Below are 57,671 nucleotides of genomic sequence, written 5' to 3'. Positions count from 1 at the left end.
CGGGAAGCGGGAGCGGCCGGTGTCGAGCAGCTCGACCACCCGGCTGACCGGCTCGTGCGCGCGCACGGTGTGCACGTCCACCCGGGGCACCATGGCCTCACCGGCCGTCAACTGCCGGAAGTCGAGCCCCCGGTCCAGCAGCTCCGACATGTCGGCGTCGAGGTGCCCCTCCAGCCGGGACTCGGCGATGATCTGTTCCAGGTCCTCCGGGGTGGCGCCGCTGGGCAGCTCTTCGATGGGCTCGATGCCGACCCGCCGCAGCAGCCGCACCGCGGACTTGTCGAAGAGCTTGATCAGCGGGCCGGCGATGGCCAGGTAGGCCAGGGTGGAACGGGCCAGCGCCCGGGCGACCGGTTCGGGGCGGGCGATGGCCAGGTTCTTCGGGGCCAGCTCGCCCACGACCATCTGCACCACGGTGGCGATGACCAGCGCCAGCGCGACCGACAACGGCAGGCTGACGCCGGTGGAGACGCCGGCCACGCCGAGCAGCTCGGCCAGGCCGGCACCGAGGTAGGGCTCGGCGACGTAACCGACCAGCAGGGCGGTCACGGTGATGCCGAGCTGCGCGCCGGAGAGCATGAACGAAAGCCGTCCGGCGACCTCCAGTGCCCGGGCGGACGCCTGGTCGCCCTCGGCGGCGAGCTGCTTCAGCTTGCCGCGGTCGACCGCGACGTAGCCGAACTCCTGCGCGACGAAATAGCCCGTCGCGACGGTCAAGACAACGATCAGGAGAAGACCGACGAGGATCAACACGGGAGGTTCAGGGCTCCCGGGGTCGTCGGTGTGTGGGGATGCCGGGGCCTACCCGGCTGGCTACTGCTGCCCTCCTGGGCAGAGGAGTCGATCATGTGCTCATTCTACCGGCGTCGCGGCCCGGGCCGGGTGGGTGTGCCTACTGTTTCTGCCGGCCAGGACGGGCGGCCCGGGACGAGGTCCGTGGCCGGGCCCACCGGTGGGGCGCTGGTTCACCGGTCGGCCAGCTCGTCCACGTCGAGCAGGTTCCGGTCGACCCGCCCGGCCCGGTACGCGGCCCGCCCGATCATCTGCGCGGCGACCGGAGCGGTGGCCAGTTGAAAGACGCCGACCAGAACGATCATGCCGAGGTCGGCTGGACTGCGCAGCCGGAGACCCACCCCCAGCAGCAGGAGCAGCACGCCGAGCACCTGCGGCTTGGTGGCCGCGTGCATGCGACTCAGCGTGTCCGGGAAACGCAGCACTCCGATGGCGGCGGCCAGGCTCAGCAGCGCACCGGCGGTCAGGCTGACGACAGCCAGCCAGTCCGCGACGGCACCGGGCGTCATGGCCGGTCCCGGACGGCGAAACGGACGAGCGACACCGATCCGACGAAGCCGAGCAGGGCGAGCACCACCAGCACCGGCAGGGTGGTGGCGTGCCGGTTGACCGCCGCCTCCGCGCCGACGGCACCGACCATTGTGGCGAGCAGCATGTCGGCGGCGACGACCCGGTCCAGCAGGGTCGGGCCCCGATAGAGACGGACGAGGGCCAGCAGGGCGGTCACCGACAGCAGGCCGGTGAGGACGACGGTGAGGAAGACGGTCACGGGAACTCCTTGTCCACGGGTCCGGTGCGTACCTGGCGCAGCTCGGCGTTCGAGCCGATGACCTCGACGATCCGCCGTTCCAAGGCGTGGACCTGCGCACGGCTGGTGGCGAGGGCGGCGGGGCCGCGTACGTCGAGCACGTGCACGTAGAGGATTCCGGCGTCCCGGTCCACCTCCACGATCAACGTGCCGGGCACCAGGGAGAGCACCTCGGCGGTGAGGGCCAGATTGAGGTCGGTGGGCAGCCGCAGCCGCACGCCGATGATGGCCGAACGGGGCGTGTAACCGGGTTGCACCGCGATCCGGGCGACGTGGGCGCTGGCCCGGACCAGCTCGACGACGAACCGGCTGCCGAACACCAGCAGACCCCGCAGCCGGAGCCGGCCGTGGAAGGTCACCGGGGGCAGTGGGAAGAACAACAGCACCACGCCGGCGGTCAGCAGCCCGCCCAGCAGGTTCCCCCAGGTGAACTCCCCCCAGAACAGGTTCCAGGCCAGCACCAGCCAGCCGTAGGCGATCAGCTGGTCACGCCACCGGCCTGTCCGGGTCCGCCGGGCCGGCGGCTCGGTGCCGGGCGCGGTCATGACGCCCCGCCGGGCAGGACGGCGCGCACGTACGGGGTGCGCTCGATCAGATCCTCCGCCGCCCGCCCGGTGAACTCGAACAGCGGTCCCGCCACGAAGGTCAGCGCCACCCCGAGTGCCACCAGGGCGACCGTGGCGCCGACCATCAGCGCCGGCAACGGTGCGGTCGGCGCGACCGTCTCGCAGGGTGAGCGCCAGAAGGCGATGTTCCAAACCCGGCTCGCCACGTAGAGGGTGAGCAGGCTGGTCACGGTGCCCACGGCCACCAGCGTCCAGGGCAGCGGCCCACCGGCGGCGACACCGGCCTGGAGCAGGCCGAGCTTGCCCAGGAAACCGGAGAACGGTGGAATGCCGGCCAGGTTCATCGCCGAGACGAAGAAGAGCACGCCGACCATGGGTGCCAGCCGGGACAGCCCGCCGAGGCGGCGCAGGTCGGTGCTGCCGGCCCGTTGCTCGACCAGCCCGGAGATCAGGAACAGGGTGGTCTGGATGGTGATGTGGTGGACCACGTAGAAGATGGCACCGACCAGCCCGGCGACCGTGCTCAGGCCCACTCCGAAGATCATGTAGCCGATGTGACTGACAAGCGTGAACGACAGCAGCCGCTTGATGTCCGACTGGGCCACCGCGCCGAGGATGCCGACCAGCATGGTCAGCCCGGCCGCCACCATCAGCAGTTCCCCGGCCTGCTGCCCCGGGAAGAGCAGGGTCTGGGTCCGGATGATCGCGTACACGCCCACCTTGGTCAGCAGGCCGGCGAAGACCGCGGTGACCGGGGCCGGCGCCGTCGGATAGCTGTCCGGCAGCCAGGCCGACAGCGGGAAGACCGCCGCCTTGATGCCGAAGGCCACCAACAGCATCAGTTGCAGGCTCAGGCGTACGCCGTCCGGTAGCGCGTCGAGCCGCGCGGTGAGCTGGGCCAGGTTGAGGGTGCCGGTGGCCGCGTAGACCAGGCCCACCGAGATCAGGAAGATCATCGACGCCAGGACGTTGACCACGACGTATGTGGAACCGGTGCGGATGCGCAGCGCGGTGCCGTTGAGGGTGATCAGGACGAAGCTGGCGGCGAGCAGCATCTCGAAGCCGACGAAGAGATTGAACAGGTCACCGGCGAGGAACGCGTTGCACACGCCGGCGGTCAGCACCAGATAGGTGGGGTGGAAGATCGCCACCGGGGATCTCTCCCCAGTTTCCGCCTGGCCCTGCCCGATCGAGTACAGCAGCACGCAGAGGGTCACCGCCGAGGAGACCACCAGCATCAGCGCGGCCAACTGGTCGGCGACCAGCACGATGCCCACGGGTGCCGGCCAGCCGCCGATCTGCACCACCAGCGGCCCCTGCCGGTACGCCTGCACCAGCAGCACCACCGCCACCGTCAGGCTGATGCTCAGGCAACCCACGCTGACCGTCCGCTGGGTCTGCGGTCGGCCCGCCAGCAGCAGGGTCAGCGCAGCGCCCAGCAGCGGTAGCACCACCGGCAGCGGCACCAGCGTGCTCATCGCCGCCACCGGCCGGGTGCGGTCGGCGCGTACCGGCTCATCCCGGGCCCTCCTCGCGGGGTGGCGCCGGGGCGTCGACCTGCTGAGGGTCGGCCGTCGGCGGTTCGCCGGCGAGGTCCGCGACGGACATCTCCCGTTGGGCGGCCCGGCGGACGATCTCCCGGTCCTCGACGTCGTCGGGTACCTCGTCGTCGCCGCTGAGGTACCAGCTGCGGTAGCTGATCGCCAACAGGAAGGCGGTGAAGCCGAAGGTGATCACGATGGCGGTGAGCACCATGGCCTGGGGCAGAGCGTCGCTCATCGCCGCCTCGTCACTGGCACCGACCACCGGCGCCGCCCCGGATCGGCCGCCGAAGACGATCAACAGGTTCACGCCGTTGCCGATCAGGATGACGCCGAGCAGCACCCGGCTCAGGCTGCGTTCCAGCAGCAGGGTCACCCCGCAGCCGACTAGTACCCCGATCGTGACGAAGGAGACCAGGTTCGCTCCGGCCCTCACCGCGCCTCCCCTCGCCGGCCGGCCAGCCCGCCATCGGCCTCGCCGGCCGCCTCGATGTGCCGGTCCACCTCGGCGCCGAGGCTGCGCAGCACGTCCAGCGCCAGGCCGATCACGACCAGGTACACACCGACGTCGAAGAACAGGGAGGTGACCAGGTAGAAGTGGCCGATCAACGGCAGCCAGAGGTCGACGGTGGTGCTCTCCAGCACGGTGCCGCCGACGATCATGGAGACCACGCCGCTGCCGACCGAGAGCAACAGGCCGGCGCCGAGGACCGTGCCGGCACCGATCGGCGCCGCCTCGACCAACTCGTACCGGCCACCGGCGAGGTACCGCATCGTCAGCGCGAGGCTGGCCACCAGCCCTCCGGCGAAGCCGCCACCGGGCGCGTTGTGCCCGGAAAAGAGCAGGTAGAGCGAGAAGAGCACGGCGGTGTGCGAGATCAGTCGGGTGACCACCTCCAACACGATCGACCGTTGCCGCTCGTGCAGCGTGGCCCCGCCGCGCAGCCAGACCGCCCGGCCTGCGGATGCCTCGTCCTCAGCGACCTCCCGCCGACGAGGACGTGGCCCGGTGCGCGACTGGTGGAAGATGAGACTTGCCACTCCGGTCGCCGCGGCAACCAGCACCGCCATCTCCCCCAGGGTGTCCCAGGCGCGGATGTCCACCAGGGTCACGTTGACCACGTTGCGGCCGTGCCCCTGCTCCACCGCCAGGTGCGGAAAGTCCTCCGAGATGGAACGAGCCTGCCGGGCCGCCGCGGCTCCGACGGCGAGCGCGGCCACGGTCGTACCGACGATCACCCCGATCGTCCGCCGGATCCAGCGACTGCGCCGCAGCGGCCGCATCGAGAACCGCTCCGGCAGTCGGCGCAGCACCAGCACGAAGATCGCGATGGTCATGGTCTCCACGAGGAACTGGGTCAGCGCCAGGTCGGGCGCGCCGTAGAGCACGAACAACATGGCGGTGCCGTAACCGGTCATGCCGACCAGGAGCATCGCGGTCAGCCGTCGGGTGGCACCCACGGCGAGCAGGGCGGCGACGCAGACCACCAGCAGCACCACCGGTTGCGCGGGCGTGGCCCACAGATCCAGTGGCTGCTCCCAGGGTTGGATGAGGATCACCGCCCCGCCCGGCACCGCGGCCAGGACGATCAGGATCAGACCGAGGTACTGCGGCAGCGACCCCCGCTGGGTGACGCTTGTGACGCCCACCGCGGCCTGGTCGAAGCGATTGGTGATCAACTCGTACCCCCGTTGGCCGGCGACCGGCCAACGCAGCCGGGCCAGCGCCGGCGCCAGTGGGCCACGCAGCGCGAACAGCGCCGCGCCGCCCGCCACGGCGAGCGCGGACAGACCGAGTGCGGGGGTGAGCCCGTGCCACAGGGCCAGGTGTTTCCCGAGGGTGCCGAAGAGTTCCGGGTACGGACGGAGCAGGTGATCCAGCGCTCCCGCGGCCGGGCCGGCGACGAGCCCGACGACGGCCAGCAGGGCCGGTGGGGCCAGCAGCGTCGGCGCGATCCGTCCCAGGTCGGTGGCGGCGGCGCCGGGTCGGTCGGCGAACGCGCCCCAGATGAACCTGATGCTGTACGCGACGGTGAGCACGGTGCCGACCACGAGTACCGCCAGGACCAGCGGCCGGTCGGCGAAGGCGGCGAACACGGCCTCCTTGGCGACGAAGCCGAGCAGGGGTGGCAGTCCGGCCATCGAGGCGGCGGCGAGCACGGCCACCCCGGTGAGCACCGGCGCGGTACGGCGCAGTCCCGACAACTCGCGCAGATCCCGGGTCCCGGCCCCGTGGTCGATCACGCCGACCACGAGGAACAGCGCCGCCTTGAACAGCGCGTGAGCGAGCAGCATGGCGACTCCGGCGAGCGCGGCGTCCGCCGTGCCCACCCCGACGACCACCGTCAGCAGCCCGAGCTGGCTGACCGTGCCGTGTGCCAGCAGCAGCTTCAGGTCGGTCTGCCGTAACGCCGCCCAACCACCGACCAGCATGGTGGCCAGGCCGGCGATCAGCACCACCGGACGCCACGGGCCGACCACGGCGAGCGCCGGGGTCAGCAGGCCGAGCAGGTAGACGCCGGCCTTCACCATCGCCGCCGCGTGCAGGTACGCGCTGACCGGCGTCGGCGCGGCCATCGCCACCGGCAGCCACGAGGTGAACGGCAGCACCGCCGACTTCGACAGCGCACCGACCAGGATCAGCAGCACCGCGACGACCAGGTACGCCCCGCCGGGCAGCGGCTGCTGGGCCAGCTCCGACCAGCGGTAGGTGCCGGCGTGGTGACCGAGCATGAGGAACCCGACAAGCATGGCGAGTCCGCCGAGCGTGGTCACGGTCAGCGCCTGGGCGGCCGCCCAGCGGCTCGACCGCCGCTCCGTGCTGTGGCCGATCAGCAGGTACGAGAAGACGGTGGTGAGCTCCCAGCAGACGTAGAGCAGCAGCAGGTCGTCGGCGAGCACCAGCCCGAGCATCGCCCCGGCGAAGGCGACCATCACGCCCGCGAACCGCGAGTTGCCGAGCGCGTCGGGTGGGAAGTAGCGGGCGCAGTACGCGAGCACCAGCGCGCCGACGCCGCCGACCAGCAGGGTCATCAGCCAGGACAGGGTGGTCATCCGCAGCGCCAGGTCCAGGCCCAGTTCCGGAATCCAGGGGTACGTCTCGACCACCGCACCGCCGTGGGCCACGTCGGGTGTGCGTACCAGTGCCCAGCCGAAGGCGGTCGCCGGCACCAGGGCCAGCAGGTAACAGGCGCGCGGACCCCACCGGCGGACCAGCAGTGGCGCCACGACGGCCGCCACGAGGTGCAGGATCAGCAGTACGAGCACGCGCGCTCCCGGTCGAGGTGGCCGAGACGCCCCACGGGGGTTGGGGGTCTAGCAGCGATCAGACGACAGTCCAGCGCGCGATGCGTGGTTTTCCCGAAGTAAACACACTTTCGCCGGCAAAGCGGCTAAAAGTTGGTAACGACCGGATCAGTTGTGCGCGGCGACGTCCGTCGCGGCGCTGTCACCGCGACCCGGGCGGCCCTCGACGACCAGGTCCGGCCGGCCCAGTTGGGACGCGGCCCGGTTGACCAGCCGCTGCGCGGCGGCCAGGGACCGTACGGACAGCAACCGGCCTCGGCTCTCGCGGCGCAGGACGAAGTAGTGCACGGCGGCCCGCACCTGGGCTCGGTCGGCGGCGCTGGCCTGCGCGGTGGAGACGACCAGCTCGCGTAGGCAGCTGGCGAGCCGCTCGGCCAGTTCGAGTTCCGGGCCGTGCAGCCCGGCGCGCAGGGCGGTGACGTGGCTGTCCACCTTGCGGATCAGGATGTCGGTGCCGGGCCTTGAACTCCGCTCCTCGACGGCCATCCGACCCCCTCCGCCGCTCACCACACCGCGAGTGAAGTTACTTTATGTTGCCCCGCAAGAGCAAGCAGTTAAGTGAGACTTAACGGATTCTTGGCGCAAGTCACCTTAAACGCCTTAACAGGTGACTCGCCGCCCGGCTCGCGACGGACGAATGTCGGTGCCCGGAGGCAGGATTGGTTCGTGGCGGATTCCAGCACGACCCCGGGCGAGCAGGTGCTCTCCCGGTTCGGCCCGGCGACCCGGGAATGGTTCGGTGCGGCGTTCGCCGCGCCCACGGCGGCGCAGGCCGGTGCCTGGAACGCGGTCGCCGCCGGCCGGCACGCCCTGGTCGTGGCGCCCACCGGCTCCGGCAAGACCCTCGCCGCGTTCCTGTGGTCACTCGACCGGCTTTCCCGCGAGACGACCCCCGCCGACCCTCGACAGCGCTGCCGGGTGCTCTACGTCAGTCCGCTCAAGGCGCTCGCGGTCGACGTCGAGCGCAACCTGCGCGCCCCGCTCACCGGCATCCGGCAGGCCGCCACCCGGCTCGCCCTGCCCCCGCCGGAGATCACCGTCGGGATGCGTACCGGTGACACCCCCGCCGACGAGCGGCGGGCCTTCGCCCGTACCCCGCCGGACATCCTGATCACCACGCCGGAGTCGCTGTTCCTGCTGCTCACCTCCGCCGCACGGGACTCGCTGCGCGGCGTGGAGACGGTGATCGTCGACGAGGTGCACGCGGTCGCCGGCACCAAACGCGGCGCCCACCTGGCCCTCTCCCTGGAGCGGCTCGACGAGTTGCTGCCCGCCCCGGCACAGCGCATCGGGCTCTCCGCCACCGTCCGACCGCTGGACGAATGTGCCCGCTTCCTCGGCGGCGCCCGCCCGGTCGAGGTGGTGGCCCCGGCGACCGCCAAGACGATCGAGGTCAGCGTCCAGGTGCCGGTGGAGGACATGACCCGCCTCGACGAGCAGCCGAGCCCGGAGGACGAGCTCGCCGGTCCCCGCACGGCGTCCATCTGGCCGGCCGTCGAGGAACGGGTCTTCGCCCTGATCAGGGCGCACCGTTCGACGATCGTCTTCACCAACTCCCGACGCAGCGCCGAACGCCTCTGCGCCCGGCTCAACGAGCTGGCCGCCGACGAGACAGCCGCGGCGACGCCACCCGCGACCGGCCCGGCGGCCCGGACACCCGCCGAGATGATGGCCCAGGCCGGCGCGGTCTCCGGGGCCCCGCCGGTGATCGCCCGGGCGCACCACGGCAGCGTCTCCCGGGAGGAACGCCGGCAGATCGAGGAGGCGCTCAAAGCGGGCCGGCTGCCGGCGGTGGTGGCCACCTCCAGCCTCGAACTCGGCATCGACATGGGCGCGGTCGACCTCGTCGTGCAGATCGAGGCACCGCCCAGCGTGGCCGCCGGCCTGCAACGGGTCGGCCGGGCCGGGCACCAGGTCGGCGCCGTGTCGCGGGGGGTGGTCCTGCCCAAGCACCGAGGCGACCTGCTCTCCTGCGCCGTGGTCGCCGAGCGGATGGGCGAGGCCGCCATCGAGGAGCTGCACCACCCCCGCAACCCCCTGGACGTGCTCGCCCAGCAGGTCGTCGCGATGGTCGCCCTGGACGAGTGGCGGGTCGGCGACCTGGCGACCGTCGTCCGTCGGGCCGCGCCCTTCGCCGAGCTGCCCGACTCCGCGCTGCACGCCGTCCTGGACATGCTCTCCGGCCGCTACCCGTCGACCGCCTTCGCTGAGCTTCGCCCCCGGCTGGTGTGGGATCGCGCGACCGACGTGCTGACCGGCCGTCCCGGCGCGCAACGGCTGGCGGTGACAAGTGGCGGCACCATTCCCGACCGGGGCCTGTTCGGCGTTTTCCTGGCCGGGGCGGAACGGGCGGCCCGGGTCGGCGAGCTGGACGAGGAGATGGTCTACGAGTCCCGCGTCGGCGACGTCTTCCTGCTCGGTTCCTCGTCCTGGCGGATCGAGGAGATCACGCCGGACCGGGTGCTGGTCTCCCCCGCCCCCGGGCAGGCGGCGAAGATGCCGTTCTGGAAGGGCGACCAGCCGGGCCGGCCGGTGGAACTGGGCCGGGCGATCGGCGCCCGGGTACGCGCCCTGCTCCGGCAGGACACCGAACAGGCCACCGCCACGCTGCGGGCCACCGGGTTGGACGACTGGGCCGCCGGAAACCTGCTGACCTACCTGCACGAGCAACGGGCGGCGACCCGGGCCCTGCCGGACGACCGGACGGTCGTCGTCGAGCGCTTCCGCGACGAGCTGGGTGACTGGCGGCTGGCTGTGCACAGCGTCCTGGGCGCCCGGGTCAACGCACCCTGGGCGTTGGCCATCGGCCGCCGGCTGGCCGAGCGCTACGGCGTCGACGCGCAGGTGATGCCCGCCGACGACGGGATCGTGGTCCGGCTGCCGGACACCGCCGACACTCCGCCCGGCGCCGACGTGGTGGCCTTCGATCCGGAGGAGATCGCCCAGTTGGTGGAGGAGTCGGTCGGCACCTCGGCGCTGTTCGCCGCCCGGTTCCGGGAGTGCGCCGCCCGGTCGCTGCTGCTGCCGCGCCGGGATCCGCGTCGCCGCCAGCCGCTCTGGCAGCAACGACAACGCGCCGCCCAACTGCTCGACGTGGCCCGCGAGTACGCCGACTTCCCGGTCACCCTGGAGGCGGCGCGGGAGTGCCTCCAGGACGTCTTCGATCTGCCCGCCCTGACCGAGGTCATGCGCGACCTGGCCGGCCGCCGGGTGCGCCTGGTCGAGGTGGAGAGCGCCCGGCCGTCGCCGTTCGCCCGCTCGCTGCTCTTCGGCTACGTCGGCGCCTTCCTCTACGAGGGCGACGCGCCGCTGGCGGAACGCCGGGCCGCCGCCCTCACCCTGGACTCGGCCCTGCTCGGTGAGCTGCTCGGCCGGGTCGACCTGCGCGAGCTGCTCGACCCGGCGGTGCTCGCCGAGACCGAACGACAACTGCGCTGGCTCACCACTCAACGCCGTACCCGCGACGCCGAGGACGTGATCGAGCTGCTGCGGCAGCTCGGCGACCTGAGCACCGGTGAGCTGGCCGAGCGCGGGGCACCCGAGGCGTGGCTGACCGAGCTGGCCGCCGCTCGGCGGGTGCTGCGGGTGCGCATCGCCGGGCAGGAACGCTGGGTCGGCGTCGAGGATGCCGGCCGGCTCCGGGACGCTCTCGGCGTCGCCCTACCGGTCGGTGTCGCCGAGGCGTACCTCGAACCGGTCGCCGACCCGCTCGGCGACCTGGTGGCCCGGTACGCCCGCACCCACACCCCGTTCACCGCCGCCGGCTGCGCGGCCCGCTTCGGGCTCGGGGTCTTCGTGGTCGAGCAGACCCTGCGCCGGTTGGCCGCCACCGGCCGGGTGGTCTCCGGCGAGTTCACCCCGGACACGGCCGGCACCCAGTGGTGCGACGCCGAGGTGCTGCGCCTGCTGCGCCGCCGTTCCCTCGCCGCGCTACGCCGCGAGATCGAGCCGGTACCGCCGCAGGCCCTGGCCACTTTCCTGCCCCGCTGGCAGCAGGTGGGCTCCTCGGCTCGCGGGGTAGAGGCGGTGGCCGCGACGATCGAGCAGTTGCAAGGTGCCTCGGTGCCCGCGTCGGCGCTGGAACGGCTGGTGCTGCCCGCCCGGGTCGCCGACTACTCCCCTGCCCAGCTCGACGAGCTGTGCGCCAGTGGCGAGGTGCTGTGGGCCGGCGCAGGGGCGATCTCCGGTGGGGACGGCTGGGTCAGCCTGGCGTACGCCGACTCGGCTCCGCTGCTGCTTCCGCCGCCGGATGACACCCTCGCCCGTACGCCCCTGCACGATGCGGTGCTGGACGCCCTCGACGACGGGCAGGCGCTGTTCTTCCGGCCCCTGGCCGACCGGGTCGGCGCCACCGACGACGCCGAGCTGACCGCGGTCATCTGGGACCTGGTCTGGGCCGGTCACCTCACCAACGACACCCTGGCACCGTTGCGGGCGGTGCTGGGCGCCGGTGGCGCGCACCGCGCCCGCCCGACCGCCGCCCGTGGGCGTTACCGCCGCCCGGGACGGGTGGCACTGCCCAGTCGCGGTGGGCCGCCCACGGTGGCCGGGCGCTGGTCGCGGTTGCCGGAGCGGGACACCGACCCGACCCGCCGCGCCGCCGCGCTCGCCGACGTCCTGCTCGAACGGCACGGGGTGCTGACCCGGGGCGCGGTCGTGGCAGAGCAGGTGGTGGGGGGTTTCGCCGCCGTCTACCCGGTGCTGTCCGCCCTTGAGGAGCGCGGCGCGGCCCGCCGCGGCTACTTCGTCGACGGGCTGGGCGCGGCGCAGTTCGCGGTGCCCGGCGCGGTGGACCGGATCCGCGCCGGTGCCGATCCGCTCGACGGTGGCCGGCGGGGCGGGGCCACTGTGGTGCTGGCGGCCACCGATCCCGCGAACCCGTACGGTGCGGCGCTGCCCTGGCCGGAGCGCGCCGTCGACTCCGGTGACGCGGCCTCACCGCCGGCCACCGGGCACCGGGCGGGTCGCAAGGCCGGGGCGTTGGTCGTGCTGGTCGAGGGCGAGTTGGCGCTCTACGTGGAGCGGGGCGGGCGGACGCTGCTCTCCTTCACCGACGACGTCGACGCGCTGGGCGCGGCCGGCAAGGCCCTGGCCGACGCCGTCCACTCCGGCGCGCTGGGCCAGATCTCGGTGGAACGCGCCGACGGCGAGTCCGTACGCTCGTCGCCGCTGCGCGACGCCCTGACCGCCGCCGGCTTCCGCACCACCCCGCGCGGCCTCCGGCTGCGTACGTAGAGCGACTTCAGCGGAGTTTGTCGAGGACCTTCTCGTAGCGGGGGCGGTCGGCGGGCGGAGTCGGCGCCTCAAGGTAGTTGAGCACCACGGTGCCGTTGCGGTAGGCGGCGCCGCTCCACCGCTCGGCCAGGTCACCGGCGCTGCTCTCGTCCGGGAAGACGTAGACGGCCACGTTGTCGGTCACGACCAGCTCCGAGCAGCCCAACCCCAACCCGTCCGGTCCACAGTCGACGGAGCGGTCCCGGACGTTTGCCGCCTTGAGCCCGGCGGCCCGGAACGCGGCCACGACCTCCCGGCCGGTCGGTTCGCCGGCCTGGCGCGGTGGTAGCTCCACCGGCGGCGGGCTCGGCGGCCGTCGCTCGGTGCTGCCGTCGGGCTTCGGCCCGGGGGTCGCCGGTCGGGTCGACGGCGGCGGCACGGCACTGCCCGGGGCGGTCGGGTTCGCCGCGCCGGTCGGCGGAGTTGCGGCGTCCGGGCCGGCCGGTGGGGTCAGATCCGCCGTTGGGTTGCCGACTGTCGGCGCGGCGGCGGGCGGGTCCTGATCGGCACCGCATCCGGCGAGGGCGATGGTGGCCATGAGCAGAACGACGGTTGGCAGCATCCGGTGACTCACCCCCGCAGTCTGTCCAACCGGGACCGCCGCCGGCAGTGGCCGGTCGGTCAGCCGCGCTGTCGGCAATCCGGCATCAGGAACGCCGGAGCCGCGGCTCCCGCAACGGCGCCATCGGCACCTGTGGCGGCGGATACCGGCGTACGATCCGGTGCCGTGACCAGCAGTGCCGCCCGCGAGTCCCGGCTACCGGCCGAGGCTCTCTCGCTGACCACCGACTACGGCCTCGCCGACGGCTTCGTGGCGGTCTGCCACGGGGTGATCGCCCGGGTCGCGCCAGCGCTGCGGGTCATCGACGTGACCCACCTGGTGCCGCCGGGTGACATCCGGCGGGGCGCGGCGGTGCTGGCTCAGACCGTGCCGCATCTGCCGCCCGGGGTGCACGTGGCGGTGGTCGACCCCGGGGTCGGTACGAACCGCCGGGGTGTCGCGCTGGGCACCCCCGGTGGCCTGCTGGTGGGACCCGACAACGGCCTGCTGCTGAACGCCGCCGAGGCGCTCGGCGGGGTGACCGAGGCGGTGGAGCTGACCAATCCGCGCTGGCTGGCGCCCCGGGTGTCGGCCACCTTCCACGGGCGGGACGTCTTCGCCCCGGTCGCGGCCCGCCTGGCTCTCGGCGCCCCGCTGGCCGAGGCCGGCCCGCCGGTCGAGCCGGCGACGCTGGTGCGGCTCCCCGAACCGCTGGTGCACCGACTGCCGGACGGGTTCGTGGCCGAGGTGGTGACGGTGGACCATTTCGGCAACGTCCAGTTGGCCGCCCCGGCCGAGCTGCTGGACCCGCTGCCGGCGCGGGTGCGGGTAGGTCCGGCGACCGGCGAGCCGGCGTACGACCCGGCCGCCGAGGACGGCCCGACGGGTGTCGGCAGGTGGGACCGGGACGTGGTGCACGGACGTACGTTCGGCGACGCCCCGGTTGGTGCCCTGGTGGTGCACGCCGACTCCGCCGGCCGGGTCGCGCTCTCCGTCAACGGTGGACACGCCGCCGAACTGCTCGCGGTGGCCCCGGGTACGCTGCTGCGGGTCCGGGGTTACAGCGTCGTGGGGGACGCTTCCGGACAACACGGATGAAGCGTCTACTGTGGAAAGCTGTCAAGGTGGATGATCGCTGGGTTCCCGCCGCTTGTCCCTGCTGCGCGTACCGGACCGGCGGCGGCACCTGCCCGGTCTGTTTCTGGACAGATGACGGTCAGGGCGACGCCGACGCGGACGCCGTACGCGGCGGGGCGAACGGGGACTTGAGCCTCTCGCACGCCCGCCTCAACTTCGCCGTCTACGGTGCCTGCCACCCCCGGTACCAGGAACTGGTGCGCACGCCGAGACCGGAGGAGCTGCCCTGAGCCAGCCGGCACGGGCAGCCCAGCGCACCCGCTGACGCGGCGAGCCGGGCCGGCCTGGGAGGACGCCGACCCGGCTCTGGGTGCCGGCCTCAGCAGAGCGGCACCGACCCACCCCAGACCGTCGAGATGTACGCGTGGCTGACGAACTGACCGCTGGCCAGGCGGTTCCACCGGTTTGTCGTCCGGTACGGACCGGCGATCGTCTGCCCGATGACGTAGCACTGGATCGGTACGTTGGCGTACTGGGCGGCCAGGCCCCGGGACTGGTAGCTGGTGCTGGGGCCGGACCGCACGGTCAGTGGCCCGTCGCCGACCACCCCTCGGGGACCGGTGCCGGTCCACAGGTACGCCACGTCGACCCAGGCGTTGGTGGACAGCTGCAACCCGTCCCAGAACGTCCCGTCGGCGAGGTCGATCCCGGCCGGGTTGAGCACCACCCGACCGAACTGGTCCCGCCCGCCGTTGTAGCCGTTCTGGTAGGCGGCCTGCGCCTGCGGTCTACCCTGCGGCAGCGCCTTCCAGTTCTCCCGCACGGCACTGAGGTTCCAGTAGTCGTCGCGGGTGTTCCACGGCCCGACGTCCCAGACCGGGGCGTACTCGCAGCGACTGCCGGTGATGGTGCAGACCCGCACGGTGTAGTCGCCGGTGTTGCGCGGAGACAACCCCCGGCGGGAGGGCAACGCGACGAAGTGGTCCCGGGCGCGAACCGTGTGCCCGTTGGCGGTCAATTCGCCGACCAGTCCGATTCGGGTCGCGTACACCCGGTAGGTCAGGCCGGGGGTGGCGGCGGTGACCGCGGCGACGGTGTCGGCGGTCAGCCGGACGCCGCGGACCTCGGCGCTGGCACCGGAGGGGCTGCCGGTGAGCACCACCCGGGCCTGCACCCGACGGACCGGCCGGTCGAAGACCGCAGCCGGCGCGGCGTCGCGCCACTCGGTCCAGCCGGCCGTCCGCCAACCGCGGACCTGGACGATCGCGGTGGCACCGGGCCGGCTGGCGGCGGTGACCTGGGCGCGGATCCGGGTGGCCGGGCGATTGAGGGTACGCGGTGCGGCCACCAGCATGCCCTCGGCTACCGCGCTGCGCCGGGCCGGCACCCCGGGTGGCCGGGCGTCGGCCAGTCGCAGGCCAGCACGGGTGTGTCGCACGTTGACGTCGTCGGCATCGACGACCGACAGGTCGGCGGCCCACCGGTCGGCGCGACCGGCCGAGGAGGCGGAGTGGGGATGGAGGGTGACGGCGAGGACGGTGGCCAGGACGACGGCCAGGACGGAACTGCGGGGACGATTCATCGGCATTCTCCTCAGAACTCCCCGATAGTGCCTATATCCGTAGATCGAACAGAAGCGCCATACAAATAGCGATACATGTGAATTGCGTTCGGGTGAGGGAGAATGGTGCCGTGCCCGAAGGTGACACCGTCTGGAACACCGCCCGCGTCCTGGAACGCGCGCTTGTCGGTGCCCGGCTGACCGGCAGCGATTTCCGGGTGCCCTCGCTCGCCACCACCGACCTCACCGGCTGGTCGGTACGCGACAGCGCGAGCCGGGGCAAACACCTGCTGCTCCGGCTGGACGCCCCCGCCGACGCCGGTGAGTCGCGCTGGACGCTGCACTCGCACCTGCGGATGGACGGCACCTGGCGGGCGTACGCCCCCGGGGAGCGGTGGACCGCCCGACCGGCGCACCTGATCCGGGTGGTGCTACGCACCCCGGTCGCGACCGCCGTCGGTTACCACCTGCACGAGGTGGCGCTGGTGCCCACCGCCGACGAGGAGCGCCTCGTCGGTCACCTGGGCCCCGACCTGCTCGGCGGCGACTGGGATCCGGCCGAGGCCGCCCGTCGGCTCGCCGCCCACCCGAACACCCCGGTCGGCGTGGCCCTGCTCGACCAGCGCATCCTGGCCGGCGTCGGCAACCTCTACAAGTGCGAGGTGCTGTTCCTCCGCGGCGTGCACCCCCGCACCCCCGTGCGGGAGGTGCCCGACCTCACCGGCCTGGTGACGCTGGCGCAGAAGTTGCTGGCCGCGAACCGGGGCCGCTGGACGCAGAGCACCACCGGTGCGCTGGGGCGTGGCCGGACCAGCTACGTGTACGGGCGACGGGCGCAGCCGTGCCGGCGCTGCGGCACCGCCATTCGCAAGGAGGAACTGGGCGACCGGGTCACCTACTGGTGCCCCACCTGCCAGCCCGGCGACCCGGCCTGAGCCCGCATCTTCCACCCGGCGGACAGGGCGCCGCCGTGCATCTTCCACGCGACGGTCTGGGCAGGTCGGAGCCGGTGGATGGCCGGCCACGCGACAGGCGCGGAGTGGCGGCGGCGACACGCCGGCAGCTCGGCAGATTGGCACGAAAGGGGACTTCCTAACCGACCATCGCACGTCGCATGCTGCGGTTGAGGGCTCACGGAATGTCAGCACGCGTGTCCGCGCCGCCACGTCGGGGTGGTGGCCGCCGCGCCCAGGATCACCGGGAGAGCCATGGCCGTGTTCCGCAGACTCCGGTCGACCTGGCTGGACCGCGCCGCCCGCAGCGACCAGCCGGGCGAACCGGGCACCGTCCCCAGCACCCGAACCGCCCCGGACACGGAGAACGGCACACACACCCGCCCTGACACCGACAAAACCGGTTCCGGCGGCCCCTCCCCGGGCGCACCGACGCGGGCACCGGCGACGCCCGAGCGGACCCATCCGGAACCGGCGCCGTCCAGGCCGCCACGCCCGGGGCCAGCGAGTCTGGATCCGGCGGCGGTGCCCCGCTGCTTCGGTCCGGTGCCCAACCACGCCTACAGTCCGCTGCCCGTCCACGACGAGGACGGGCAGGTGGTGGCCGGCACCGGGTTGCGTAAGTTCATCGACCCGCTGCCCGGCCTGGGCGAGCTGGGGCGTACTCCGCTCGGCGCTCACCTGCCGGTCGCCGTGCCCGACACGATCACCTATCCCGGTTGCGACTACTACGAGATCGGGTTGCAGGAGTACACCCAGCGGCTGCACCGGGACCTGCCGGCGACCCGGCTGCGCGGCTACCGCCAGCTCAACCTGGGCACCAACCCGGACGGGCACAACACGGTCACCCCGCCCCGACGACCCTGGCATCTCGGTCCGGTCGTGCTCGCCCGACGCGGCCGGCCGGTACGCGTCAAGTTCATCAACCAGCTGCCGACCGGCGACCTCTTCCTGCCGGTCGACCCGACGGTGCCCGGTGCCGGCCCGGGGCCCCTCGACGGGCCGGCACCCTACCCGCAGAACCGGGCGGTGCTGCATCTCTGCGGGGCGCTCACCGGCTGGATCAGCGCCGGCAGCCCGTGGCAGTGGATCACCCCGGCGGGCGAGATCACCCCCTACCCCACAGGTGCCGGTCTGGCCCACGTGCCGGACATGACCCACCCCGGGCAGGGTGCCACCACCCTCTACTACCCGAACGACCAGAGCGGACGGCTGCTCTGGTTCCACGACAACACCGTCGGGCTGTCCCGGCTGACCGTCTACTCCGGGCAGTTGGCGCTCTACCTGCTCACCGACGACGCGCAGGAGCGGTTGATCGACGACGGGACGCTGCCCGCCGAGCAGTTGCCGCTGGTCTTCGAGGACAAGACGTTCGTGCCGGACGACGCCCAGCTCGCCGCGCAGGACCCGACCTGGGACCGGGACCGCTGGGGCGCCCGGGGCTCCCTCTGGCACCCGCACGTCTACCAGTCCCGCCAGAACCCGTACCGTCGCGACGGCATCAACCCGACCGGCCGGTGGGATTACGGGCCCTGGTCGCGTACCGCCGCCGCGGATCCCGACGCCTCCGCCACCGCTGTGCCCAACCCGCACCACGACCCGGTGACCGAGCCGGACGAGCCGCCGGAAGCGCCCGCTGTGCCGCACCCCAGCGCCGTGCCCGCCGCGTACGGCGACACGGTCCTGGTCAACGGTGCCGCGTACCCCTATCTGGAGGTGCAGCCGAAGGTCCAGCGGTGGCGCATCCTCAACGCCTGCACCGACCGCTGGCTCAACCTTCAGCTGTACCGCGCCGCCTCGGACGTGCCGATGTGGACGCCGGAGGGCACCTTGGCCGACCCCGATGCCGGTGAGGTGCCGATGGTCGACGCGGTACGGGCCCCCGGCCGGCCGACGGACTGGCCCACCGACGGGCGGCCCGGCGGCGTGCCGGACCCGACAGCGGCCGGCCCGCAGATGATCCGGATCGGCAACGATTGCGGCCTGCTGCCAGCACCCGTGGTGGTGCCGAACCGCCCGATCGGCTTCCGCTACGACCGACGCGACCCGACCGTGCTCAACGTCGACGGCCACGCGTTGCTGCTCGCCCCCGGCGAGCGGGCCGATGTGCTGGTGGATCTCGCCACCGTCGACCCCGGCACCACCCTGATCCTCTACAACGACTGCCCCGCCCCGCTGCCCTGCTTCGACCCCCGCTACGACCACCACACCGGTGGCCCCGACCGCACCGCCGAGGGCGGCGCGCCGCCGACCGTACCCGGGTACGGGCCGAACACCCGCACCCTGATGCAGCTACGGGTGACCGGCATCCCGGCATCGCCGTACGACCTCGACCGGCTGCGGGACCGCCTGTCCGCCGCGTACGCGGCCAGCCAGCGTCCTCCGGTCGTGCCGCAACCGGCCTACGATCCCTGCTTCGGCACCAGCAGCGCCCCGACCCGGATCCCGGTGCACGCCACCACCGTCGAGTTCACCCCGCCCGGCGGCGCACCGGTCAGCCTGCCGCTGAACCTCAAGTCCGTCCGACAGGTCTTCGAGCCCGGGTACGGGCGGCTCACCGGCCGGCTCGGGGTGGCACACCCACACGGCGGACCGCGCGGCGAGGCCACCCTGCCGCTCGGTCCCACCGAACCGGCGACCGAGGTGGTGCACGCCAGCGACCCGGCCCTGTCGGTCGGCACACCGGGCGACGGCAGCCAACTGTGGCGGGTACGCGGCTCCGGGCGGCAGAGCCACCCGGTGCGGTTCGACGGCCTGGACGTTCAGGTGGTCGGTCGGGTCGGCCGGGACGGCGCAATCCGGCCGCCGCACCCCGGCGAACTCGGCTGGAAGCAGGTGGTACGCGTCGATCCCGGCGAGGACGTGCTGCTCGCGCTCCGCCCCGAAGCACCGGCCCTACCATTCAAGATCGGCGACAGCGTACGGCTGCTCGACCCGACCCGGCCGGCCGGTACCCGGCTCGACTCCACTCCGATCAGCCCCGTCGACGGGCAACCCGCCGCGGTCGTCAACCAGCTCGTCAACCTGGGCTGGGAATACCGCTGGGGCAGCGCGGCGGGCGGTCACCGGGACCAGGGCATGAGCCGGCCACTGGTGGTCCGGGTCTCGCCCCGGGCACCGACCGGGCTCACCGCGGCACCCGCCCCCGGCTCGGCGACCGCGCTGCCGGCGATCACCCTCGCCTGGACCGGCAACGGCAGTCGGCCACCGGCCACCAGCCACCTGCTGCAACGGGCCACCGACGCGACCTTCACGAACGGGTTGACCACCATCACCGTCGCGGCGACGGCGACCCGCTACACCGACGCCACCGTCACCCCCGGCGTCACCTACCACTACCGCATCCGCGCCGAGAACGCGGCGAGCTGCTCCACCTGGTCGAACAGCGTTCCCGCATCGGTGCAGCTCACCGCGCCGGCCAAGCTGACCGCGACCATTCCACCCGCCGCACCGCTGCGGGTCGCGCTGCGCTGGGCCAACCACTCCTTCGCCACCGGCATCGACGTGCAACGCGCCACCAACCCGACCTTCACCAGCGGACCGGGCACCACCGCGATAAGCGTCGGCGACAACCACCTGGACCCGGCGGTCGCGCCCGACACGACCTACTACTACCGGGTACGCACCACCTACCTGGGCGCCGCCTCACCCTGGTCCACCGTGGCGACGGTGACCACCCCACCCGCACCCGGCACACCCACCTCGGTCAGCGCGGCCACCACCGCCCCCGGCCCGGACACCGCCACCGTGATCCTGGGCTGGTCCGCCAGCACGCCCGCCGGCCAGGGCGCCGGTTTCACCGTCGAACGGGCCCTGGATCCGGCGTTCACCCGGGAACTGGCCACCTTCACCGTCACCGGTCGCGGCTTCACCAACACCGGCCTGGCCCGCGGCGTCACCTACCACTACCGGGTGCGCTCGTTCAACGTCGTCGGCACCTCCCCGTACACCGGCCCCATCCCGATCACCACCCCACCGTGACCGGGCGGCCTCGCCAGACCAGTCGGTTGTTGACCAAGAGGTTCGGGTCGTAGACGTGGCCGGATCCTGACGAAAACCTCTTGATCAACCCAATGGGGCGGGGCGGGAGACCGTGCGTAGCTCAGACAGGGCCGAGGCGAAGCCGTGGAGGAGGTCCGTGGCTTCGGTGAGGCGGGCGGCGGCGGGGTGTTCGGTCTCGGGGCGGTACTCCTCGGCCAGGTAGCCGGCGGCGGCGACCACCAGGCGCTCGTACGCCGCCACGCCCGTCTCCAACTGCCCGGTGAGCGCCTGATGCGCCTCGGCCAGCGGCGGCTTGGCGTCGGCGGGGGCGAGGCGGACCGCGCGTTCCACGCTGGCGACCCGGTTGGCCAGCTCGCGTAGCGACTGCTCGGCGGCGGAGGCTTCGGCGACGGCCGGTTCGGCGAGGCCGGTCAGCCGGCCCGCCATGGAGGACATGGTCGCGGCGGCCCGGTCCAGGCGCTCCCACGGCTGGGCGGCGGCGGTGCCGCGAAGCGCGGTGCGGGAGCGGACCCGACGCACCTCGGCCAGCACACCGGCACCGGCGGGGAGTCGTTCCACGGCGGCGACCAGGCGGGCCCGGTTGCGGGCGGCCACCTGGGCCGGATCCAACGGTGGCGGGGCGGGTTGGGCGGCGAGGGCGCGCAGGTCCACCCAGCGCCACGCGGCCAGGGCGGTGGCCGCGCCCGCGGCGGCGGCCCAGGCCGCGTCGGCGAGACCGATCCCGGCGTACGGGGTCAGCACCGCTGTCGCGCCGCCGAGCCCGCCGGCCAGGACGCTCCACCGGCGGGCGGAGCCACGCAGTCTGCTCAGCCGGCGGAAATACCGGGTGCGCTCGTCCGCTGCCACCGTCGCCTCCTCAGTCTCCGTCAGCCGGCGATTTCCACTCAGCCGGCGGCCGTGGTGTCGCCGGTGCCGCGTTCACGGCTCATGCTGGCGCGGATCTCGTCGAGCCGGGCCACCCCGGGGTCGGCCGTGGCCGGCTGGTCGGCGACGGCATCCCGGTCCGCGCCCGCCCCGAGCTGGTCGCCGGCCATGCTGGCGCGGATCTGGTCCAGCCGGGCGGAACCGGCCGTGTCAAGCGTCGCCTTCTGGATCTCCAGCATCCGGCCCTCGGTCGAGTTGCCGGCCAGTTCGGCGCGGCCCATGGCGTTGGCGTAACGGCGTTCGATGCGCTCGCGTACCTCGTCGAGGGTGGGGGTGCTGCCCGGAGCGGTGAGCGCCGACATGGACTCCAGCGAGGCGGCGACGCTCTCCTGCATCTTGGCCTGCTCCAGCTGGCTGAGCAGCTTGGCGCGCTCGGCGAGCTTCTGCTGGAGGATCATGGAATTGTTCTCCACCGCCCGGCGGGCCTGCCCGGCTGCGGCCAGCGCCTGGTCGTGCAGGGTCTTCAGGTCCTCCGCGGACTGTTCGGCGTTGACCAACTGGGTGGCCAGGGTCTGCGCGGACTGCTCGTACCGCCCGGCCTCGACCTCGTCACCCTTGGCCCGGGCCTGGTCGGCCAGGACCAGCGCCTGGCGGGCATTGGCCTGCAACCGCTCGACGTCGGACATCTGCCGGGACAGCTTCATCTCCAACTGCCGCTGGTTGCCGATCACGGCGGCGGCCTGCTGGACGAGCGCCTGGTGCTGCCGGTGCGCCTCGTCGATCGCCTGCTGGAGCTGCACCTTCGGGTCGGCGTGCTCGTCGATGCGGGCGCCGAAGAGCGCCATAAGGTACTTCCACCCCTTGACGAACGGGTTCGCCATCTCCGCGGTATCCCCTCAATCACGTCGCTGTGCCTGCCCCACCGCCGGGGAACCGGCTCGGCTACCAGCGATGGTGGCTCCATCGTCCCAGCCGGGCGCCAACCCGGGATCCGTACCGACGAGAGGGGACGTCCGCGATCAACCCTACGCGGCGGGAGCTACCGCGACCATCGGCCGCGAGGCTCAGGCGGCGCAGACCACGTCCCGGTCGCTGCGGTCGGCGGGCCGGACCCGGGCGCTGCGCAGCGTGGCCTTGAGCGGGGAGTCCTGCCGCACCGAGACGGCGACGTTGCCGTCCGAGGTGACCTGGCGTACGCCCCGACCGGTCGCCTTGTGCGCCGACGCGGCGGCGACCGATGTCGACTCGGCTGGCTCGTCCTGCACCGGCACCAGCACGCCCGGCATCTGCTCGGCGAGCGCGACCGTGTCGCTGACCTCGCGCAGCAGCTCGGAAAGGCGGGCGCCCAGCGCGTCGCAGATCGCCGCGAGCAACTCGCTGGAGGGCTCCTTCTGGCCGCGTTCGATCTCCGACAGATAGCCCAGGCTGACGTTGGCTGCGGACGAGACCTCGCGCAGCGTGCGGTGCTGCCCCTGCCGGCGCGCCCGTAGTGCGTCACCGATCACCCGGCGTAGCAGGACCATCGCACCTCCCCTGAGGGACACAGTTCGCCCGGCCAACCGGTCTTACGGGAGCACCGGCTGTCGGAGCTTTCCCGCAACCGTACCCGCTGTGCGCCGCCGCGACATCCCGCCCCGCCCGGTCGTCCCACGGTCGCCGCCGACCGCTCGGTCAATCGGCGGCGGCGCGGCTGTCCGACACGCAGGGACGACGGCACCTGGAGTGCCATCGATCCGCGCCGCCGAAGATCAGCAATATCGAAGAGCCGCACCATCGAAAGCGGCGGCAGCGGGTCAGGTCGGAGCCTGGATGTGGTCGGCCAGCAGGCGCAGCGCCTCGGTCACGGCCGTACCCCGCACCTGGTCGCGACCACCGTCGAGGTTCAGCTGCCGCACCTCGGTGCCGTCCGGCCCGGCAACCGCGACGAAGACGAGGCCGACCGGTTTGCCGTCCTGCGGTTCCGGTCCGGCCACGCCGGTGGTGGCCAGACCCCAGTCAGCACCACAGCGTCGCCGCCCACCCTCGGCGAGCGCCTTCGCCACGTCGGCATCGACCGGGCCACGCTCCGCCAGCAGTTGTGCCGGCACGTCAGCCAGCCGCTCCTTCAGCTCGGTGGCGTATACCACCAGTCCACCCCGGTAGACGGCACTCGCCCCGGCGATCTCCACGACCGTGGCGGCCAACAGACCCCCGGTCAGCGACTCGACGGTGGCGAACGTCTCCCGCCGATCGGCGAGGCGGTGCACCACGCCCGCCGCCGCTGCGCCCATCGACCCCTCGCCCTCGCGTACACCCATGATCTGCATCCTGCCCGGCCGCGAGGCGGTCTACGCGTCGCAACGCCGTTGACCCGCCCTCACCCCTGGGAGCGTCGCAGCCGGGTGGCCTGGGCGATGTAGTCCAGCCCGGTGACCAGGGTGACCGCGACCGCCGCACCCATGATCCACGGCCCGATCGGGGTCAGAGCGGCCGGCATCGGCCACAGGTACCAGGTGATGGCCAGCACCTGGAGCGCGGTCTTGATCTTTCCGCCCCGGCTCGCGGCGATCACGCCACGCCGGATCACCCAGAACCTCATGGCGGTGATCCCCAGCTCCCGCGCCAGGATGACCACCGTCACCCACCAGGGCAACCGGTCGTACCAGGACAACAGCAGCAGGGCGGCGCCGGTGAGTGCCTTGTCGGCGATCGGGTCGGCCACCTTTCCCACGGCGGTGACCAACGCGAACCTCCGGGCGATCCACCCGTCGACCAGATCCGTCACCGAGGCCACGGCGAAGATCACGCAGGCGATGACCTGCCATCCGGCGTGCGTCATCCCCGACATGACCACCGAGGCGGCGAAGACCGGTACGAGCGCCAGCCGTAGCGCGGTCAGGGCGTTGGCGGCGTTGACCACGGGTACCCGGGCCACCACCGGCACCGGAGGCGACTCCGTCGCCCCGGTCATCGAATCGCCCCGCTCGGCTGGCGCACCCGGCACCGCACCTCGTGCCTCCTCCGCCTCGTCCCAGCCCACCGTCACCGCGCCGCGCCGGGCGCGGCGGAGATCATCTCATCCGGCACGGCGAGCAGGTCGACGCCCTCGGTACCGGTCACCGTGGCGCGGACCAGGTCTCCGGGGCGCAGCGCGGCCAGGTCGACGCCGCCGCCGTCGGGGGCGACCAGGGTGGTCGACCCGTCCACCTCCGGCGCCTGGTGTGCGGCCCTCCCCTCGACGACCCCATCGTCGACCGAGTCGACGAGCACCTCCACCGTCGAGCCGAGGCGGTCCTCGGCCCGCTGCGAACACAGCTCGTCGGCGAGCGCGCTGAGCCTGTCGTACCGGCGTTTGATGGTGGCGGCGGAAACCTTGCCCGACAGCCCGGCGGCTTCCGTGCCGTCCTCGTCGCTGTAGTCGAAGACGCCGATCGCGTCGAGCCGGGCCTCGGTGAGGAACCGCACCAGCTCGTCGACGTCGCCCCGGGTCTCGCCGGGGAACCCGACGATGAAGTTGCTGCGCGCCCCGGCCTCTGGTGCCAGTTGCCGGGCGGCGGCGAGCAGTTCCAGGAAACGGTCGGTGGAGCCGAAACGACGCATCCGGCGCAGCACCGGCTCGCTGGAGTGCTGGAACGACAGGTCGAAGTAGGGCGCCACCCCGGGCGTGCTGGCGATCGCCTCGATCAGCCCGGGCCTGGTCTCGGCCGGCTGAAGGTAGCTGGCCCGTACCCGCACGATGCCCTCGACGGCGGCGAGCTGGGGCAGCAGCTTCTCCAGCGCGCGCGGGTCGCCCAGGTCCTTGCCGTACGAGGTCGAGTTCTCGCTGACCAGCACGAGTTCCCGGACGCCGCTCTTGGCCAGCCACTCGGCCTCGGCGAGCAACTCGTCCGGAGTACGCGAGACGAAGGCGCCCCGGAAGGCGGGGATGGCGCAGAACGCGCAGCGTCGATCGCAGCCGCTGGCCAGCTTGAGCGAGGCCACCGGGCCGCTGTCCAACCGGCGACGCAGCACCGTACGCAGGTGGGCCGGGGTGTGCTCGTCGACGTCGGTGCCGCGGCCGTGCCCGGGCAGGGAGACCGCGCTGTCGCGACGGGCGACCGGGGTCAGCGGCAGCAGTTCACGCCGGTCGCGGGGAGTGTGTGCGGCGACCTCCCGGCCGGCGACCACGGCGTCCAGCCGAGCGGCGATGTCCGGGTAGTCGTCGAAGCTGAGCACCGCCTGCGCCTCGGGGAGGCTGTCGGCCAGTTCCCGCCCGTACCGCTCTGCCATGCAGCCGGCCGCCACCACCTTCGCCCCGGTGTCGGCGGCGGCCAGCAGCGTCTGGATGGAATCCTGCTTGGCCTTCTCCACGAAGCCGCAGGTGTTGACGACCACCACGTCGGCGCCCTCACCGTCGGTGGTCACCTGCCAGCCGTCGGCGTGCAGGCGGGCGGCCAGTTCCTCCGAGTCGACCTCGTTACGGGCACAGCCCAGGGTCAGCAGTGCGACCCGGCGACCATCGGGGGAAGGTGAGGAGGTGGCAGACACCATCCGAGGGTACCGGGCGGCGATGCCCGTACCGGCGACGGCGGTCCGCACCGGGTCGGGTCAGGCCGCGGTGGCGAGGATCCGGACCACGCGGTCGAGCAGGAAGACCTCGGTGCCGGCCAGACCGACCGAGCAGAAGACCGAGATCTGGTCCGCGTCGGTGCGGCCGGGCGCCGTGCCGGCCAGCACCGCACCCAGGTCGCGCAACCGGGAGGCGTACGGCGGCAGCGCGGCGAGCATCGACGGGGCGTACGACCGTGCCTGTGCCACCGAGTCAGTGGCCAGCACGGTGGCGGCGTCGAGCAGGTCGGTGCCGAACTCCGCGCGGTCCACCTGCTTGAAGCCGACCACGTTGACGTGGGTCCCGGCGCTCAGGTCGGCGGCGCTCAGCACCGGTGTCGGGCTGGTGGTGGCCAACACCACCACGTCCCGGTCGCGTACCGCCTCGCGGGCGGTGTCCACCGCGCGGGCCGAGATGCCGAGTTCGGCCCGCACCCGGGCGGCGAACGCCTCCCGACGCGCCGCCGAGCGGCTGTGCACGGTCACCTCCCGCAAGGGTCGCACGGCGGCGGCGGCCCATACCTGGGTCCACGCCTGACCGCCGGAGCCGATCACCCCGACGGTGGCCGCGTCCGCGCGGGCCAGCGCATCCACCGCCACCCCGCCCAGCGCGCCGGTACGCCGGGAGCCCAGTTCCTCCCCCACGGCCACGGCCCGTACCGCTCCGGTCCGCCCGTCGTGCAGCACCACCACCTGCTCGGTTTCCGGGTGCCCGAACGTGTCGTACGCCCGGTATCCGTACCACTGCCCGACCAGGTGCCCGGCGGTGAGCACCATCCGGCCGGCGCCGAGCGACGCAGCGGCCCGCGGCGGGGCGACGAGCCGCCCGTGGTACGCGGCGAGCAGGGCCTGACGCATCGCGTCGACCGAGGTCGCTGCGTCCAGCGCGGCGGCGACCTCCGGATCGGAGATGAGCACGGTCACGGGTCCATGGTGCAGCTTGAAGCAGGCTTGAGGTCCATCCCGGGTGATCCGTCTCACCCGGACGGCCCGCTGCCCGGTGCTACGGTCGATTTCGGCGGCCCACGGCGGCCGGGCCAATTCCGAAGAGGTGACCCGATGGCCTGGATCGTGCTGGTGCTCTCCGGACTACTCGAAACGGCCTGGGCGATCGCCCTGGACCGCTCCGCAGGATTCACCCGACCCGTCGCCTCGGTGGTCTTCGCGATCACGCTGGTGCTGAGCATGGCCGGCCTGGCGTACGCGCTGCGGGAGATCCCGGTCGGCACCGGCTACGCGGTGTGGGTCGGCATCGGCGCGGTCGGCACCGCTCTCGTCGGCATGGTGGCGCTCGGCGAACCGGCCAACCTGCCCCGCCTGCTCAGCCTGCTGCTGGTGGTGGCCGGCGTGATCGGCCTCAAGCTGTTCCACTGACTCGCGGGCGGGCGGGCGTGACGAACGTCCGTAGTGGGTAGAGATCCGGACAGCAGACCTGAGACTCGTCCCCTGGAGGAAGACATGGCCACCAGCACCGTCCGCTCGACCAGCGCCGCCCGCATCTGCACCATCGTGGGTTTCGTGTGCGCGGTACTCGCGCTGCTACTCAACCCGATCCTCTTCGGAGTCATCGGTCTGGTCCTCGGCGTCGTCGGCGCGGTGCTCGGTGACAAGCCGCTCGGCTGGTACGCCGCCGCGGCCAACGTGGTCGCCATGCTGCTGAGCATGCTGATCCTCAGCGCCCTCTGATCCCCGGCTACTTCGATGGCCCGCCGCATTCCGCGGCGGGCCATCTCCATGACCTCATCCACCCCTGCGTCGACGTCCCGCCCTCGTCCCGCATGGCTGTTCCGCACCAAGAAGCCCGGCCGAGCACCGCTACGGACAGCAACATCGCGGGCCGAACACGAACCGTAGCGCCAGCGGGCAGCCGCCCCTCACCCCTTCCGCCGCTTTGCTCTGCTTCAACCCACGCAACCGCTTCTGAGCTGGGGCGATGAAAACGCATCCGCCGCCAGCGGACGATCGACCGTTACCTTCGGTGACCGTTGCGTATATTGAAGCAGAGCAAAGGGGGCAGAGGGGTAGGTGAGTTCTCGGGCAGGAATTCACCTTGAGTAACGAAGGTTGGTCAGCTCGCCCAACGGCTGCGGCTCGGCGAGCACCTCGACGCCCGCCTCGGCCAGCCGGCAAGGGGCGTCGGCTCAGCCATCGCCGCCCCGCAGACCCTCCAGGACCTCTTCCAGTTCGTCCGGCTTGACCAGCACGTCACGTGCCTTGGATCCTTCCGACGGGCCGACCACGCCCCGGGTCTCCATCAGGTCCATCAGCCGGCCCGCCTTGGCGAAGCCGACCCGCAACTTGCGTTGCAGCATGGAGGTCGAGCCGAACTGCGAGGTGACCACCAGCTCGACCGCCTGCGTCAGCAGGTCCAGGTCGTCGCCGATGTCCTCGTCGATCTTCTTCTTGCTGTCCTGCGCGGGGGTCAGCACGTCCGGGCGGAACTCCGGCTCACGCTGGTCCTTGCAGAACTTCACCACGTCGTTGATCTCGCGCTCGGTGACCCAGGCGCCCTGGATCCGCACCGGCTTCGAGGCGCCCATCGGCAGGAACAGCCCGTCGCCCCGGCCGAGCAGCTTCTCCGCGCCCGGCTGGTCGAGGATGACCCGGGAGTCGGCCAGCGACGAGGTCGCGAACGCCAGCCGGGACGGCACATTGGCCTTGATCAGGCCGGTCACCACGTCGACCGAGGGCCGTTGGGTGGCGAGTACCAGGTGAATGCCGGCGGCCCGGGCGAGCTGGGTGATCCGTACGATCGAGTCCTCGACGTCGCGCGGGGCGACCATCATCAGGTCGGCCAACTCGTCCACGATCACCAGCAGGTACGGGTAAGGACGCATCTCGCGCTCGCTGCCCGGCGGCGCCTTGATCTCGCCGTTGCGCACCTTGCGGTTGAAGTCGTCGATGTGCCGGACCCCGTTGGCGGCGAGGTCGTCGTAGCGCATGTCCATCTCACGGACGACCCACTCCAGTGAGTCGGCCGCCTTCTTGGCGTTGGTCACGATCGGGGTGACCAGGTGCGGGATGCCCTCGTAGCCGGTCATCTCGACCCGCTTCGGGTCGATCAGCAGCAGCCGCACCTCGTCCGGCGTGGCCCGGGTCAGGATGGACATGAGCAGGCTGTTCAGGCAGCTCGACTTGCCGGCCCCGGTGGCCCCCGCGATCAGGATGTGCGGCATCTTGGCCAAGTTGGCCACCACGTAGCCACCCTCGATGTCCTTGCCGAGAGCGACCACCATCGGATGGTGGTCGCTGGTGGCGGCGCGCGAGCGCAGCACGTCACCGAGGGCGACGTTCTCCGGGTCGGTGTTCGGGATCTCCACACCCACCGCGCTCTTGCCCGGGATCGGGCTCAGGATGCGGACGTCCGGTGACTTCACCGCGTACGCGATGTTGCGGGAGAGCTGGGTGATCCGCTCGACCTTGACGCCGTGGCCCAGCTCGACCTCGTAGCGGGTCACCGTTGGGCCCCGGGTGAAGCCAGTCACCGCCGCGTCGACGTCGAACTGGTCGAAGACACCGGTGAGCGCGGCGATCACCTCGTCGTTGGCCTTGCTGCGGGTCTTCGGGGCGGCCCCGCTGCCGAGCATGTTCGACGGCGGCAGCGTGTAGTCACCAGCCAGGCCGGTCAGCGCCAACTGCTCGGCCCGGGTCGGCGCGGGCGAGTGCTCCGGCGGCTCGGCGGGCTTGCGGCTGGCCGGTACCCGGGACGGTGCCTTGCGCGGCAGGACCATGGTCTCCTGCAGGTCCGCGCCGTCCAGGTCGTCGAAATCGTCCGGGTCGACCGGCGGTGCCGCACGTTTGGCGGGACGGCGGCGAGTCGGCGTCGCAGGCGCCTCCGCCGTCTCCGCCTCGTCCTGCCCGACCACCCCGCCGGCCAGCAGGCCGAGCCGCTCGGGGATCTTGTTGATCGGCGTCGCGGTGACCACCAGCAGCCCGAACACCAGCAACAGGACCAGTAACGGCACCGCCACCCAGGCCGTGACCGCGCGCTCCAGCACGCTGCCCACCCCCGCGCCGATCAGGCCACCTGCGAAATCCCGCTCGCCCGGGCCGGCCGGCTGCTGGCCGATGTGCAGCAGCGCCGCGGTGGAGACCAGCATGGACCCCCAGCCGACCAGCCCGCGCCCCCGGTGCTCGGGGTCGCCGGGCTGGCGCATCAGCCGCCAGGCGCCGATGCCCAGCAGCACCGGCACCACGATGGAGATCGCCCCGAGGAAGAGCCGCACCGTGTCGGCCAGTCGGGCACCGACCGGGCCGGCGGCCGAGAACCAGATCGCGCCCGCACCGAGCAGGGCGAGACCGATGAGCAGCAGGCCGGCGCCGTCGCGGCGATGCTCCGGGTCGAGGTCGCGGGCCGAGGCGGCCTGCCGACCCGCCGCGCGTACCGCCCAGCCGACCCCGTGGGCCAGCCCCATCCACAGTGCCTGGATCGCCCGACCGACGTACGCGGCGGGGCCCGGCCCCCTGGTCGAGGTACGGCGGCGTACCGGCGCACGGGTCTTCTTGGCCGGCTGGCGGGCACGACTGTTCGTGCTGCCACGCGGCGACGCGCCGCGCCGCCGACTCGCCTGAGGGGTACGGCCCGCCATAGCATCACCGTAACGGCGGGCCGGGTGATTGGCCGGTCATCCTGGTCGCTCCGCGTGTCGCAACGCGGTCCCTGCCGCCTGCCGTGATATTCGCCTCGCGAGGGAGTGTCCGATGGGGTCGCCGGAATTCGAGGACCACGCCGGCGACCCGTTGGCGGGTCATCCGTCGACGCTGCGACCGCTGACCCGGGAACTCGTCGCCGCCGTGCTGAGCCGTCGCGGTCACACCGTGGCCGGCGACGCCGACGGCGCGCTGGTGGGCAGGTGGGCGCAGGGGCACATCTGGTTCCTCCGCGCCGGAGACGCCGGGGAGTTGCTCCAGGTACGTACCGTCGCTGCGCCCGCCTTCGCGGTCCAGGACGTGCCGTGGCTGCACGACTTCTGCAACACCTGGAACCGGGACCGGTTCTGGCCGAAGGCGTTCGTGCACATCGACGACACCAATCAGGCCCGGGTCTGCGGCGAGGTCATCACCGACCTGGAACGGGGCGTCACCCCGCACCAACTGGATCGGCTGCTCGACCGGGGGATCTCGGCCGGCTGCCGACTCGCCGACGAGGTGGGCCGGTTCGCGGGGACGGCGCGCCCGTGACCGGGCCGGTCCCCGGCGCTCGCCGGAGCCGCGGCCGGGCGCGAGGCACCGCCCGGCCGGCCGACGGCGTACGCGCCGACCAGCGGATCGCCACCGCCCTCGCCGAGGCGAGGGACATGCCCGACGGCGAGGTGCGCGTCAGCGAGTTGGAACGGGTCGCCGCTCTCGCCGAGGCGGACGACGATCGGCGTACCGCGCTGGACGCCTGGGCCGAGCTGGTCGAGACGCACCTGCGCGGCGGCGAACGGTGGCGGCTGTTCGAGCCGGTCCGGCGTTGCCTGCGGGCAGCGGAGCCGGACGACGACACGCTGCGCCGCTATCGGCGGTACGCCGTCGAGGCACTGCTCGGCACCCCCCGCATCAGCCTGGACCAGGCTCGCGGCGTCCTGAACGGGCTCACCGAGGAAGGCGGCGAGGCGAACGCGGCGCTGGTGGCGCAGCTGCGGTGCCGGATCGCCGATCACGTGGGCGACGAGCCCGCCGCCCGCCGGTGGCTGGCACGGTGGCGGGTCGGGGCACCCGATCCGGCCGCCGGATGCCCCGACTGCCTGCCGGTACGGCAGGCGGAGCTGCTGGCCGGCTGGGGCGACTGGGCTGCGGCGCTCGACGTGCTCGATCCGTTGCTCGACGCCCCGGCCGGCTGCACCGCCCAGCCGGAGGCGGCCCTGACCGCGGCGCTGCTGCCCTGGCTGCGGGCAGGCCACGCGCGGCGGGCGGGTCACGCGCACGTACGGGCGTACCGGCGACACCGGACCGAACCCGACGGGTTCGGCCAGCTCGCCACCCACCTGCGTTTCTGTGCACTGGGTGGGCATCTCGACCGCGGTGTGGAGATCGTCGTCGAGCAGTTGCCCCGCCTGGACCGACCGCACGAGGATCTGTCCGTCATGGAGTTCGCCGCGGCGGCGGCGCTGGTCTGCGCGCTGGCGGGCGAGACGGCCACCGGTCGGACGATCCACCGACCGGCATACGGTGGACGGCCGGCCGCCGAGGTCACGGTGGGTCAGCTCGGCGCTGAACTGCTCGCCGTCGCGACCACGCTGGCCGGTAGCTTCGACGCCCGCAACGGCACCGGGCACCAGTCCGGCCGGATTGCCGCCTGGCTGGCCGAGCGTCCGCTCGTCCCGCCGGTGCCGCTGCCGGCCGAAGAGGAGTTCGAGTCGGCCGACGAGTTCGGGTCGGACGGTGACACCACCGAGCTGGCCGCGGACGAGATCGGCGCGCTGACGGTGACCATGATTACCGATGCGCTGGATCGGCGGGGTGACGGGTACACCGTCGATGCCGCCGGCACGGTGCTGGGACGCTGGGGCGATGCGGTGATCCAGTTCCGGCGGGCCGGAGAACGCCACGACATCCTGCACGCCCGGGTGGTGGCCGGGCGTCGGCTGGCGGCGACCCGGCGCACGGAGGCGTACGCCTTCTGCAACGCCTGGAACCGGGACCGGCTGCTCCCCAAGGCGTACGTGCACGAGCCGGGCGACGGTGAGCTGGTGCTGGCCGGCGAGGTGACCACCGACCTGGCGTACGGCGTCGCCCCGGATCAGGTCGCGGTGCTGGTCGACGCCGCCGTCCGCACCGGTGTCGCGTACGCGGCGGCGGTCGCCGCCCTGCCCTGACCCGACCCGGCCGGGCGCGGAAGAAGCACCCGGCCGGGATGGGGCGGATCAGCGCCGGCTGCTCAGGGCGCGGAAATTCTGCGTGGTGAGCAGGGTCAGGTTGTTGCCCTGGAGGATCTCGTTCACCGGCTGGTAGAACGTGGTACCACCGCGGACGCAGTCGCCGGATCCGCCGGAGGTCACGCCCTGCGCCTGGTTGCCCGAGATCCACGAGCCACCGGAGTCACCGGGCTCGGCGCAGACGTTGGTCCGTACCAGGCCGCCCACCAGCCCTTCCGGGTAGCGGACGGTGGCGTTGCGGGCCTGCACCGTGCCGCACCTGACCCCGGTGGTGGAGCCGGAGCGGCAGATCGACGAACCGACCGGCACCTCCTGCGAACCGGCCACCCGGGCCACCCCGCCCCGGAAGTCGGTCACCTCCGGCAGCACCCGGGTGTTGTTGTTGACCTGCACGAAGGCCCAGTCGTCACCGGGGAAGGACGAGGCCCGGAAGACGCCCTGCGGTGCCCGGTCGGCACCGGTGGTGCGGTCACCGACCTGCCCGCAATGGCCCGCGGTGACAAAGCCGCCAGCCACCGCGAAGCCGACCGAGCAACGGCCGCTGCCGATGAAGTACGGTTCGCCGCCGCGTACGTCGGCGAAGAGGCGTGGCTGTTCCTCGGTGGCCATCCGCACCGCGGTCCGCGGCACCCCGGCGCGGGCCACGAAACGCCACCCGGCCGCTTCCGCGCCCGGCTCCGCGAGGACCACCACGGTGTTGGCGGCGACGTCGACGTACCAGCCGGAGACCTGCTGGGCACGAGCGGCGGTACGGTCCATCCGCGTCTTGAGGGTGTCGAGCTGACGCACCCCACGCTCGACCACCTTCGGGACCGCCCCGGCGGCCCGGACCCGCTGCGCCTGTGCCGCGTCGGCGACCGCCACGTTGAGTTCGCTGCCGTCGGCGCTGAGCCAGCTGCCGCCGTAGGCCGCGCCGAGATCCGCCCGGAGCTGGTCGACCACCCCGGACGCCCAGCGTTCGGTCTTCAGACGCGCGGCCACCTGCGACTCGTCCAGCCGTAGGTCCCGTCGCATCGCCTCGACCACGTCGGGGTCGGCACCCTCCACCGCCGCACTGGTCGGTGCGCCGACCGGCGCGCCACCGTCACCGGCGAACGACGGCAGGGTGACCGCCGTCGCCGCGCCCAGAGCCGCCACCACGACACCGATGGCTGTCAATCGTCTGCGGTCCATCCGCCATGCTCCTCCCGGCTGGCGCGGTTACGCCTGCCGGCTCGGAGTACGGGCAAAAGGGCCGACCGGTTGAACCCGCCCACCGACTAATCGATTTGCTGACGCCGATGGGCCACCACCTGCCAGGTGTGGTGGCCCATCGAAGTCGGTCCGGTACGCCCGGTGGTCAGACCTCGACGACGGTGGGAACGATCATCGGGCGACGACGGTACGCGTCGTTGACCCAGCGGCCCACGGTGCGCCGGACGATCTGCTGGAGCTGGTGCGGGTCGGTGATCCCGTCCGCAGCGGCCCGGTTGAGCGCCTCGGTCACCAGCGGGATCACCGCGTTGAACGCTCCCGGATCCTCGGAGAACCCCTTGGCCGAGACGGTCGGGCCGGCGACCACCTTGCCGGTGACCGAGTCCACCACGACGGTCGCGGCGATGAAGCCACCGTCGCCGAGGATGCGCCGCTCGGTGAGCAGTGACTCGCTGACGTCGCCGACGGCCAGGCCGTCGACGTAGACGTAGCGGCTCTTGACGTGCCCCACCAGGCTGGCCCGCCCCTCGACCAGGTCGACCACGTCGCCGTCCTCGCAGAGCACCACCCGGTCCGCTGCCACGCCGGACTCGATACCCAGCCGGGCGTGCGCGCGCAGGTGTCGCCACTCGCCGTGCACCGGCATCAGATTGCTGGGCCGAACCACGTTGAGCAGGTAGAGCAGTTCTCCGGCCGGGGCGTGTCCGGAGACGTGCACCTTGGCCACGTCCTTGTGCACGACCACCGCACCGGCCCGGGCGAGCCGGTTGATCACCCGGTAGACGGAGGTCTCGTTCCCCGGCACCAGCGACGAGGCGAGCACCACCGTGTCACCGGGTGCGATGGTGATGTGCCGGTGATCACCGCTGGCCATCCGGCCCAGGGCACTCATCGGCTCGCCCTGCGAACCGGTGGACATCAGCACGATCTGCTCGGGCGGCATCGAGGTCGCCTCGTCGAGGCCGACGACCAGGCCGGGCGGGATGTTCAACAGACCCAGATCCCGCGCGATGCCCATGTTGCGGACCATCGACCGGCCGATCAGGGCGACCTTGCGACCGTGCTCGGCGGCCGAGTCGAAGACCTGCTGCACCCGGTGCACGTGAGAGGCGAACGAGGCCACGATGATCCGACCCCGGGCCTTGGCGAAGATCGCGTCGAGGACCGGACCGATCTCCCGCTCGGGCGTGACGAAGCCCGGGATCTCCGCGTTCGTGGAATCCGACAGCAGCAGGTCCACGCCCTCGGCACCGAGCCGGGCGAAGCCGGCCAGGTCGGTGATCCGGCCGTCCAGCGGCAACTGGTCCATCTTGAAGTCGCCGGTGTGCAGCACCAGCCCGGCCGGGGTCCGGATGGCCACCGCGAGCGCGTCGGGAATCGAGTGGTTCACGGCGAAGAACTCGCACTCGAACGGGCCGAGCCGCTCCCGGCCGCCCTCCCGCACGGTCAGCGTGTACGGCTGGATGCGCCGCTCGGCCAGCTTCGCCTCCACCAGCGCGAGGGTGAACTGCGAGCCGACCAGCGGGATGTCGGGCTTGTGCGCGAGCAGGTAGGGCACCGCACCGATGTGGTCCTCGTGGCCGTGCGTCAGGACGATCGCCTGGATGTCGTCGAGCCGGTCGAGGATCGGGCCGAAGTCCGGCAGGATCAGGTCGACACCGGGCTGCTCCACGTCCGGGAAGAGCACGCCGCAGTCGACGACCAGCAGCTTGCCGTCGTACTCGAAGACGGTCATGTTCCGGCCGATGGCGCCGAGCCCGCCGAGCGGTATGATCCGCAGTCCGCCCTCCGGCAGCGGCGGTGGAAGTTGGGCCTCCTCGTTGTGCGCCTCGGTCACGCGTTCACCTCATTCTGCGACGCCGTCACCCGGCGTCCGTCGTGTCGTTTGATCATTCAGGGAGCGGTAGGCCCGCCGCCGCGCAGTCGGCGCGCAGCTGGGCGATCTCGCCATCGGTGGCGTCCACCAGCGGTGGACGGACCGGCCCGCCCGGCAGGCCCTGCGCCGCCAGGCCAGCCTTGACCAGGATCACACCCTGGGTACGGAAGATCCCCGTGTACAGCGGTAGCAGGCGGCGGTGCAGCGTCAACGCGGTCGCCGTGTCGCCCGTGTCGTACGCCTCGATCATCTGCTTGGTCTCGGCACCGGTGAAGTGCGTGGAGGTGCCCACCACGCCGACGCAGCCGACGGCCAAAGCGGGCAGGGTGAGCGCGTCCTCGCCGCTGTAGTACGCCAGCTCGGCCCGGCTGGTCACCCAACTCGTCGCCGTCAGGTCGCCCTTGGCGTCCTTGACCGCGACGATGCGGCCGTGTTCGGCGAGCTGGACCAGGGTCTCGGTTTCGATCGCCACGCCGGAGCGGTGCGGGATGTCGTAGAGCATCACCGGCAGCCCGGTGGCATCGGCCACCTCGGTGAAGTGGCGTAGCAGACCGGCCTGCGGCGGCTTGTTGTAGTACGGCGTGACCACCAGCAGCCCGTGCGCACCGGCCTTCTCCGCGGAGGTCGCCAGCTCGATGGTGTGTCGGGTGTCGTTGGTGCCGACCCCCGCCACCACCCGGGCCCGGTCGCCGACGGCCTCCACCACGACCCGGATCAGGCGTTCCTTCTCGGCGTCGGTGGTGGTCGGTGACTCGCCGGTGGTGCCGTTGACCACCAACGCGTCGTTGCCCTGCTCCGCGACCAGATGATCCGCCAGCCGCGCCGCGCCGTCGAGGTCGAGCGCCCCGTCGGCGGTGAACGGGGTCACCATGGCCGTGAGCACCCGGCCGAACGGACGGGAGGCCGTTCGCACCGGAGCGTCGAGGTGGTCGTGCGTCATGGTGACAACCTATCGGACGGCCGACGGCCGGCCACCGGGGAAGGGCTCACCAGCCCCGGGCGGGCGGTCCGACGCCCGTCAGGACACCTGGGCGTACGGGCTCTGCGCCACCTCCGTGCCGTCGGGCAGCGTCGAGATGCTGAAGTCGGCGAAGACGTTCGGCGCGACCCGCTGCAACTGTCGGAGGCACTCCACCGCCAGCTCACGGATCTCCACGTCGGCGTGCTCGGTGGCGCGCATGCCGACGAAGTGCCGCCAGGCCCGGTAGTTGCCGGTCACCACGATGCGGGTCTCGGTGGCGTTCGGCAGCACCGCCCGGGCCGCCTGGCGGGCCTGCTTGCGCCGCAGGGTCGGGTTCGCCACGTCGGCGAAGCGCCGCTCCAGCCCCTCCAGCAGGTCGTTGTAGGCCCGTACGCTGGCCTCGGCAGCCTCGACGAACCGCTTGTGCAGTTCCGGGTCCTCGGCGATGACCGTCGGCTCCACCATCGCGGCGTCCCGCTCCGGCACGTACCGCTGCGACAGCTGCGAGTACGAGAAGTGCCGGTGCCGGATCAGCTCATGGGTGAACGAGCGGGACACACCGGTGAAGTAGAAGCTCACTGAGCCGTGCTCCAGCACCGAAAGGTGCCCGACCTCCAGAATGTGCGCCAGGTAGCCGGCGTTGGTGGCCGTCGCCGGGTTCGGCTTCTTCCAACTCTGGTAGCAGGCCCGCCCGGCGAACTCCGCGAGCGCCTGCCCCCCGTCGGCATCGGTCGACCACGGCACGTCCTCCGGCGGGTCGAACTGGGTCCACGCGATCAACCTGACCTGGGGCTGCACCATCTCCGGCATTCCTGGGACTGTAGTCGAGACCCACTGACGACCGGAAAACGCCGGTCCGGGCGCTACACGTAGAGGGCGGTGAACGGGGCCCAGGGCAGGTTACGGACCACCGAGAAGGCGAGCCAGGCGGCGAGGAACCCGCCGACCAGCTTCGGACCGATGCGTAGCTCGGGAAGCCGCCAACCGAACGCCTGCCGACCGGCCCAGGCGACGAAGAGGTACGCCAGGAAGGGCAGCGCGAAGACGAAGAGGAAGTGGTGACGGGCGGCGGCCGGCAGATCGGCGTGCAGCACGTACCAGAGGGCACGGGTGCCGCCACACCCCGGGCAGTCCAGCCCGGTGGTCAGCTTGAGCAGGCAGGTCGGCAGGGCATCGGGCGCGGAGCGGGTGGGATCGCTGAGCAGCGTGTACCCGATGCCGGCGGCGACACAGCCGACCGCGGCCAACGGCACCACCCAGCGCGGCGTGCGAGCGTGCATCCGGGTCACGAACCGGGTGAGCCGGTCGGACTCGACCACCGGATAGCCGGCTGGATATCCCGCTGACCAGTCGCCCTGCTGCGCTGCGCCCGCCGGCCCACCGGACGGGTGACCGGCGTCCAGGCGACCATGTGGGTGCTCGCCGTGCAGGTCGGTCTGCGGCTGGGCGTCCGGTCGGTCAACGCTCGTCACGAGCATCACCGTACACCGGCCACGCCCACCAGCGCGGCGGCCAGTGGTGCCGCGAGGTCACCGGCGGCCGGTGGCGCCACCGCGTCGAGGCCGAGCCAGCCGGCCAGCCGGTACAGCTCGGCGGCCAGCGCGATCGCCGTCTCCCCCGGGTCGACGCCCGGCTCCACCCAGGCGGCCGGCACCAGCAGCACCCCGGACTTGCGGTCCGCCTTCAGGTCGACCCGGGCGGTGAAGCGCTCGCCCTGGCGGAACGGCAGCACGTAGTAGCCGTACACCCGTTGCGGCGCGGGCACGTAGATCTCGATGCGGTAGGTGAAGTCGAACAGCCGCTCGGTGCGGGCGCGTTCCCAGACCAGCGGGTCGAAGGGGCTCACCAGGCCGTTGCCGCGTACCCAGCGGGGTAGCCGGGCCTCGGCGTGCAACCAGGCGGGCTGCCGCCACCCCTGGACCGTGACCGGTCGCAACTCCCCCGCCTCGACCAGCTCGGCGATGGCCTGCCGCGCACCGGCCACCGGCAGCCGGAAATAGTCGCGCAGCTCCGGCTCCGAGGCCACCCCGAGCGACCGGGCGGCGATGCCCACCAGCGTGCGGTGAGCCTGCGCGTCGGTAGGCGTCGGCGCGGCCAGGACCTCCGCCGGTAGCACCCGCTCCGGCAGGTCGTAGCGGCGGGCGAAGGAGCCGGTGCGCTGTGCCGCGCACACCTCGCCGGCCCAGAAGAGATACTCCAGGGCCTGTTTCACCGCCGACCAGTTCCACCCCCAGTTCCCGGTCTGTCGGGGTACGTCGTGCTCGATCTCGGCGACGGTCAGCGGGCCCCGGGCGGCCACCTCGTCGCGTACCCAGGCGACCAGGGCGGGCTGCTCGGCGGCGATGCGGCGCATCCCGCCCCAGGCGTCGGAGTGCGCCCGGGCCATCCGCCAGCGCAGCGCCGGATGCAGGGCGACCGGCACCAGCGACGCCTCGTGGCCCCAGTACTCGAACAGCTCCCGGGGACGGCGGTAGGCGGCGGAGTCGAGCAGCGTGGTGGGGTAGGGCCCGAGCCGGCTGTAGAGCGGCAGGTAGTGCGCCCGTTGCAGCACGTTCACCGAATCCATCTGGATCAACCCGACCCGGTCGAGCACCCGACGCAGGTGACGGCGGGTGGGCGCCCCGGAGGGCGCCGGATCGGCGAAGCCCTGCGCGGCCAACGCGACGCGGCGGGCCTGGGCGAGCGAGAGCGATTCCGGTGCGGCCATCGCAGGCAGGCTACGACAGGCGTACGACATCGGTGCGGACACTGGACCTGCCCGCCCCGGCGGCCTAGAACTACTTCCATGCCCAGCATCCGCCGTGAGCAGCCCGACGACGCCGAGGCGGTGGCCCGGGTGCATGTCCGCGGCTGGCAGGCCGGCTACGCCGGGATCATGCCCGAGGAGGTGCTGAACCGACTCAACCCGGTCGCCTGGGCGCAGCGCCGGCGGGCCCTCGGCACCGCCGACCCGGATCACCCGTTCACCACGTTGCTCGCCGAGGAGCACGGCACCCTCGTCGGGTTCGCCACCTTCGGGCCGTACCGCAACAACCAGGATCGCGGCGACCTCGACCCGGCGTACGGCGAGGTGGTCAGCCTCTACGTCACGCCCGAGAACTGGGGTGACGGCACCGCTCGGGCCCTGTTCGCGGCGGCCCGGACGGGCCTGCGCGAGTCCGGCTGGACGGAGTACCGGCTCTGGGTGCTGGCGGACAACGACCGGGCCCGCCGGTTCTACGAGCGGGCCGGGTTGTCACCGGACGGTGAGCGCTCGACCTATCCGGTGCCGTTGTCCGGCGGGCGGCCGGCGATCGGACTGGTCGAGTTGCGGTACACCGGCCGGCTCGACGGCAGCTGAATCCGACAGCGACGCTGAATCCGACGGCGACGCTGGATCCGACGGCGACCGGGGGGCGGCCCGACGCACCGGCAGGAAGGCCAGCAACGCCAGGCTGATCCAGACGTAGGTGTTGCCGAACAGGAAACCGTCGAGGCCGGTGAAGTCCTTCTCCCACGCCCAGACGATCCGGCTGGTCAGGAACGCGTACCCGATGGTGGCGCAGGCCAGCAGGACCCGGCGTCGGCGACCGCCCGGTGGCGCCGCCATGCCGCGGTCCACCAGCAACAGCAGGCCCGGCAGCAGCCAGACCAGGTGATGCACCCAGGTGACCGGGCTGACCAGGCACATCACCGCGCCGGTCAGGGCCAGCCCGGTGGCCTCGTCGCCCACGGACGCCGCGACCCGGGACCGCCACGCCCAGAGCACCAGCGTCGCGGCGACCAGCAGCAGCCAGGCCAGCGTGCTGGGGCTCTCCGGGTCCAGCCGGGCCACCACGCCCCGCAGCGACTGGTTGGAGACGAAGGCCAACTCGCCGACGCGCCCGGTGTTCCACAGGGCGCTGGTCCAGAACTCCCGGGAGGCGTCCGGGAACAGCGCCGCGGCCAGGACGGTCGCGGCGGTCGCGGTGCCCGAGGCGGTCACCGCCGCGCGCCAGCGCCCGGTCACCAGCAGGTAGACGATGAAGATGCCCGGCGTGAGCTTGATCGCGGTGGCCAGGCCGATGCCGATCCCGGCCCATCTGCTGCCACCCGGCAGCAGCCGGAGCAGATCCACCGCCACCAGGAAGAGCAGCAGCGTGTTGACCTGGCCGAAGTTGATCGTCTCGCGCATCGGTTCGAAGGCGGCGACCAGGCACAGCGCCACCGCGAAAGCGAACCAGCGGGTCCAGCCGGCACGCCGGGACACCGGGTCCAGCAGCCACCAGATCAGCACCGCGCTGGTCACCACGCCGGCCGCCACGCTCACCACGATCGCCGCATGCCAGGACAGGTACGCCATCGGCAGCATCACCAGGGCGGCGAACGGTGGGTACGTGAAGCCGTACTGGGTGCCGGGTTTGAGGTAGTCGTAGATCTCCCCGCCGTCGTGCACCCACCAGACCAGGGCACCCCGGTACACCTGCAGGTCGAAGAAGCCGTGCCGGACGGCCGCCACGGACAGGAACCCGGCCACCGCGACGGCGAGCACGATCACCGCGGCGACCTGTCCGATCGTCCGCCTGGCACCCTGCGCCACCGTCGCCTCCCTCACCCTGCGTAGGCTGTCGTGCCATGAGTCTCGGGTACGTCCGCCCGGCGCGTCCGGAGGACGCCGCCGAGATCGCCCGCATCCAGCTCGCCACCTGGCGGGTCGCCTACCGGCGACTGCTGCCCCGGGAGGTGCTGGACGGCCTCGATGAGGCGTCGCTGGCCGAACGCTGGGATGCCTCGGTGCGCCAGCCGCCGAGCGACACCCACCGGGTGCTGGTCGCCGTCGAACAGGCCGAGCAATCGTATCTGGTGGGCTTCGCCGCCTCCGGTCCGGCCGACGCCGAGGCGCTGGCCCCGAACGAACCGGCCGAGGCGCTCGGTGCCGACGTGGTGGCGGTGACCGACCTGCTGGTCGAGCCCCGGTGGGGCCGGCGCGGGCACGGCTCCCGGCTGCTCGCCGCCAGCGTCGACCTGTGGCGGGAGTCCGGCTTCGACCGGGCGGTGGCGTGGGTGTTCGAGGGAGACCAGGCATCCCGCAAGTTCCTCACCACAGCCGGCTGGGAACCCGACGGCGCGGGACGCGCGCTGGACGTCGACGACATGCTGGTCCCCCAGCTGCGCCTGCACGTCGCCGTCCCCACCGAGCCGCCCCGGGCCGGCTGACCGACCCGCCGGCCCGCCCCGGCCGCGCCTCAGTCGAGCAGGGCGTCCAGGCCGAGGGTCAGGCCCGGGCGGTTCCGCACCGCGCGTACCGCGAGCAGCACGCCCGGCATGAAGGAGACCCGGTCGTACGAGTCGTGCCGGATGGTGAGCGTCTCGCCCGTGGTGCCGAAGAGCACCTCCTGGTGGGCGACCAGTCCGGTGGCCCGCACGGCGTGCACCCGTACCCCGTCGACGTCGGCGCCCCGGGCACCGGCGATCTCGTCCTTGGTGGCGTCCGGCACCGGACCGAGGCCGGCCTCGGCCCGGGCCGCCGCGACCAGGCGCGCGGTGTGCATGGCGGTGCCGCTGGGCGCGTCGAGCTTGCGCGGATGGTGCTGTTCGACGATCTCGACCGACTCGAAGTAGCGGGCGGCCCGCGCGGCGAACTGCATCATCAGCACCGCGCCGAGACCGAAGTTGGGGGCGATCACCACACCCACGTCGGGCCGGTCGGCCAGCCAGCCGCGCACCTTCTCGATCCGCTGCTCGGTGAAGCCGCTGGTGCCGACCACCGCGTGGATGCCCTGGTCGATGCACCAGTGCAGGTTGTCCATCACGACGTCGGGAGTGGTGAAGTCGACGAGCACCTCCGCCCCCGCCTCGGCAGCGTCGACCAGCCAGTCGTCCTGGTCGACGGTCGCCACCAGTTTCATGTCGGCGGCCGCCTCGACGGCCCGGCACACCTCGGCACCCATCCGGCCGCCGGCACCCAGCACGCCGACCTTGATCGACTCGGGGCCAGCCTTCTCCTGCTCGTCAGTCACGCGGCACAACCTATCCCAATCGGGACGTGGACACCCCGGGGGTGCACCGCGCCCATCCGGTCGGCCGAAAGGGTCAGGCGCTGAAGTCCCGGCCGGCGAACGGGCCGACGACGGCGAGGGACATCGGCCGGTCCAGCAGCTCGGCGGCGAGGGCGTTGACATCGTCGAGGGTGACCGCGTCGACCCGGTCGAGCAGTTCGTTGACCGGCACCAGGTCCCCGTAGAGCAGTTCGCCCTTGGCCAGGCGGCTCATCCGGGAGCCGGTGTCCTCCAGTCCGAGCACGAACGAGCCCTTGCTCATCCCCTTGCCCCTGGCCAGTTCCGCCTCGGTGATGCCGTGCGCGGCGGTACGCGCCAACTCGGCCCGGGTCAGCTCCAGCACCTCGTCGACCCGCCCCGGGGCGCAGCCGGCGTAGACGCCGAACAGGCCGCTGTCGGCGTACTGGCTGGCATAGGAGTAGACGGAGTAGGCGAGGCCACGGCGCTCCCGGATCTCCTGGAAGAGCCGGCTGGACATGCCCCCGCCGAGCACGTTGTTCAGCACGCCGAGAGCGAAGCGACGCTCGTCGAGCCGATCGATGCCCGGGCAGCCCAGCATGATGTGCGCCTGCTCGGTCTCCTTCTCCTCCACCACGGTGGCGGCGGCCCGGGTGCGTACGCCCGGAGTGGCCGGCCGCTGCGGCGCGGGCGCCGCCGGATCGGTGTCCAGCGGGGTGCCCCGCAGCGCCTGGCGGACCAGCCGCACCACGGCGGTGTGGTCGAGGTTGCCGGCGGCGGCGATGACGATCTGGGGCGCGACGTAGCGTCGCCGGTAGAAGCTCTGGATCTGCCGACGGGTCATCGGGGTGACGGTCTCCGCGGTGCCGGAGATCAGCCGGCCCAACGGATGGTCACCGTAGACAGCCTGGGCGAACAGGTCGTGCACCTCGTCGCCGGGTTCGTCATCGTGCATGGCGATCTCTTCGAGGATCACGCCACGCTCGGTCTCCACGTCGGCCGGCTCCAGCACCGAGTCGGCGACCAGGTCGCACATCACGTCGATGGCCAGGGGCAGGTCCTCGTCCAGCACCCGGGCGTAGTAGCAGGTGTACTCCTTCGTGGTGAAGGCGTTGGTCTCGCCGCCCACCGCCTCGATCGCCGAGGAGATCTCCATCGCGTTCCGCTTGTGGGTGCCCTTGAACAGCAGGTGTTCCAGGAAGTGGGCGGCACCGGCCTGCGGACCGGTCTCGTCCCGGGAGCCGACCGCCACCCAGACGCCGAACGAGACGCTGCGCATTGCCGGAATCGCCTCGGTCAGCACGCGCAGCCCGTTCGGCAGCACCGTGCGGCGTACCGTGCCGCCCAGCGGATCGTCGCTCAGGGTCCGGGTCACCGCCCGGGTCGACCCACCGGCGGCCCGAGCGGTCGCGGTGGTCGAACGACCGACGCGCGGCGTCGGCCCCGGTCGGGCCCCGAGGAAAGACGAATGCCGGGTCCGGGTCACGGCCACCTGCTTCCAGTACGACGTGGGGGTGGATGAGTTGACGAACCGGCCGGGCGACGGTGTCGCCCGGCCGGTCAGCGGTTCACGTGTCAGCTGTGCCGGGTACGGCGTCGGGGACGGTTGTCGCCGCCACCCTCGCCACCTTCGCCACGCTCCGGGCCGCGAGCGCCCCGGTCGCCACCGCGCTCGCGGTCGCCCCGGTCACGCGGACCCCGGTCGCCACCCCGGTCACGGCCGGCGGGCCGCTCCTCGCCGGCTGCGGCGGCCGGCGCCTCGGCGCCCTCCGGACGGACCTTGTCCAGGTAGATCTTGCCGCGCTGGTCGATGTCGGCGATCTCGACCTCGACCCGGTCACCGACGTTGAGGAAGTCCTCGACCTTCTCGACCCGCTTGCCGTCGCCCACCTTGGAGATGTGCAGCAGGCCGTCGCGGCCCGGCAGCAACGAGACGAACGCGCCGAACGGAGCGGTCTTCACCACCGTGCCGAGGAAGCGGTCGCCGACCTTGGGCAGGGTCGGGTTGGCGATCGCGTTGATCCGCTCGACCGCGGCCTGTGCCGACGGACCGTTGGTCGCGCCGACGTAGATGGTGCCGTCATCCTCGATGGAGATCTCGGCACCGGTCTCGTCCTGGATGGCGTTGATGGTCTGACCCTTCGGGCCGATCACCATGCCGATCTTGTCGACCGGAATCTTGACCGTGGTGACCCGCGGCGCGTAGTCGGACATCTCGGCCGGCGCCTCGATCGCCCGCTGCATCACGTCGAGGATGGTCTGCCGCGCCTCGTGCGCCTGCTGGAGCGCGGCGGCCAGCACGTCGGACGGGATGCCGTCGAGCTTGGTGTCGAGCTGCAACGCGGTGACGAAGTCGCGGGTGCCGGCGACCTTGAAGTCCATGTCACCGAAGGCGTCCTCGGCACCGAGGATGTCGGTGAGGGTGACGTACTGAGTCTTGCCGTCGACCTCGTCGGAGATGAGGCCCATGGCGATGCCGGCGACCGGCGCCTTCAGCGGCACACCGGCGCTGAGCAGGCCCAGCGTCGAGGCGCAGACCGAGCCCATCGAGGTGGAGCCGTTGGAGCCGAGCGCCTCGGAGACCTGCCGGATGGCGTACGGGAACTCCTCCCGCGAGGGCAGCACCGGGATCAGTGCCCGCTCAGCGAGGGCACCGTGCCCGATCTCGCGGCGCTTCGGCGAGCCGACCCGGCCGGTCTCACCGGTGGAGTACGGCGGGAAGTTGTAGTTGTGCATGTAGCGCTTGGACTTCTCCGGGGAGAGGGTGTCCAGCGCCTGCTCCATGCGCAGCATGTTGAGCGTGGTGACGCCGAGGATCTGGGTCTCGCCGCGCTCGAACAGCGCCGAGCCGTGCACCCGGGGCAGCACGCCCACCTCGGCGCTCAGCGGACGGATGTCACGCGGACCCCGACCGTCGATGCGGACCTGCTCGCGCAGCACCCGGCTACGCACCTCGGACTTGGTCAGCGAACGGAAGGCGGCGGAGAGCTCCTTCTCCCGGCCCTCGAAGCGGGAGCCGAGTTCCTCCTGCACGCGCAGCTTGATCGCGTCCAGGGCCCCCTCGCGGTCGGCCTTGCCGGCGATCTGCAGGGCCTCGGCGACGTCGGCGCGGGCCAGTTCGGCGACCGCGTCGTACGCGTCGTCCTGGTAGTCCAGGAAGACCGGGAACTCGGCGACCGGCTTGGCGGCGACCTCGGCCAGCTCGCTCTGTGCCCGGCACAGCTCGCGGATGGCGGGCTTGGCGGCCTCCAGGCCGCTGGCCACGACCTCCTCGGTCGGTGCGGGCGCCCCGCCGGCGACCAGCTTCACGGTGTGCTCGGTGGCCTCCGCCTCGACCATCATGATCGCGACGTCGCCGTCGGGCAGGGACCGGCCGGCCACCACCATGTCGAAGGTGGCCCGGGCCAGCTCCTCGTGGGTCGGGAAGGCGACCCACTGGCCGTCCACGTGGGCCATCCGGGTGGCCCCGATCGGGCCGGAGAACGGCAGGCCGGACAGCTTGGTCGACATCGACGCGGCGTTGATCGCGACCACGTCGTACGGGTGCTGCGGGTCGAGCGCGAGGATCGTCTCGACAACCTGGACCTCGTTGCGCAGGCCCTTGACGAACGACGGGCGCAGCGGCCGGTCGATCAGTCGGCAGGTGAGGATGGCGTCCTCGCTGGGCCGACCCTCGCGGCGGAAGAACGAGCCGGGGATGCGGCCCGCGGCGTACATCCGCTCCTCGACGTCGACGGTCAGCGGGAAGAAGTCGAACTGCTCCTTCGGCTGCTTGCCGGCGGTGGTGGCGGAGAGGACGACAGTCTCGCCGAGCTGGGCCGTGACGGACCCGGCGGCCTGTCGGGCCAGCCGGCCGGTCGAGAAGGTGATCTCACGGGTGCCGAACGACCCGTTGTCGATCACGGCGGTGCGGGTTTCGGTGCCGAGTTTGGTCTCGGTCATGCTGTTTCAATGCTCCTTCGCATCGGGGGCCACGACGCGGGAGCTGTACGGACGGCCGGTCTTCGATCGAAGCGCCCGGGACCGCCGGCGGGATGCCAGGGTGCCCGGAGGCCACTACCGGAGACCGGTACGCCGACACTCCCTTGTCTGGGTGGTCGTGGCCCGTTTCTCGGTTGGGACGCCGACGGGGGAGTGACCTGGTGGGCCACTCCCCCGTCACGTCACCGGCGCAGGCCGAGCCGCTCGATGAGCGACCGGTAGCGGTTGATGTCCTTCTTCTGAACGTAGTTGAGCAACCGGCGGCGACGGCCGACCAGCAGCAGCAGCCCACGGCGGCTGTGGTGGTCGTGCTTGTGCACCTTCAGGTGCTCGGTGAGATCGGCGATCCGCTTGGTGAGGACCGCGACCTGCACCTCGGGCGACCCGGTGTCACCCTCGGCGGTCGCGTACTCCTCGCGGATCTTGGCCTTTGCCTGCTGGTCGAGCGCCATGTTCTCCCTGTTCTGGTGGGTTGTCTCGATGCGGTCCGTCGGGCCGGGCTACGGCACCGGTGACGGACGGTCCTCGCACCCGCGGCGTCGAGCAGGCAGGCGAGGCCCCACGTCGGTCAGCCGACGTCTCAGCCAGCCTACCAGCACCCACCCGACCGGGCCGGTCAAGGGCCACGGGCGGGTCGGTGACGGGTCAGCCCAGCACCCGGCGGGTCCGCTCGACGTCCTGGGCGATCTGGGCGATCAGCGGCTCGACCGAATCGAAGCGGGTCTGCCCGCGCAGATGCGCCACGAAGTCGAGCGCCAGCCGCTCGCCGTAGAGGTCGCCGTCGAAGTCGAGCACGTACGCCTCGACCCGGCGCTCCCGGCCGGAGAAGGTCGGGTTCGTACCGATCGACACGGCGGCGGCGAGCGGCTGCCGTCGCCCCCGACGGATCATCCGGGCGGCGTAGACGCCGTCGGCCGGGACCGCCGCGTGCCGGTGGCAGAGCAGGTTCGCGGTCGGGTAGCCGAGTTCCCGCCCACGCTGGTCACCGCGGACCACCACACCCTCCAGCCGGTGCGGGCGGCCCAGCGCGTCGGCCGCCGCGGTCACGTCGCCCGCGTCGACGCAGGATCTGATGTACGTCGAGGAGAAGACCGTGCCAGCCGCGGCGACCAGCGGCGCTCCCTCGACGGCGAAGCCGAAGGTGCGACCGAGTCGCTCCAGCAGCGCCACGTCACCGGCGGCCCGGTGGCCGAACCGGAAGTTCTCGCCCACCACCACGAGCGCGGCGTGCAGGTGCTCCACCAGCACGTCGTGCACGAACGCCTCGGCCGACAACCGGGAGAGCTCGGGCGTGAACGGGATCACACAGAGCACGTCCGCCCCGAGGGCCTCGATCAGCTCCGCCTTGCGGGACGGCTCGGTCAACACGGCCGGATGCGAACCCGGCCGCACGACCTCGGACGGGTGCGGGTCGAAGGTGACCACCACCGACTGCACGCCGAGTTCACGGGCACGGGCCACGGCATGCCCGATGGTCGCCTGGTGCCCCTTGTGCACACCGTCGAAGACGCCGATGGTGACGACCGACCGTCCCCAGCCACCGGGCACCGCGTCGTACCCCCGCCACCGCTGCATGCTGCTCCTCCGCTGTCGTTGGCCCCGACCGTCGGCGGTCGGCCGTCGGGCACCCGGCGTCAGGCCGGGGCGAGCACGATCTCCGCGCGGGCCCGGCCGGCCCGCTCGCTGACGATAGCGATCAGCCCACCGGCCGGATCGAAGACCGCGTACGGCCCGGTGTGGCCGACCGGGTCGAGCGGACCGCCGTGGGAGAGCACCTTCGCCTCCTCGGCGGTGGCGTCCCGGCGAGGGAAGAACCGGTCGGCGGCGGGCGCGAGCGGCAGCCCCACCACGTCCGGCGCGCGACGCTCCAGCTCGTCGAGGGTGACGGCCTCCGCCAGGGTGAACCCACCCACGGCGGTACGACGCAGCGCGGTCAGGTGACCGCCGACCCCGAGCGCCAGGCCCGCGTCGCGGGCGATCGCCCGGATGTACGTTCCGGTCGAGCAGGCCACATCGACATCGACGTCGACCACGTCGGGCCGATCACGTCGGATCGCCAGCACGTCGAGCCGGGACACGGTGACCCGCCGGGCCGGCAGGTCGACGCTCTCGCCCTCACGGACCCGCTTGTACGCCCGCTGCCCGTTGATCTTGATGGCGCTCACCGCGCTCGGCACCTGGTCGATCTCCCCGGTCATCCCGGCCAGCACGCTCCGGACCGCCTCGTCGGTGAGCATTCCGGCGGGCGTGGTGGCGATCACGTCACCCTCCGCGTCGTCGGTGACCGTGGCCTGGCCCAGCCGGATGGTCGCCGCGTAGCTCTTGTCCGCACCGATCACGTAGGTCAACAGCCTGGTGGCCCGGCCCACCCCGATCACCAGCACCCCGGTGGCCATCGGATCGAGCGTGCCACCGTGACCGACGCGCCGGGTCCGAGCGAGCCGGCGGATCCGGGCGACCACGTCGTGCGAGGTCATGCCGCCGGACTTGTCCACCACGATCAGGCCGTCTGTGCTCACGACGTGCAAGCCTGCCAGATCGGCGCGCCGGCCCGAGCACCGGACAGCCGCCGGAAAACCGGATGTTCGGGCTTGGACTCCCCTGACACGATGGACCCATCGGCGACGGTGAGTGCCGCGCCGGCAGGCCACGGGGAGAACGGGATGACCACGGACCGCGGTCCCGATCGAACGCGCCGGCCCGACGAAGGGGTCCGCCTGCGTACGCCCGACCAGCCCAGCGCGCTGCCGGACTGGATGCTGAATCCACCACCGGCGCGGCGCACGTTGGGTGTCCGGTTCGCCGAAGGTCTGGCCGCCCTGCCCGGCGCCGCGGCGGTCCGGCGACGCTGGTGGGCCTGGCAGGGACGGCGGCGCCTGCGCGAGCGCTACCCGAACACCGTGAAGATCGTCGCCATGCTGGCCGCCTTCGTGGCGAGCCTGGCGCTGGTGCTCGTCATCTACGCGCTCTACGGCCAGGTCTTATCAGGCGGGTAGACGCTCCTCGCCGCGTACCGCGCCGGTCACCGCCCAGGCACCGCTGCGCAGCCGCAGCAGCAGCCCGATCAGGCGGATCACGGTGAACAGCATCAGCCCGGCCCAGATGCCACCGAGGCCCAGATCGAGGGCGTACGCCAGCCAGATCGCCGGCAGGAATCCGCCGAGCGCACCGGCCACGGTGAGGTTGCGCAGATAGCGGATGTCACCCGCGCCGATCAGCACGCCGTCGAGGGCGAACACCACCCCGGCCAGCGGCAGCATCGCGGCGAACCAGGGCCAGGCCACCAACGCCTGTTCGTGTACCGCTCGATCGGAGCTGAACCAGGTAGGCACCACGCCGGCACCGGCCGCCGCGAGCACCGCGAACGCCGTACCGCAGATCGCGCCCAGCCGGCCGATCCGGCGGGCCAGCGCCCGGGCCGTCGCGTCGTCACCACCGCCGAGCGCCGCCCCGACCAGCGCCTGCGCGGCGATGGCCAGCGCATCGAGCACCAGCGCCGCGAAGAACCAGAGCTGTACGGCGATCTGGTGGGCACCGACCGTGGCGGCACCGAACCGGGCGGCCACGGCCGTGGCGGACAGGAAGCTGGCCTGGAAGGCAACCCCGCGAATCAGCAGGTCCCGGCTGAGCACCAGTTGCTGGCCGATGATCCGGGGACGCGGGCGCAGCGCCACCCGCTCGGCCACCAGGGCGGCGGCGAAGAGAGCCCCGGAGAGGGTCTGCGCGATCACGTTCGCCACCGCCGAGCCGATCAGCCCCAGGCCCACCGGGTAGACCAGCACCGGACAGAGCACCGCGGAGAGCACATTGGGGCCGACCACGAAGAGCAGCGGCCGCCGGGTGTCCTGTACACCCCGCAGCCAGCCGTTGCCGGCGGCGGCGAGCAGCAACCCGGGTGCGCCGAACGCGGCGATGCGCAGCCACTCGGCGGCGGCCACGGCCACGTCACCACCGCCGGCCAGCGCGCCGGCCAGGGCACCACCGCCGAACTGCATGCCGACGACGACCGCCAGGCCCACACCAAGGGCCGACCAGGAGGCCTGGACCCCCTCGGCCACCGCTGCGGCGCGGTCCCCGGCACCGAACCGACGGGCCGCGCGGCCGGTCGTGCCGTACGCGACCACGGTCCCCAGCCAGGCGGTGAGGGTCATCACGGTGCCGCCCACGGCCACCGCCGCCAGCGGCACCCGACCCAGGTGGCCGACAACCGCGGTGTCAACGAGCACGTAGAGCGGCTCGGCGGCGAGCACCACGAGGGCGGGCAGGGCGAGCGCGGCGATTCGGCGCGGCGACGCGACCCGGCCGGTGGCAATTGTCGGCTGGCTCATCGCCGCCGATGGTGGCACGTGAGAAGTAAGGGGGGCAAGCCGGCGCACCACTTACCCCTGGCGACCATCACCCGGGGATGGCGCCGGTCCAGCCCGACGACCCGGAAGCACGAGCGGACCGGCGGTGACGCCGTACGCATCGGCGGCGGGGCGTCACCGCCGGTCGAACACCGTCACTGACGGGTGTCCATGGAGGTCTGCAGGGCGCGACGGGCCTGCTCACGGGCCTCGTCAGTGGTCTCGGGCTTGGGCTTGGCGGCCATGGTGAACCCCTTCCAGGGCACGCGTCACCGAGCGCGGCGGCGCGTCACGGGCGGTGCTACGACTGTCGCCCGAAAGCCGGTACCGGGGTCGCCGGAGCGGCGGATGGGCGGCCTGATGGCCCGGGTCGGTCAACCCTGGAGTGGAGCGGCACCGGGTATGGCTCCGCCCCTGACCTGCGCCGAAAGCGACGCCAGCCGTTTCCCAAGTTATCGTTCAGGTCCACATGGTGCGCGCTGTTCCCGCAATCTGGACGGGTCGAGTCCCGGTCAACGAGCCAGGAAGTGCCAGCCGACCCACCACCAGAAGCCGAACAGCCCGATCCGGCCCACCGGTACCGGACCGACCTCGTATCGCATGACGTACGCGCAGAGTTCGCCGAGGGTCGGGATCTTCGAGCCCTCCCGCCGGGCCAGCCACTCGACCAGCCCGAACAGCGCCATCCCGAGCAGGAAACCGCCGATCGCCAAGGCCCGCATCATCGCCGCACCAGCCCCCAGAACGCCGACAGCCACACCAACCAGGCCGCCGAACGGACCAGGCGGTCCTCCAGCAGCGGATCGGCCAGGAGGGAGAAGGTGGGGAAGTCGTCACCGGCCGCCGCGATGAAGGTGACCCCCTCGAAGATCCCGAAGACCGCCACCGGCAGCGCCCACCAGACCACGCCGGGTGGCAACCGGTCAGGTGCCGGACGGGCCTGCACCCGCTTGGTCAGGCCGAGCCAGATCAGCACCCCGCCGGCACCGAAGACATAGACGTTCGCCTCGGTCGAGAAGGACGAGAAGCGGCCGCCCACCAGGGAGAGAGCGACAAGCACCGGTACGCAGACGACCGGCCGCTCCCAGGTGCGAGGGGCGTCGACGGTGAGATCGTGGGGCTGCTCCATCATCCGATTCTCCCCGCCCTGTCCAGGTGCCGAAGCGCCGACGCCCCGGAGCTGACCCTGAAATCACCCCTGCTGGTCGGTGCCGCTCCTCGGGGCGTACGCCCGCAACTGGCTCCTGATCTGCTCGATGACCTCGTCCACGGTGCCACGGCCGGTGAAACCGGCGGCCAGCCGGTGCCCACCGCCGCCCAGCGCAACGGCCACCCGGCTCACGTCCGTCGCACCCTTGCTGCGCAGGGAGACCGCCCAGACGGCCGGCGCGGTCTGCTTGACCACGCAACTCACGTCGGCCTCCGCGGTGCAGCGCACCGGATCGATGAGTGCCTCCAGCACGTATGGCCGCTGCTCATGGCGGGCCAGGTCGTCCAGGGTCGCGTACGTCCAGACCAGGCCCTGCCCGCCGGCCTCACCGGGCTCCAGCCGGGCTCGCCCGAGCACCTCACCGAAGAGCCGTACCGCCCCGAACGGCCGGCTGTCGAACACCCGCCGCGAGATGTCACCCGGACGGATCCCGGTCGCCAACAGCCGGGCCGCCATCTCGTGCACCGCCGGGGTGGTCGCGTCGAACCGGAACGATCCGGTATCGGTGCTCAGCGCCACGTACAGACATTCGGCGATGCCGGCGTCCAGCGGCACGCCGAGGCGGTCCAGTAGCTGCTCGGCGAGCACGGAGGTCGCCGCCGCCGCAGGGTCGACCAGGTTCACATCGCCGAAGCCGCGATTCGAGGCGTGATGGTCGAGCACCAACGCGGTGCCCTTCCCGGTCAACCGGTCGGCCAGCTCACCGAGCCGCGACTCGCTCGCCGCGTCGAAGCAGATGACCAGGTCCGGCTCGGGTTCCACCTCGGCCTCGGGCACCAGCAGCTCCAGACCGGGCAGACCGGACAGCGGCTCGGGCACCTCCGGCGGACCGGGGAAGGTGGCCTGCAACCGGCGTACGCCGAGTCGCCGCAGCCCGAGTGCGAAGCCGAGCATGCTGCCCAGCGCGTCGCCGTCCGGGTTGACGTGGCAGATCAGCAGCACCCGACCGTCGGCGGGCAGCTGGCGGATCGCCGCCACCGCGGCGGCCCAGTCGGCCTCGGTCGGCCCGACGGGTGCCGTCGCGGAGGGACTCGGCCCGGCCGGGTCGCCCGGACCGTGCGGACCGGTGGCGGGCGTCGACGGGGCCGGCTGACCGTCGGCAGCCGGACCGACCCGGCCGGGGCCGGGCTGACGCCGCACGGCGGGATCCGGCTCGGTCACGGCGCCACCGGAGGCGGTCACCGACGGTCCCCGCCCCGGGCATCGTCGGCGGTGCCGTCGGGCTCGTCCTCGTCGTCGGCGCCGCCCTCGTCATCGTCCTCGTCGAGGCGGTACGGCTGCGCCTCACCGGCGTACTCGGCCCTCGCCGCCAAGCGCTGCACCTCGGCGTCCGCGTTGCGGGCCGCGGCGAGCAGGTCGTCGATGTGCTTGACCTGATCCTGGACGTCGTCCAGAACGAAGGTCAGCGTTGGCGAGTGACGCAGCCCGAGCGCCTTGCCGACCGTGCTGCGCAGCATGCCCTTGGCGCTGTCCAGCGCGGCGGCGGTGCCCGCCTGGGCCGCCGCGTCGCCGAGCACGGTGTAGAAGACCGTGGCATCCCGCAGGTCGGCGGTGATCCGGGCGTCGGTGATGGTGATCATGCCGAGTCGGGGATCCTTGATCTGACTCCGCACCACCGACGCGACCAGTTCGCGCACCCGCTCCGCGTGCCGGCGTACCTTGGCCGCATCCGTCATCTCCGCCACCTCCACGGCGTCCCGCCACCGGCCGGGGCCGGCGACGCGGGCGTCACCGGAGCCCGCACCGACCCCAACACTCGAACCCTACCCGCGCCGTCCGCCCCGGCGTGCGGGGCGGCGGCCAACCGGGTCAGTCGTCGTCGCCGTACCACCGACGACGCACCGACAGCAGTTCGACCTCCGGACGGCTGGCCATCAGACGCTCGCACGAGTCGAGCACCTCACCGGCATGTGCCGCCTCGGCGGCCACCACCGCCACTCCTATCTCCGCTCGCCCGTGCAGGTCGAGCGCCCCCACCTCGGCGGCCGACACGTCGAACCGGCGGAGCGCCGCGACGATCGGCCGCACGTACGACCTCTTGGCCTTCAGCGACCGGGAGTCCCCCGGCAGCAGCAGGTCGAATACTGCGGTTGCGGTGTACATCGTCTGGGGACACTACCCGCACCCCACCCCGCATGATCAAGGGGTTTACGCCGGCCGGCGTAAACCCCTTGATCAGTGCGTCACCGCAGGATCAGGCGCGAACCTTCTCCCGCATCTCGAAGGTCTCGATCACGTCGCCGACCTGGACGTTGTTGTAACCACCCAGAGTCAGACCACACTCGAAGCCCTCCCGGACCTCCGTCGCGTCGTCCTTGAACCGCTTGAGCGAGCTGATCGTGAGGTTGTCCGCCACGACCGTGCCGTCACGCAGCAGGCGCGCCTTCGCGTTCCGTCGGATGACACCCGACCGGACGATGCAACCGGAGATGTTGCCGATCTTGGACGAGCGGAACACGTCGCGGATCTCCGCAGTGCCGAGCTCGACCTCCTCGTACTCCGGCTTGAGCAGGCCCTTGAGCGCCGCCTCGATCTCCTCGATGGCCTGGTAGATGACCGTGTAGTACCGGATCTCCACGCCCTCGCGGTCGGCCATCTCGCGGACCTTGTTGGAGGCCCGCACGTTGAAGCCGATGATCGTGACCGGCTCGGACGACGCGCTCGCGAGCATGATGTTGCTCTCGGTGATCGCGCCGACGCCCCGGTCGAGGACCTTGAGCTGAACCTCCTCGGGAATGTCGAGGTTGAACAGCGCGTCCTCCAGGGCCTCCACCGAACCGGAGACGTCACCCTTGAGGATGAGGTTGAGCGACGTCTTCTCGCCCTCCTTGAGCTGCTCCATGAGCGTCTCGAGGGTGGCCCGGCCACGGGAGTTGGCGAACGCCGCCGCCCGGCGACGGGCCTGCCGCTGCTCGGCGATCTGCCGCACCGTGCGGTCGTCCGCCGCAGCGAGGAAGGTGTCGCCCGCCCCCGGCACCGCGGTCAGACCGAGGACCATGACCGGACGCGCCGGACCCGCCTCGGTGACCTGGTTGCCGTTCTCGTCGAGCATCGCCCGGACCCGGCCGTGCGCCCCACCGGCGACGATCGAGTCGCCCGCCCGCAGGGTGCCCTTCTGCACCAGCACCGTCGCGACCGCACCACGGCCCTTGTCCAGGTGCGCCTCGATGGCCACACCCTGCGCCGGCCCGTCGGTCGGAGCGGTCAGCTCCAGCGACGCGTCGGCGGTGAGCAGCACCGCTTCGAGCAGTTCCTCGATGCCGGTGCCGGGCTTCGCGGCCACGTTGACGAACATGGTCTCGCCGCCGTACTCCTCGGCGACCAGGCCGTACTCGGTCAGCTGCTGGCGGACCTTGTCCGGGTTCGCCTCCGGCTTGTCGACCTTGTTGACCGCGACCACGATCGGCACCTCGGCCGCCTTGGCGTGGTTCAGCGCCTCGATGGTCTGCGGCATGACACCGTCGTCGGCCGCGACCACCAGGATCACGATGTCCGTCACCTGGGCACCACGGGCACGCATGGCGGTGAACGCCTCGTGACCCGGGGTGTCGATGAAGGTCACCGCGCGGTCCTCGCCCTCGTGCGGCACGTGGACCTGGTAGGCACCGATGTGCTGGGTGATGCCTCCGGCCTCACCGGCGACGACGTTCGCCTTACGGATCGCGTCGAGCAGCTTGGTCTTACCGTGGTCGACGTGACCCATGACGGTCACCACCGGAGCCCGGCTGACCAGGCGGTCCTCCGCGACCTCGGCGTCGAGGTCGATGTTGAACTGCGCGAGCAGCTCGCGGTCCTCGTCCTCCGGGCTGACGATCTGCACGTTGAAGCCGAGGTGCTCGCCCAGCAGCAGCAGCGTGTCGTCGGAGCACGACTGGGTCGCGGTGACCATCTCGCCCAGGTTGAACATCTCCTGGACCAACGAACCCGGGTTGGCGTTGATCTTGTCGGCGAAGTCCGACAGCGAGGCGCCGCGGGAGAGCCGAACCGTCTGCCCCTGACCCCGGGGAGCGCCCGAGCTCATGGTCGGGGCCGACAGGTTGTCGAACTCCTGTCTGCGCTGCTTCTTGGACTTGCGACCACGGGTGGGCTTGCCACCCGGACGCCCGAAGGCGCCCGCGGCACCACCGCCACGACCACGGCCGCCGCCACCGGGACGACCGCCGCCACCGGCCGGCGCACCCGGGCGGAATCCACCGCCACCGCCGCCACCCGGACCGCCACGGTAGCCACCGCCACCGCCGCCACCCGGACCGCCACGGTAGCCACCGCCACCGCCGCCACCCGGACCACCGCGGTAGCCACCGCCACCGCCGCCGCCCGGACGACCGGCACCGCCGCCGGGACGACCGGCACCCGGGCCACCGGGACGACCCGGACGCTGGCTCGGCATGGAGGCCGGGCTGGGCCGCGGCGGCATCGAGGCCGGGCTGGGCCGCGGCGGCATCGAGGCCGGGCTGGGACGGGAACCACCGGCACCGGCGGCCGGTGGCCGCTGCTGCTGGCTGCCCTGGATACCGAAGGGGTTGTTACCGGCGCCACGCGCCGGCGGGCGACCCTGCCGGCCACCCGGACCCGGGTTGGTGGCACCGGGACGACCCGCAGCCGGAGAACCCGGGCGGGGCGGCATCGTGCCGGGACCGGGTCGAGGACCCGGACGGGCACCACCGTCGGCCGGGGGCTCCCGGCGGACGTTGTCCCGCTGCTGCTGGCGGGCGGCCTGGGCGGCCTTGACCGCGGCCTCCTGCTCAGCCTTCAACGCGGCGGCGCGCGCCTCGGCGGCGGCCACCTCAATGTCGTGAGCACTCGCCGGCTTGGCGACCGGGGCCGCCGCTGGCGGCGGACCGGGCACCGGACCCTTCGGCTTCGGCCCGGGCACCGCCGGACGCCGTGGCGGCGTCGGCTTGGCGGTGACCCGAGGCTCGCCGGGGGTCGGCGACGGGGTCGGTGCTGCCGCCGTCGGAGCCGGTGCGGCCGGCGGCGCGGCCGCCGGGGCACCGGGCCCACCCGAGGCGACGAACGCGCTGCGCAGCCGTCGGGCGACAGGCGCCTCTACGGTGCTCGACGCGGACTTGACGAACTCGCCCATCTCCTTGAGCTTGGCGAGTACGGTCTTGCTTTCGACCCCGAGCTCTTTTGCAAGCTCGTGTACGCGGGCCTTACCTGCCACTGCACTCCTCACTCCGAGGTCGTGCGGGCAGCACCCGCAGCGACCTCACTCGTGCACTTGAAGCCTGATCATTTCTGGGACTTCATCGTGTGCTCATGTCGGTCGTCCTACCTTGCTAGCGGCCCTCGTCCGGTCGGGTGACCGGACGTGGTGGTTGACGCGTCAGGTGCTCCGCGAGGGCCCCGTCATCCGGAACCCCGGCGATGCGCAGCGCGCGCCCGAAGGCACGACGCCGCACTGCCTGCGCGAA

Annotated in this window: 50 protein-coding genes and 1 pseudogene (2 of these 51 cut by a window edge); 12 read left to right on the top strand and 39 right to left on the bottom strand. The window is 72.4% G+C overall.

What is annotated here, in order from left to right; genetic code table 11:
- From ACN26Z_RS09230 to ACN26Z_RS09195, 8 genes are all read right to left on the bottom strand, one after another.
- Positions 1 to 753 carry the 5' portion of a hemolysin family protein gene (locus ACN26Z_RS09230; protein WP_282239619.1) on the bottom strand. The gene continues 600 nt to the left of window position 1, outside the view, so 753 of the gene's 1,353 nt are visible here — the first part of the coding sequence; the start codon lies at positions 751 to 753; its stop codon lies off the left edge, out of view.
- Positions 754 to 965: 212 nt separating this feature from the next.
- A complete protein-coding gene (gene mnhG, locus ACN26Z_RS09225) occupies positions 966 to 1,301 on the bottom strand; it encodes a monovalent cation/H(+) antiporter subunit G (protein ID WP_093410188.1) in 336 nt (111 codons plus the stop codon).
- On the bottom strand, positions 1,298 to 1,561 hold the full coding sequence (locus ACN26Z_RS09220) for a monovalent cation/H+ antiporter complex subunit F (RefSeq protein WP_093410186.1): 264 nt from the start codon (positions 1,559 to 1,561) through the stop codon (positions 1,298 to 1,300). The genes mnhG and ACN26Z_RS09220 overlap by 4 nt, the downstream gene beginning before the upstream one ends.
- Complete coding sequence (locus ACN26Z_RS09215) at positions 1,558 to 2,145, bottom strand: Na+/H+ antiporter subunit E (protein WP_093410183.1); 588 nt, start codon at positions 2,143 to 2,145, stop codon at positions 1,558 to 1,560. The genes ACN26Z_RS09220 and ACN26Z_RS09215 overlap by 4 nt, the downstream gene beginning before the upstream one ends.
- Positions 2,142 to 3,644: a Na+/H+ antiporter subunit D gene (locus ACN26Z_RS09210; protein ID WP_093410181.1), complete on the bottom strand. Its 1,503-nt coding sequence runs from the start codon at positions 3,642 to 3,644 to the stop codon at positions 2,142 to 2,144. The genes ACN26Z_RS09215 and ACN26Z_RS09210 overlap by 4 nt, the downstream gene beginning before the upstream one ends.
- A 37-nt stretch (positions 3,645 to 3,681) precedes the next feature.
- On the bottom strand, positions 3,682 to 4,143 hold the full coding sequence (locus tag ACN26Z_RS09205) for a Na(+)/H(+) antiporter subunit C (protein WP_093410180.1): 462 nt from the start codon (positions 4,141 to 4,143) through the stop codon (positions 3,682 to 3,684).
- Complete coding sequence (locus ACN26Z_RS09200; RefSeq protein ID WP_421460676.1) at positions 4,140 to 6,974, bottom strand: Na+/H+ antiporter subunit A; 2,835 nt, start codon at positions 6,972 to 6,974, stop codon at positions 4,140 to 4,142. Before ACN26Z_RS09200 ends, ACN26Z_RS09205 begins: the two co-directional genes overlap by 4 nt.
- Positions 6,975 to 7,121: 147 nt before the next feature.
- Positions 7,122 to 7,499 carry a hypothetical protein gene (locus ACN26Z_RS09195; protein ID WP_093410175.1) on the bottom strand — a complete coding sequence of 126 codons (378 nt, stop codon included), beginning with the start codon at positions 7,497 to 7,499 and terminating at the stop codon, positions 7,122 to 7,124.
- Positions 7,500 to 7,679: 180 nt separating this feature from the next.
- Between ACN26Z_RS09195 and ACN26Z_RS09190 the strand changes: the two genes are divergently transcribed.
- A complete protein-coding gene (locus ACN26Z_RS09190; protein WP_421460675.1) occupies positions 7,680 to 12,248 on the top strand; it encodes an ATP-dependent helicase in 4,569 nt (1,522 codons plus the stop codon).
- A gap of 7 nt (positions 12,249 to 12,255) precedes the next feature.
- Here the strand turns inward: ACN26Z_RS09190 and ACN26Z_RS09185 are convergent, their stop codons facing one another.
- On the bottom strand, positions 12,256 to 12,861 hold the full coding sequence (locus ACN26Z_RS09185) for a hypothetical protein (RefSeq protein WP_139233241.1): 606 nt from the start codon (positions 12,859 to 12,861) through the stop codon (positions 12,256 to 12,258).
- 153 nt (positions 12,862 to 13,014) lie between these two features.
- Here ACN26Z_RS09185 and ACN26Z_RS09180 point away from each other — a divergent pair, with 153 nt between their 5' ends.
- Positions 13,015 to 13,926, top strand: coding sequence for an SAM hydrolase/SAM-dependent halogenase family protein (locus tag ACN26Z_RS09180; RefSeq protein ID WP_421460673.1), 912 nt, complete (start codon positions 13,015 to 13,017; stop codon positions 13,924 to 13,926).
- 26 nt (positions 13,927 to 13,952) lie between these two features.
- On the top strand, positions 13,953 to 14,195 hold the full coding sequence (locus tag ACN26Z_RS09175; RefSeq protein WP_093410170.1) for a CPCC family cysteine-rich protein: 243 nt from the start codon (positions 13,953 to 13,955) through the stop codon (positions 14,193 to 14,195).
- Between the two features lie 89 nt (positions 14,196 to 14,284).
- Here ACN26Z_RS09175 and ACN26Z_RS09170 read toward each other — a convergent pair whose 3' ends face one another.
- A complete protein-coding gene (locus tag ACN26Z_RS09170) occupies positions 14,285 to 15,487 on the bottom strand; it encodes a hypothetical protein (RefSeq protein ID WP_396886981.1) in 1,203 nt (400 codons plus the stop codon).
- A gap of 110 nt (positions 15,488 to 15,597) precedes the next feature.
- On the opposite strand from ACN26Z_RS09170, the gene ACN26Z_RS09165 reads away from it, so the two are divergent.
- Together ACN26Z_RS09165 and ACN26Z_RS09160 are read left to right on the top strand one after the other, a co-directional pair.
- Positions 15,598 to 16,401, top strand: a complete 804-nt coding sequence (locus tag ACN26Z_RS09165) for a DNA-formamidopyrimidine glycosylase family protein (RefSeq protein WP_093410168.1) — start codon at positions 15,598 to 15,600, stop codon at positions 16,399 to 16,401.
- Positions 16,402 to 16,674: 273 nt separating this feature from the next.
- The gene (locus ACN26Z_RS09160; protein ID WP_421460671.1) at positions 16,675 to 20,400 is read left to right on the top strand and encodes a hypothetical protein; all 3,726 of its coding nucleotides are present in this window, start codon (positions 16,675 to 16,677) and stop codon (positions 20,398 to 20,400) included.
- Between the two features lie 84 nt (positions 20,401 to 20,484).
- Here ACN26Z_RS09160 and pspM read toward each other — a convergent pair whose 3' ends face one another.
- The 7 genes from pspM to ACN26Z_RS09125 all read right to left on the bottom strand — a co-directional run bounded on the left by pspM (position 20,485) and on the right by ACN26Z_RS09125 (position 26,775).
- The gene (gene pspM, locus ACN26Z_RS09155) at positions 20,485 to 21,267 is read right to left on the bottom strand and encodes a phage shock envelope stress response protein PspM (protein WP_093410163.1); all 783 of its coding nucleotides are present in this window, start codon (positions 21,265 to 21,267) and stop codon (positions 20,485 to 20,487) included.
- A 38-nt stretch (positions 21,268 to 21,305) separates the two neighbouring features.
- Positions 21,306 to 22,166, bottom strand: a complete 861-nt coding sequence (locus ACN26Z_RS09150; RefSeq protein WP_093410160.1) for a PspA/IM30 family protein — start codon at positions 22,164 to 22,166, stop codon at positions 21,306 to 21,308.
- Positions 22,167 to 22,349: 183 nt separating this feature from the next.
- Complete coding sequence (locus ACN26Z_RS09145) at positions 22,350 to 22,808, bottom strand: helix-turn-helix domain-containing protein (protein ID WP_093410158.1); 459 nt, start codon at positions 22,806 to 22,808, stop codon at positions 22,350 to 22,352.
- A gap of 270 nt (positions 22,809 to 23,078) precedes the next feature.
- Positions 23,079 to 23,582 (bottom strand): CinA family protein, encoded by a 504-nt coding sequence (locus ACN26Z_RS09140; RefSeq protein ID WP_093410415.1) that lies wholly within the window; start codon positions 23,580 to 23,582, stop codon positions 23,079 to 23,081.
- Between the two features lie 59 nt (positions 23,583 to 23,641).
- Positions 23,642 to 24,235: a CDP-diacylglycerol--glycerol-3-phosphate 3-phosphatidyltransferase gene (gene pgsA, locus ACN26Z_RS09135; protein WP_093410413.1), complete on the bottom strand. Its 594-nt coding sequence runs from the start codon at positions 24,233 to 24,235 to the stop codon at positions 23,642 to 23,644.
- A gap of 71 nt (positions 24,236 to 24,306) precedes the next feature.
- Complete coding sequence (rimO, locus tag ACN26Z_RS09130; protein WP_282239632.1) at positions 24,307 to 25,794, bottom strand: 30S ribosomal protein S12 methylthiotransferase RimO; 1,488 nt, start codon at positions 25,792 to 25,794, stop codon at positions 24,307 to 24,309.
- Positions 25,795 to 25,851: 57 nt separating this feature from the next.
- Positions 25,852 to 26,775, bottom strand: a complete 924-nt coding sequence (locus ACN26Z_RS09125) for an ornithine cyclodeaminase family protein (RefSeq protein ID WP_421460667.1) — start codon at positions 26,773 to 26,775, stop codon at positions 25,852 to 25,854.
- 135 nt (positions 26,776 to 26,910) lie between these two features.
- Here ACN26Z_RS09125 and ACN26Z_RS09120 point away from each other — a divergent pair, with 135 nt between their 5' ends.
- On the top strand, positions 26,911 to 27,225 hold the full coding sequence (locus tag ACN26Z_RS09120) for a DMT family transporter (protein WP_093410155.1): 315 nt from the start codon (positions 26,911 to 26,913) through the stop codon (positions 27,223 to 27,225).
- Between the two features lie 84 nt (positions 27,226 to 27,309).
- Positions 27,310 to 27,537, top strand: a complete 228-nt coding sequence (locus tag ACN26Z_RS09115; RefSeq protein ID WP_093410153.1) for a hypothetical protein — start codon at positions 27,310 to 27,312, stop codon at positions 27,535 to 27,537.
- Between the two features lie 455 nt (positions 27,538 to 27,992).
- Here the strand turns inward: ACN26Z_RS09115 and ACN26Z_RS09110 are convergent, their stop codons facing one another.
- On the bottom strand, positions 27,993 to 30,440 hold the full coding sequence (locus tag ACN26Z_RS09110; protein ID WP_282239633.1) for an FtsK/SpoIIIE family DNA translocase: 2,448 nt from the start codon (positions 30,438 to 30,440) through the stop codon (positions 27,993 to 27,995).
- Positions 30,441 to 30,552: 112 nt separating this feature from the next.
- On the opposite strand from ACN26Z_RS09110, the gene ACN26Z_RS09105 reads away from it, so the two are divergent.
- Together ACN26Z_RS09105 and ACN26Z_RS09100 are read left to right on the top strand one after the other, a co-directional pair.
- Complete coding sequence (locus ACN26Z_RS09105) at positions 30,553 to 31,032, top strand: YbjN domain-containing protein (protein WP_421460664.1); 480 nt, start codon at positions 30,553 to 30,555, stop codon at positions 31,030 to 31,032.
- A 116-nt stretch (positions 31,033 to 31,148) separates the two neighbouring features.
- A complete protein-coding gene (locus ACN26Z_RS09100) occupies positions 31,149 to 32,651 on the top strand; it encodes a YbjN domain-containing protein (protein WP_421464589.1) in 1,503 nt (500 codons plus the stop codon).
- Positions 32,652 to 32,699: 48 nt separating this feature from the next.
- Here ACN26Z_RS09100 and ACN26Z_RS09095 read toward each other — a convergent pair whose 3' ends face one another.
- From ACN26Z_RS09095 to ACN26Z_RS09070, 6 genes are all read right to left on the bottom strand, one after another.
- Positions 32,700 to 33,884 carry a S1 family peptidase gene (locus ACN26Z_RS09095; protein ID WP_421460662.1) on the bottom strand — a complete coding sequence of 395 codons (1,185 nt, stop codon included), beginning with the start codon at positions 33,882 to 33,884 and terminating at the stop codon, positions 32,700 to 32,702.
- Positions 33,885 to 34,050: 166 nt separating this feature from the next.
- Positions 34,051 to 35,742 carry a ribonuclease J gene (locus tag ACN26Z_RS09090; RefSeq protein WP_093410143.1) on the bottom strand — a complete coding sequence of 564 codons (1,692 nt, stop codon included), beginning with the start codon at positions 35,740 to 35,742 and terminating at the stop codon, positions 34,051 to 34,053.
- Between the two features lie 52 nt (positions 35,743 to 35,794).
- Entirely contained in the window at positions 35,795 to 36,721 is a 927-nt protein-coding gene (gene dapA, locus ACN26Z_RS09085; RefSeq protein WP_093410140.1) for a 4-hydroxy-tetrahydrodipicolinate synthase, read from the bottom strand.
- 78 nt (positions 36,722 to 36,799) lie between these two features.
- Positions 36,800 to 37,543, bottom strand: coding sequence for an FAD-dependent thymidylate synthase (gene thyX, locus ACN26Z_RS09080; RefSeq protein WP_421464587.1), 744 nt, complete (start codon positions 37,541 to 37,543; stop codon positions 36,800 to 36,802).
- A 62-nt stretch (positions 37,544 to 37,605) separates the two neighbouring features.
- Entirely contained in the window at positions 37,606 to 38,223 is a 618-nt protein-coding gene (locus ACN26Z_RS09075; protein ID WP_421460660.1) for a DUF2752 domain-containing protein, read from the bottom strand.
- Positions 38,220 to 39,449 (bottom strand): winged helix-turn-helix domain-containing protein, encoded by a 1,230-nt coding sequence (locus ACN26Z_RS09070; protein WP_421460658.1) that lies wholly within the window; start codon positions 39,447 to 39,449, stop codon positions 38,220 to 38,222. Before ACN26Z_RS09070 ends, ACN26Z_RS09075 begins: the two co-directional genes overlap by 4 nt.
- A gap of 78 nt (positions 39,450 to 39,527) precedes the next feature.
- On the opposite strand from ACN26Z_RS09070, the gene ACN26Z_RS09065 reads away from it, so the two are divergent.
- A complete protein-coding gene (locus tag ACN26Z_RS09065) occupies positions 39,528 to 40,082 on the top strand; it encodes a GNAT family N-acetyltransferase (protein ID WP_421460656.1) in 555 nt (184 codons plus the stop codon).
- Here the strand turns inward: ACN26Z_RS09065 and ACN26Z_RS09060 are convergent.
- Complete coding sequence (locus ACN26Z_RS09060) at positions 39,978 to 41,300, bottom strand: glycosyltransferase family 87 protein (RefSeq protein WP_421464585.1); 1,323 nt, start codon at positions 41,298 to 41,300, stop codon at positions 39,978 to 39,980. The genes ACN26Z_RS09065 and ACN26Z_RS09060 overlap by 105 nt on opposite strands.
- Before the next feature lie 35 nt (positions 41,301 to 41,335).
- On the opposite strand from ACN26Z_RS09060, the gene ACN26Z_RS09055 reads away from it, so the two are divergent.
- Entirely contained in the window at positions 41,336 to 41,917 is a 582-nt protein-coding gene (locus ACN26Z_RS09055) for a GNAT family N-acetyltransferase (RefSeq protein ID WP_093401628.1), read from the top strand.
- 29 nt (positions 41,918 to 41,946) lie between these two features.
- On the opposite strand, the gene dapB is transcribed toward ACN26Z_RS09055, so the two are convergent.
- From dapB to truB, 6 genes are all read right to left on the bottom strand, one after another.
- Positions 41,947 to 42,720: a 4-hydroxy-tetrahydrodipicolinate reductase gene (gene dapB / locus ACN26Z_RS09050; protein WP_282239638.1), complete on the bottom strand. Its 774-nt coding sequence runs from the start codon at positions 42,718 to 42,720 to the stop codon at positions 41,947 to 41,949.
- 73 nt (positions 42,721 to 42,793) lie between these two features.
- Positions 42,794 to 44,092, bottom strand: coding sequence for a M16 family metallopeptidase (locus ACN26Z_RS09045; RefSeq protein WP_232511025.1), 1,299 nt, complete (start codon positions 44,090 to 44,092; stop codon positions 42,794 to 42,796).
- A 200-nt stretch (positions 44,093 to 44,292) separates the two neighbouring features.
- The gene (locus ACN26Z_RS09040) at positions 44,293 to 46,659 is read right to left on the bottom strand and encodes a polyribonucleotide nucleotidyltransferase (protein ID WP_282239639.1); all 2,367 of its coding nucleotides are present in this window, start codon (positions 46,657 to 46,659) and stop codon (positions 44,293 to 44,295) included.
- A gap of 221 nt (positions 46,660 to 46,880) precedes the next feature.
- On the bottom strand, positions 46,881 to 47,150 hold the full coding sequence (gene rpsO, locus ACN26Z_RS09035) for a 30S ribosomal protein S15 (protein WP_013732184.1): 270 nt from the start codon (positions 47,148 to 47,150) through the stop codon (positions 46,881 to 46,883).
- Between the two features lie 193 nt (positions 47,151 to 47,343).
- Positions 47,344 to 48,273: a bifunctional riboflavin kinase/FAD synthetase gene (locus ACN26Z_RS09030; protein WP_282239640.1), complete on the bottom strand. Its 930-nt coding sequence runs from the start codon at positions 48,271 to 48,273 to the stop codon at positions 47,344 to 47,346.
- Positions 48,274 to 48,332: 59 nt separating this feature from the next.
- Positions 48,333 to 49,217 carry a tRNA pseudouridine(55) synthase TruB gene (truB, locus tag ACN26Z_RS09025; protein WP_282239641.1) on the bottom strand — a complete coding sequence of 295 codons (885 nt, stop codon included), beginning with the start codon at positions 49,215 to 49,217 and terminating at the stop codon, positions 48,333 to 48,335.
- A gap of 144 nt (positions 49,218 to 49,361) precedes the next feature.
- On the opposite strand from truB, the gene ACN26Z_RS09020 reads away from it, so the two are divergent.
- Entirely contained in the window at positions 49,362 to 49,694 is a 333-nt protein-coding gene (locus ACN26Z_RS09020; protein WP_093402017.1) for a hypothetical protein, read from the top strand.
- Here ACN26Z_RS09020 and ACN26Z_RS09015 read toward each other — a convergent pair.
- The 8 genes and pseudogenes from ACN26Z_RS09015 to ACN26Z_RS08980 form a co-directional block, all read right to left on the bottom strand.
- Positions 49,683 to 51,026, bottom strand: a complete 1,344-nt coding sequence (locus ACN26Z_RS09015; RefSeq protein ID WP_396886991.1) for an MATE family efflux transporter — start codon at positions 51,024 to 51,026, stop codon at positions 49,683 to 49,685. The genes ACN26Z_RS09020 and ACN26Z_RS09015 overlap by 12 nt on opposite strands.
- A 530-nt stretch (positions 51,027 to 51,556) precedes the next feature.
- Positions 51,557 to 51,766, bottom strand: a complete 210-nt coding sequence (locus tag ACN26Z_RS09010) for a DUF6186 family protein (protein WP_170863305.1) — start codon at positions 51,764 to 51,766, stop codon at positions 51,557 to 51,559.
- Complete coding sequence (locus ACN26Z_RS09005) at positions 51,766 to 52,173, bottom strand: hypothetical protein (protein WP_093402018.1); 408 nt, start codon at positions 52,171 to 52,173, stop codon at positions 51,766 to 51,768. Before ACN26Z_RS09005 ends, ACN26Z_RS09010 begins: the two co-directional genes overlap by 1 nt.
- Positions 52,174 to 52,236: 63 nt before the next feature.
- Entirely contained in the window at positions 52,237 to 53,232 is a 996-nt protein-coding gene (locus ACN26Z_RS09000; protein ID WP_282240581.1) for a DHH family phosphoesterase, read from the bottom strand.
- Positions 53,233 to 53,432: 200 nt separating this feature from the next.
- Complete coding sequence (gene rbfA, locus ACN26Z_RS08995) at positions 53,433 to 53,930, bottom strand: 30S ribosome-binding factor RbfA (protein ID WP_093402020.1); 498 nt, start codon at positions 53,928 to 53,930, stop codon at positions 53,433 to 53,435.
- Positions 53,931 to 54,063: 133 nt separating this feature from the next.
- Positions 54,064 to 54,357: a DUF503 domain-containing protein gene (locus ACN26Z_RS08990; protein WP_282239643.1), complete on the bottom strand. Its 294-nt coding sequence runs from the start codon at positions 54,355 to 54,357 to the stop codon at positions 54,064 to 54,066.
- Between the two features lie 91 nt (positions 54,358 to 54,448).
- A complete protein-coding gene (gene infB / locus ACN26Z_RS08985) occupies positions 54,449 to 57,421 on the bottom strand; it encodes a translation initiation factor IF-2 (RefSeq protein WP_282239644.1) in 2,973 nt (990 codons plus the stop codon).
- A gap of 93 nt (positions 57,422 to 57,514) precedes the next feature.
- Positions 57,515 to 57,671 (bottom strand): annotated as a pseudogene (locus ACN26Z_RS08980) (YlxR family protein) (it continues 174 nt past the right edge of the window).

This window comes from Verrucosispora sp. WMMD703, from assembly GCF_049178935.1.
GTDB classification, from domain to species: domain Bacteria; phylum Actinomycetota; class Actinomycetes; order Mycobacteriales; family Micromonosporaceae; genus Micromonospora; species Micromonospora sediminimaris.
This window is presented reverse-complemented; position numbering and strand designations above follow the sequence as displayed.

Bases quoted from the DNA above. Each gene is read 5' to 3' on its own strand.
- ACN26Z_RS09145 (WP_093410158.1), bottom strand. From the start codon at position 22,808: ATGGTCCTGCTACGCCGGGTGATCGGTGACGCACTACGGGCGCGCCGG.
- ACN26Z_RS09110 (WP_282239633.1), bottom strand. From the start codon at position 30,440: ATGGCGGGCCGTACCCCTCAGGCGAGTCGGCGGCGCGGCGCGTCGCCG.
- ACN26Z_RS09095 (WP_421460662.1), bottom strand. From the start codon at position 33,884: ATGGACCGCAGACGATTGACAGCCATCGGTGTCGTGGTGGCGGCTCTG.
- mnhG (WP_093410188.1), bottom strand. From the start codon at position 1,301: ATGACGCCCGGTGCCGTCGCGGACTGGCTGGCTGTCGTCAGCCTGACC.
- ACN26Z_RS09140 (WP_093410415.1), bottom strand. From the start codon at position 23,582: ATGGGTGTACGCGAGGGCGAGGGGTCGATGGGCGCAGCGGCGGCGGGC.
- ACN26Z_RS09195 (WP_093410175.1), bottom strand. From the start codon at position 7,499: ATGGCCGTCGAGGAGCGGAGTTCAAGGCCCGGCACCGACATCCTGATC.
- ACN26Z_RS09150 (WP_093410160.1), bottom strand. From the start codon at position 22,166: ATGGCGAACCCGTTCGTCAAGGGGTGGAAGTACCTTATGGCGCTCTTC.
- rimO (WP_282239632.1), bottom strand. From the start codon at position 25,794: ATGGTGTCTGCCACCTCCTCACCTTCCCCCGATGGTCGCCGGGTCGCA.
- ACN26Z_RS09005 (WP_093402018.1), bottom strand. From the start codon at position 52,173: ATGGAGCAGCCCCACGATCTCACCGTCGACGCCCCTCGCACCTGGGAG.
- ACN26Z_RS09070 (WP_421460658.1), bottom strand. From the start codon at position 39,449: ATGGCCGCACCGGAATCGCTCTCGCTCGCCCAGGCCCGCCGCGTCGCG.
- ACN26Z_RS09160 (WP_421460671.1), top strand. From the start codon at position 16,675: ATGGCCGTGTTCCGCAGACTCCGGTCGACCTGGCTGGACCGCGCCGCC.
- pgsA (WP_093410413.1), bottom strand. From the start codon at position 24,235: ATGACCGGGGCGACGGAGTCGCCTCCGGTGCCGGTGGTGGCCCGGGTA.
- ACN26Z_RS09020 (WP_093402017.1), top strand. From the start codon at position 49,362: ATGACCACGGACCGCGGTCCCGATCGAACGCGCCGGCCCGACGAAGGG.
- thyX (WP_421464587.1), bottom strand. From the start codon at position 37,543: ATGGTGCAGCCCCAGGTCAGGTTGATCGCGTGGACCCAGTTCGACCCG.
- ACN26Z_RS09170 (WP_396886981.1), bottom strand. From the start codon at position 15,487: ATGAATCGTCCCCGCAGTTCCGTCCTGGCCGTCGTCCTGGCCACCGTC.
- ACN26Z_RS08990 (WP_282239643.1), bottom strand. From the start codon at position 54,357: ATGTACACCGCAACCGCAGTATTCGACCTGCTGCTGCCGGGGGACTCC.
- ACN26Z_RS09215 (WP_093410183.1), bottom strand. From the start codon at position 2,145: ATGACCGCGCCCGGCACCGAGCCGCCGGCCCGGCGGACCCGGACAGGC.
- dapA (WP_093410140.1), bottom strand. From the start codon at position 36,721: ATGACGCACGACCACCTCGACGCTCCGGTGCGAACGGCCTCCCGTCCG.
- ACN26Z_RS09010 (WP_170863305.1), bottom strand. From the start codon at position 51,766: ATGCGGGCCTTGGCGATCGGCGGTTTCCTGCTCGGGATGGCGCTGTTC.
- ACN26Z_RS09100 (WP_421464589.1), top strand. From the start codon at position 31,149: ATGCCCGACGGCGAGGTGCGCGTCAGCGAGTTGGAACGGGTCGCCGCT.
- ACN26Z_RS09120 (WP_093410155.1), top strand. From the start codon at position 26,911: ATGGCCTGGATCGTGCTGGTGCTCTCCGGACTACTCGAAACGGCCTGG.
- ACN26Z_RS09210 (WP_093410181.1), bottom strand. From the start codon at position 3,644: ATGAGCACGCTGGTGCCGCTGCCGGTGGTGCTACCGCTGCTGGGCGCT.
- ACN26Z_RS09015 (WP_396886991.1), bottom strand. From the start codon at position 51,026: ATGAGCCAGCCGACAATTGCCACCGGCCGGGTCGCGTCGCCGCGCCGA.
- ACN26Z_RS09115 (WP_093410153.1), top strand. From the start codon at position 27,310: ATGGCCACCAGCACCGTCCGCTCGACCAGCGCCGCCCGCATCTGCACC.
- ACN26Z_RS09055 (WP_093401628.1), top strand. From the start codon at position 41,336: ATGAGTCTCGGGTACGTCCGCCCGGCGCGTCCGGAGGACGCCGCCGAG.
- ACN26Z_RS09030 (WP_282239640.1), bottom strand. From the start codon at position 48,273: ATGCAGCGGTGGCGGGGGTACGACGCGGTGCCCGGTGGCTGGGGACGG.
- ACN26Z_RS09065 (WP_421460656.1), top strand. From the start codon at position 39,528: ATGCCCAGCATCCGCCGTGAGCAGCCCGACGACGCCGAGGCGGTGGCC.
- rpsO (WP_013732184.1), bottom strand. From the start codon at position 47,150: ATGGCGCTCGACCAGCAGGCAAAGGCCAAGATCCGCGAGGAGTACGCG.
- ACN26Z_RS09105 (WP_421460664.1), top strand. From the start codon at position 30,553: ATGGGGTCGCCGGAATTCGAGGACCACGCCGGCGACCCGTTGGCGGGT.
- ACN26Z_RS09040 (WP_282239639.1), bottom strand. From the start codon at position 46,659: ATGACCGAGACCAAACTCGGCACCGAAACCCGCACCGCCGTGATCGAC.
- rbfA (WP_093402020.1), bottom strand. From the start codon at position 53,930: ATGACGGATGCGGCCAAGGTACGCCGGCACGCGGAGCGGGTGCGCGAA.